A 57296-nucleotide genomic window follows, 5' to 3' on the forward strand; every position below is an offset into this window, starting at 1 on the left:
CACGACCGCGCCCGCGAACGACACCGCCATGCCGGCGAGCAGCCGCGGCGGCAGCGCCTCGCCGAGCAGCCGGGCGGCGAGCAGCGCCATGAGGATCGGCCCGACGTTCACGAGCAGGGCGGCGGTGCCGGCGTCGACGAGCCGCTCGCCCCAGTTCAGCGCGACCATGTAGCCCGCGAACCAGACCAGGCCCGACACCACGATGCCGCGCCAGGCGCCGCGCGGCGGCAGCCCTTCGCCGCGGACCAGGACCAGGACGACCAGGACCACGGAGGCGGCGAGCAGCCGGCCCAGGGCGAGCGCGCCCGGTGAGTAGGCGCCGCCCGCGCTGCGGATCGCGACGAAGGCCGAGGCCCAGGCGAGCACGGTGAAGGAGACGGCGCCGACGGTGAGCAGGCCGGCGCGGGAGGTTCGGGAGGACATATGAGCAGCGTACGGAAATTTCATTTCGGCGTCCACCGAAATGTTTGAGAGCGGGTGCGGGTGGGCCGGCGTCAGGCCGCCCAGGCGTCCGGGGTGAGGCCGAGCAGATCGTGCAGCATCCGCTCGCCCGCGCCGGTCACGTACAGCGCCCGCCCGCCGTCCCCGGCGCGCCCGATCCAGCCCTGCGCGAGGGCCCGCGCGCACAGCCGGGCCGCGGCGGCCCCGCCCAGGTGGCGGCGGCGCTCGGTCCAGTCCATGCAGGAACTGGCGAGCGGCCGGCGCCCGGCGTGCTCCGCCGCGGGCAGTTCGACCCCGGCCCGCGCGAACCAGGCGCGCCCGTCGTCGGTCAGCTCGAAGACCCCGTCCGTGTGCAGCAGTCCGCGCTCCCGCAGCCGGTCGGTGACGGCCATGCCGAGCCGGCCCGCGACATGGTCGTAGCAGAGCCGGGCGGCGGCCAACGGGTCCTGGGCGGCGACCATCGGCACGGTGTGCGCGGCGTCCCGGTCCGGCACGGCGTGCGAGGCGAGGGCGTCGACGAGCCGGGCCGTGTCCGTGTCGGCGATCCGCACGTAACTGTGGCGCCCGCGCCGCTCGGTGACACACACTCCGGCGCTCACCAGCCGCGCCGTGTGACCGCTGACGGTGGAGGGCGCGACCCCGGTGATCCGGCTCAGCTCACCGGCGCTCCAGGCGCGCCCCTCCAGCATCGCCATGCAGATCGCGGCGCGGGTCTCGTCGGCGAAGACCGCGGCGAGGGCGGCGAGCCGGGCGGCGGGGGCGGGGGCGTCCGCGGTGACATCGGCGGTGCCGTCGGAGTGCGGGGCAGTCATCCCTCCAGCATGCCGCAAAACTTCGGCGAACACCGAATGATTCGTGTGCGGGTGCGGCGCAGACCCCGGTCCCACTCCCCGGAACCGATCACCGCCGCACAGCCGCCCCCGGCACAATGGAGTCCATGCCGATACCCGGGATTCCCAGCGACACTCCGACCCGCGCCGCCCTGATCGACCACCTCGTCCGCACCCGCATCGCGGGCGACGTGGCCACGCCCCGCGAGAACAACCTCTCCCACTACCGCAAGCTCGCGAACGGCGACCGGCACTTCTGGCTGGGCCTGGAACTCGGCGACCGCTGGAGCGACGAGCAGGACGTGCTCGCGGTGATGGCCGAGCGCTGCGGGGTGGTCGACGACCCCGAGCACCGTTACGGCCAGGACACCATCGACCCGGAGCTGACGGTCGACGCCCTGGAGCGGATGGCGGCCCGGCTGCGCAAGGCGGCCGCGGGCCGCCAGCGCGTCCTGTTCGCGACGGGCCACCCGGGCGGCCTGCTCGACGTGCACCGGGCGACCGCGGCCGCCCTGCGCGCGGCGGGCTGCGAGATCGTCGTCATCCCCGAGGGCCTGGCCACCGAGGAGGGCATGGTCTTCCAGTTCGCGGACGTGGCGATGCTGGAGCGCGGGGCGACGCTGTGGCACACCCACTCCCCCGACCCGATGACCCGCATCCTCGACGGCCTGGAGCACGAGGGCCGTCCGCTGCCCGACCTGGTCGTCGCCGACCACGGCTGGGCGGGCTGCGCGGCCCAGCGCGGCCTCGACTCCGTCGGTTACGCGGACTGCAACGACCCGGCGCTGTTCGTGGGCGAGGCCGAGGGCACGATGCAGGTGACGGTCCCCCTGGACGACCATGTGACGAGCCCGCGCCACTACGACCCGATGACGGCGTACCTGCTGGGCGCCGCCGGCCTGCTGGACTGAGCTTCGCAACGCGGCTGCGGGGCGGGCGGAGTTCGCTTCAGGGGTGCGGGGAACCGCGCGAGAAGTCCCACCGGCCCACAGCCCGCGAACGAGGCCGTCTACCAGGGGTCCAGCCCGGCCTCCCGGCGCTGGGCGAACCCGGGCGTCGGGTCCAGGTACACCCTGCGCACCGCCGGGAACCGCTCCTGCAGCCGCCGCGCCGCGTCCTCGCAGGCCCACTCGATCTGCGCCGCGGTGGACGCGTCCCGGAAGTCGACCTTGGCGGCGACCAGCGCCTCGCGGGGGCCCTGCACCAGCGTGGTCAGTTCGAGGACGCTCTCGACGTGCTCGACGCCGAGCAGCAGCTCCCGGATCTCGGCCCTGATGGGCGCCGGCAGCGGCCGCCCCACGAGCAGCTCGGCGTTGGACCGCCCGAGCACCCAGGCGACCCACAGCAGCAGCACGCCGATGCAGAGCGAGGCGATGCCGTCCCAGACCCCGGAGCCGGTGAGCTGCCCGCCGAGCAGACCGCCGGCGGCCAGCAGCAGACCGGCGAGGGCCGCACTGTCCTCCAGGACGACGGCCTTCACGGCGGTGTCGGGCGTGTGCCTCAGATACGTGCCGAAGGGCGCCTTGAACCGGGCGGCCTCCCCCCGCGCCTGCTTGACGGCGGTCCGCAGCGAGAAGCCCTCCAGCAGGAAGGCGACGCCCAGCACGATGTACGAGACGAGCGGATCGCCGAGCTCCTCGCCGACGACCAGCGTGTGGATGCCGTCGTAGAAGGAGAAGACGGCACCGCCGACGAACGTGGCGACGGCGGCGAGCAGCGCCCACACGTACCGCTCGCCCCCGTACCCGAGGGGGTGGTCCTCGTCGGCGGGTTTCTCGCTGCGCTTGAGCGAGGTCAGGAGCAGCAGTTCGGTGACGGTGTCGGCGAAGGAGTGCGCGGCCTCGGAGAGCATCGCGCTGGATCCGCTGATGACGCCGGCGACGGCCTTGGCCAAGGCGATGCCGAGGTTCGCCACCGCGGCGACGATCACGGTGAAGACGCTCTCGCCACCCGCCTCTTCCGCGTCGCCCGCGCCGTCGGTCACAGCAGCTCCATCCCGTACGTCCATGTACGGGACCGTATGTCTGATCAGCGCGGAACGCGAACGACGCCTTCCTGGATCACGGTGATCGCGAGCCGGCCCTCCTGGGTGTAGATCCGGGCCTGACCGAGGCCGCGGCCGCCGGACGCGGACGGCGACTGCTGGTCGTAGAGCAGCCATTCGTCGGCGCGGAACGGCCGGTGGAACCACATGGCGTGGTCGAGCGAGGCGCCGACGACGTCGCCGACCGCCCAGCCGCCGCGCCCGTGCGCGAGCAGCACGGAGTCGAGCAGCGTCATGTCGGAGACGTACGTGGCGAGGCAGACGTGCAGCAGCGGGTCGTCGGCGAGTTTGCCGTTGGTGCGGAACCAGACCTGCGAGTTCGGCGGCTGCGGATCGCCGACGAAGGCGAACGGCGGCGCGTCGACGTAGCGCAGATCGACGGCCTCGCGGGCCTCCAGCATCTTCTGGACGCGGTCGGGACCGAGGACGTCGGCGTAGCGCGGCAGCATCTCGGCCGCGGTCGGCAGCGACTCGGGGTCGGGCGCGGGCGGCATGTCCGCCTGGTGCTCCAGGCCCTCCTCGTACGTCTGGAAGGACGCGGAGAGGTGGAAGATCGGCTGCCCGTGCTGGATCGCGACCACCCTGCGGGTGGTGAAGGAGCGGCCGTCGCGAATGCGGTCGACGGTGTAGACGATGGGCGCGCCCGGGTCGCCCGCGACGAGGAAGTACGCGTGCAGGGAGTGGGCGAGCCGGTCGGCGGGGACGGTGCGCCCCGCCGCGACCAGCGCCTGGGCCGCCACCTGCCCGCCGAAGACGCGCGGGACGACGGCGGACCGGGACTGGCCGCGGAAGATGTCCTCCTCGATCTGCTCCAGATCGAGCAGATCGAGGAGGGAGTCAAGTGCCTGATGCATGGGATCAGTTGTACCCAGCAGATATTCCGAGCGACAGGTACGGGGGGTTACAGGCCCATGTTCTTCGCGATGATCATCTTCATGACCTCGCTGGTGCCGCCGTAGATGCGGTTGACGCGGTTGTCCGCGTACAGGCGGGCGATCGGGTACTCGTTCATGAAGCCGTAGCCGCCGTGCAGCTGGAGGCAGCGGTCGATGACGCGGTGGGCGACCTCGGTGCAGAACAGCTTCGCGGACGCGGCCTCGGCCGCGGTCAGCTCACCGGCGTCGAGGGCCTCCAGGGCGCGGTCGGCGACGGCCTCGGCGGCGTCCACCTCGGCCTGGCAGGCGGCCAGCTCGAACTTGGTGTTCTGGAACGACGCGACGGGCTTGCCGAAGACGGTGCGCTCCTGGACGTACTGCTTGGCGAACTGGACGGCCGCCTTGGCCTGCGCGTAGGCGCCGTAGGCGATGCCCCAGCGCTCGGAGGCGAGGTTCGTGCCGAGGTAGCCGAAGCCCTTGTTCTCCTCGCCGAGCAGGTCCTCGACGGGCACCTTCACGTCGACGAACGCCAGCTCGGCGGTGTCGGACGTGCGCAGGCCGAGCTTGTCGAGCTTGCGGCCGATGGAGTAGCCCTCGGACTTGGTGTCGACGGCGAAGAGGGAGATGCCGAAGCGGCGGTCCTCGGCGCTGGGCGCGGAGGTGCGGGCGCAGACGATGACGCGGTCGGCGTGCACACCGCCGGTGATGAAGGTCTTGGCGCCGTTGAGGACGTAGTGCGTGCCGTCCTCGGAGAGCTTGGCGGTGGTCTTCATGCCCGCGACGTCGGAGCCGGTGCCCGGCTCGGTCATCGCGAGGGCCCACATCTCCTCGCCGGAGACGAACTTCGGCAGGTAGCGCTTCTTCTGCTCGTCGGTGGCGAGCATCTTGATGTAGGGCAGGGCGAGCAGCACGTGGACGCCGGAGCCGCCGAAGGAGACGCCCGCGCGGGCGGTCTCCTCGTACTGGATGGCCTCGAACTTGTGGGTGTCCATGCCCGCGCCGTCGAACTCCTCCGGCACGTTGATGCCGAACAGGCCGAGCTCGGCCATCTTGCCGTACAGCTCGCGGGGCACGATGCCCTGCTGGAACCACTCGTCGTAGTGGGGGACGACCTCGGCCTCGATGAAGGCGCGCAGGGTCTCCCGGAACGCCTCGTGGTCCTCATCAAAAACGGTACGGCGCACGGAGAACTCTCCTTCTACGACGGCTCAACGACGGTTTCAGCTGACGGGCATACGCGACTAAGCGCTTGCTCAGGGCAACGTTACCCGCGAGTTTCTGAAGCGTCCAGAGATGCACGTCACTCCGGCGCGGCGGCGGCCGCGAAGGCCCCGCGGGCCAGCTTGTGCAGCAGCCGCGCCGTGACCGCGCGTCCGGGGAGCGAGCCGGGGCGGCTGAGGTGCGGCGTGGAGTTCAGCAGACCGAAGACCGCGTGCACGGCCACGCGCGCCTGCGGCTCCGCGAGCTGTGGGTAGACCTTCCTCAGCGACTCCACCCACAGCTCCACGTACTGGCGCTGAAGGGAGCGCACCAGCTTGCGGTCGCTGTCGCGCAGCCGGTCCAGCTCACGGTCGTGCAGCGTGATCAGGTCCCGGTCGTCGACGGCGAAGTCGATGTGCCCCTCGATGAGCGAGTCGAGCAGCGCCTCCGGGCCGTGCTCGGCCTCGGCGACCCGGCGCTTGCCGCCGGTCAGCAGCTGCCCGCTGATGCCGACGAGCAGCTCGGCGAGCATCGCGTCCTTGCCCGCGAAGTGGCGGTAGAGGCCGGGGCCGCTGATGCCGACCGCGGCTCCTATCTCGTCGACCCCTACGCCGTGGAACCCGCGCTCGGCGAAGAGCCGGGCGGCCTCCTTGAGGATCTGCTCGCGACGGGTGGGCGCGTCGGTTCTGGAGGCTCCTGAAGACATGAAGCAATTCTAGACAGCGAGGTTAGCGAGCGTTAACCTGAAGGACATCGGTTAACGGTCATTAACATCGCTACGTGGTGAGAGGACCGCAGGATGCACGAGGCACCGGAGCTGACGAGCGCGGCGGATCCCGCGTCGGAGGCCTGGCAGTCCCATGAGGCGGCCCACCGGAAGCTCGCGGCCGAGCTGCGCGAGAAGCTGGCCGCGGCCCGGCTCGGCGGCGGCGAGAAGGCCCGCGCCCGGCACACGGCGCGCGGCAAGCTGCTGCCGCGTGAGCGGGTGGACACGCTGCTCGACCCCGGCTCCCCGTTCCTGGAGCTGGCGCCGCTGGCGGCGGACGGGATGTACGAGGGGCAGGCGCCGGCGGCGGGCGTGATCGCCGGCATCGGGCGGGTGTCGGGCCGCGAGTGCGTGATCGTCGCCAATGACGCGACGGTCAAGGGCGGCACGTACTACCCGATGACGGTGAAGAAGCACCTGCGCGCCCAGGAGGTGGCGCTGGAGAACCGGCTGCCGTGCGTCTACCTGGTGGACTCCGGCGGTGCGTTCCTGCCGATGCAGGACGAGGTGTTCCCGGACCGCGAGCACTTCGGGCGGATCTTCTACAACCAGGCGCGGATGTCGGGCGCCGGCATCCCGCAGATCGCGGCGGTGCTCGGCTCGTGCACGGCCGGCGGCGCGTACGTCCCGGCGATGAGCGACGAAGCGGTGATCGTCCGCAATCAGGGCACGATCTTCCTGGGCGGCCCACCGCTGGTGAAGGCGGCCACCGGCGAGGTGGTGACGGCGGAGGAGCTGGGCGGCGGCGAGGTCCACTCGCGCGTCTCGGGCGTCACCGACCACCTCGCGGAGGACGACGCGCACGCGCTGCGCATCGTCCGGACCATCGTCTCCACGCTCCCGGAGCGCGGCCCGCTGCCGTGGGCGGTCAGGGCGGCGATCGAGCCGAAGGTGGACCCGGCGGGTCTGTACGGCGCGGTGCCGGTCGACTCGCGCACCCCGTACGACGTCCGCGAGGTCATCGCGCGCGTGGTCGACGGTTCGCAGTTCGCCGAGTTCAAGGCCGAGTTCGGGCAGACGCTGGTCACCGGGTTCGCGCGGATCCACGGCCACCCGGTCGGCATCGTCGCGAACAACGGCATCCTGTTCGCCGAGTCCGCCCAGAAGGGCGCCCACTTCATCGAGCTGTGCGACCAGCGCGGCATCCCGCTGGTGTTCCTGCAGAACATCTCGGGGTTCATGGTCGGAAAGGACTACGAGGCGGGCGGGATCGCCAAGCACGGCGCCAAAATGGTCACGGCGGTGGCCTGCACGCGCGTACCGAAGCTGACGGTGGTGATCGGCGGCTCGTACGGCGCGGGCAACTACTCGATGTGCGGGCGGGCGTACTCGCCGCGCTTCCTGTGGATGTGGCCCGGCGCGAAGATCAGCGTCATGGGCGGCGAGCAGGCCGCCTCGGTGCTCGCGACGGTCAAGCGCGACCAGTTGGAGGCGCGCGGGGAGTCCTGGCCCGCGGACGAGGAGGAGGCGTTCAAGGCGCCGATCCGCAGCCAGTACGAGACCCAGGGCAGTGCCTACTACGCGACGGCCCGGCTGTGGGACGACGGCGTGATCGACCCGATGGAGACCCGCCAGGTCCTCGGCCTGGCCCTGACCGCCTGTGCCAACGCGCCGCTTCCGGAGAAGTCCGGCGGCTTCGGCGTCTTCCGGATGTGAGGGGACGAGCCACTGTGTTCGAGACGGTACTTGTGGCCAACCGCGGTGAGATCGCGGTCCGGGTCATCCGCACGCTGCGCGCCCTCGGCATCCGCTCGGTGGCGGTCCACAGCGACGCCGACGCCGACGCGCGGCATGTGCGCGAGGCCGACGAGGCGGTGCGGATCGGCCCGCCCCCGGCCGCCGAGAGTTACCTGTCGGTGGAGCGGCTGCTCGCGGCCGCGGCGTCGAGCGGCGCCCAGGCGGTGCACCCGGGCTACGGCTTCCTGGCGGAGAACGCGACGTTCGCGCGGGCCTGCGAGGAGGCCGGCCTGACGTTCATCGGGCCGTCGGCCGACGCGATCGCCCTGATGGGCGACAAGATCCGCGCCAAGGAGACGGTCGAGGCCGCGGGCGTGCCGGTGGTGCCGGGCGGCCGCGATCCCGAACTGGCCGAGGCGGCCCGTGCGTTGGGCGCCCCGGTGCTGCTGAAGCCGTCGGCGGGCGGCGGCGGCAAGGGCATGCGCCTGGTGCGGGACCTGACGGTCCTGGAGGAGGAGATCGCGGCCGCCCGGCGCGAGGCGCGGGCCTCCTTCGGTGACGACACGCTGCTCGTGGAGCGCTGGGTCGACCGGCCCCGGCACATCGAGATCCAGGTCCTCGCGGACGGCCACGGCAACGTGGTGCACCTCGGCGAGCGCGAGTGCTCCCTCCAGCGCCGCCACCAGAAGATCATCGAGGAGGCGCCCAGCGTGCTCCTCGACGAGGCCACGCGCGCGGCGATGGGCGAGGCGGCCGTGGAGGCGGCCCGCAGCTGCGGCTACCGGGGCGCGGGCACGGTGGAGTTCATCGTGCCGGGCGACGACCCGGCCTCGTACTACTTCATGGAGATGAACACCCGCCTCCAGGTCGAGCACCCGGTGACCGAGCTGGTCACGGGCCTGGACCTGGTGGAGTGGCAGCTGCGGGTCGCGGCGGGCGAGCGACTCCCGTTCGGGCAGGCCGACATCACGCTCACCGGCCACGCGGTCGAGGCACGGCTGTGCGCCGAGACCGTGTCGATCAAGGAGGGCGCCCGCGGCTTCCTGCCGTCCGGCGGCACGGTCCTGGCCCTCCAGGAACCCGAGGGCGACGGCGTGCGCACCGACTCGGGGCTCAGCGAGGGCACCGAGGTCTCCTCGCTGTACGACCCGATGCTGGCGAAGGTCATCGCGTACGGCCCCGACCGGGAGACCGCGCTGCGCAGACTGCGGGCCGCGCTGGCCAGGACGGTGACGCTCGGCGTGCCGACGAACGCCGGGTTCCTGCGCCGCCTGCTGGCCCATCCGGCGGTCGTCGCGGGCGAGTTGGACACCGGGCTCGTGGAGCGCGCGGTCGACGACCTGGTGGACGCCGACGTCCCGGCGGAGGTGTACGCGGCGGCGGGGGTGCTGCGCCGGCGGGCTCTCGCCCCGGCCGCCACGGACGGCTGGGTGGACCCGTTCTCGCGGCCCGACGGCTGGCGGCTCGGCGGCGAACCGGCGTGGACCGTGCACCACTTGAGGGTCCCGGGTCACGACCCGGTCGAGGTCCGCGTCCGCGGTGACGAGGTGCTGGTCGACGGCGCCCCGACGACCCCGGCCCGGCTCACCGCCGTCGCCGGCGACTGGCTGGCCCGCGACGGCGACGCCTGGCACGTCCAGGACCACGACCCGGTGGCGGCGCGCCTGACGGGCGCGGGCCACGACGGCGCGGGCTCCCTGACGGCCCCGATGCCGGGCACCGTGACCGTCGTGAAGGTGGCGGTCGGCGATCAAGTGGCCGCCGGACAGAGCCTGTTGGTGGTGGAGGCGATGAAGATGGAGCACGTGATCGCGGCCCCGCACGCCGGCACCGTGACGGAGCTGGACGTGTCGCCGGGCACGACGGTGGCGATGGACCAGGTGCTCGCCGTCATCGCGGAGGAGGAGAAGTGACCGCACTCCCCATGGTCGTCCGGGCCGAGGACCTGCCCGGCCGGGTCCGCATCCACGAGGTGGGCGCCCGCGACGGCCTGCAGAACGAGAAGACCGCCGTCCCCACCGAGGTGAAGGCGGAGTTCGTCCACCGCCTCGCCGCGGCGGGCCTCACCACGATCGAGGCGACGAGCTTCGTCCACCCCAGGTGGGTTCCTCAACTGGCCGACGCGGAAGCCCTGTTCCCGCGGCTGGCGGACCTCGGCCACGTGCACCTCCCGGTCCTGGTGCCGAACGAGCGGGGCCTGACCCGGGCCCTGGACCTCGGCGCGAACCGCATCGCGGTGTTCGCCAGCGCCACCGAGTCCTTCGCGAAGGCCAATCTGAACCGCACGGTGGCCGAGTCCCTGGCGATGTTCGAGCCGGTCGTGACCCGCGCCAAGGAGGCGCGGGCGCACGTGCGCGGCTATCTCTCCATGTGCTTCGGCGACCCCTGGGAGGGCGCCGTCCCCGTCCACCAGGTCGTCGAGGTCGCCAAGGCCCTGCGGGACATGGGCTGCGACGAGCTGAGCCTGGGCGACACCATCGGCGTGGCTACCCCCGGCCACGTACAGACGCTGCTGGCGGAGCTGAACGAGGAGGGTGTGCCGACCGACACGCTCGGCGTGCACTTCCACGACACGTACGGACAGGCGCTCGCCAACACGCTCGCCGCGCTGCAGCACGGCGTGACCACGGTCGACGCGTCCGCGGGCGGCCTCGGCGGCTGCCCGTTCGCGAAGAGCGCCACCGGAAACCTCGCCACCGAGGACCTCGTCTGGATGCTGCAGGGCCTGGGCATCGAGACCGGGGTCGACCTCGGCCTTCTCACCGACACCAGCAGGTGGATGGCCGGGCATCTGGGCCGACCCAGCCCGTCCCGCACCGTATCCGCCCTCTCGACGCCCCCACAGGAGCAGTGAGCAGCCATGGACCACCGCCTCTCCCCCGAGCACGAGGAACTGCGGCGCACCGTCGAGGAGTTCGCGCACGAGGTCGTCGCCCCGAAGATCGGTGACTACTACGAGCGGCACGAGTTCCCGTACGAGATCGTCCGCGAGATGGGCCGCATGGGGCTGTTCGGGCTGCCGTTCCCCGAGGAGTACGGCGGCATGGGCGGCGACTACCTGGCGCTCGGCATCGCCCTGGAGGAGCTGGCCCGGGTCGACTCCTCCGTCGCCATCACCCTGGAGGCCGGAGTCTCCCTGGGCGCCATGCCGGTCCACCTGTTCGGCACCGAGGAGCAGAAGCGGCAGTGGCTGCCGAAGCTGTGCGCCGGCGAGATGCTGGGCGCGTTCGGGCTGACCGAGCCGGAGGCGGGGTCGGACGCGGGCGGCACCCGCACCACGGCGGTCCGCGACGAGGCGACCGGCGACTGGGTCATCAACGGCACGAAGTGCTTCATCACCAACTCCGGCACGGACATCACGGGCCTGGTGACGGTGACGGCGGTGACCGGCCGCACGGCGGACGGCAAGCCGCTGATCTCGTCGATCATCGTCCCCGCGGGCACGCCCGGCTTCACGGCGGCGGCCCCGTACTCGAAGGTCGGGTGGAACGCGTCGGACACCCGTGAGCTGCACTTCGACGACGTCCGGGTGCCGGGTGCGAACCTGCTGGGCGCGGAGGGCCGCGGCTTCGCCCAGTTCCTGCGGATCCTCGACGAGGGCCGTATCGCGATCTCGGCTCTCGCCACCGGGCTCGCCCAGGGCTGCGTCGACGAGTCGGTGAAGTACGCCAAGGAGCGCCGCGCGTTCGGGCGCACCATCGGCGGCTACCAGGCGATCCAGTTCAAGATCGCCGACATGGAGATGAAGGCGCACACGGCCCGTCTGGCGTGGCGGGACGCGGCGTCCCGGCTGGTGGCGGGCGAGCCGTTCAAGAAGGAGGCGGCGCTGGCGAAGCTGTACTCGTCGACGATCGCGGTGGACAACGCGCGCGAGGCGACCCAGATCCACGGCGGCTACGGCTTCATGAACGAGTATCCGGTGGCCCGCATGTGGCGCGACTCCAAGATCCTGGAGATCGGCGAGGGCACGAGCGAGGTCCAGCGGATGCTGATCGCACGGGAGCTGGGTCTGACGTCGTAGGGCCCGTCACCGGCACGGTGAAGTGAGAGCATCGGGAACCGTGTTCCCGTTGACGTCGCCCGAGGCGGTGGATGCCTGGCTGTCGACCGGCGGCCGGCATCCGGGGCGCCGGTGCGACGAGTTCGCCGCCGCGGAGACGGCGCGCGCCGTCGCCGAGTTCCGTGCCGACGGCGGGCAGCTTGAGGTCATCGAGCCCGCCGTCGCCTTCCTGCGCGAGCACATCGGCATCGTGCCGACCCTGAGCACCGGCCCCGAGAACCTGTCGGAGTTCAGCCCGGCCCTCATGGACGAGCGGGGGCGCTTCTTCTCTCTGCACTGGAGCGCCGAGTACTACCTGGGCGACGACAAGTACGCGGCGCTGATGGCCTACTCGCACGGCCAACCCCGGGAGTACGTGGATCTCCACCACAGCTGAGCGGCGGGGACCCGCCCCCTGGACATCATGGGAAGTTAGGTTAACCTACCCTCAGTTTGCGACCCCGTCCGGCCGATGACCCGGCACGTCCGAAAGCAGCCCCTCCATGTCGAACGCCCGTCTGTCCCGCCCCACCCGCCGCGGCATCCTCGCCGCCGGCGGAGCCCTCGGCCTCGGCGCCGCGCTCGCCGCCTGCGGCAGCGACAAGGGCTCCAAAGACAGCGGTTCGGACTCGACGCAGGCCGCGAAGAAGTCCGGCCCCTGGTCCTACAAGGACGACCGTGGCACGACCGTGAAGCTGGACAAGGTCCCGGCGAACATCGTCGCCTACACCGGCGTCGGCGCCGCCCTCTACGACTACGGCATCCAGGTCAAGGGCGTCTTCGGCCCGACCACGGTCAAGGGCGGCAAGGCCGATGTGATGGCCGGCGACATGCCCGTCGACAAGGTCACGGTCATCGGCAACGAGTGGGGCGCGTTCAACATCGAGAAGTACGCGGGCCTCGCCCCCGACGTGCTGATCTCGACGATGTTCGACGGCGCGGGCACCCTCTGGTACGTCCCGGCGGAGTCCAAGGCCAAGATCGCCAAGCTTGCCCCGAGCGTCGGCATCTCCGTCTACGACCGCCAGCTCACCCAGCCCCTTGAGCGCATGTACGCGCTGGCCGAGTCGCTCGGCGCCGACCTGAAGGCCGACAAGGTCGTCAAGGCGAAGAAGCGCTTCGAGGACGCGGCGGCCCGGCTGCGCAAGGCCGCCAAGGCGAACCCCGACATCAAGGTCCTGGTCGGCTCGGCCAGCGCCGACATCTTCTACATGTCGGGCACGAACCTCTCCATCGACCTGGAGTACTTCAAGGCCCTCGGCGTGAACTTCGTCGAGCCCCCGGAGAAGGCCAAGAAGGCCTCCGGCGGCTGGTACGAGAACCTGAGCTGGGAGAACGTCGACAAGTACCCGGCCGACATCATCATGATGGACGACCGCACCCAGGCCATCCAGCCCGCCGACATCGAAGAGGCGACCTGGAAGAAGCTGCCCGCCGTCAAGGCCGGCCAGGTCATCGGCCGCTCCACCGAGCCGATCCTCTCCTACGACAAGTGCGCCCCGCTCCTGGAGAACCTCGCCAAGGCGATCGAGACCGCGAAGAAGGTGTCGTAACCACATGACCGCGACGGCCGAAGCCCCCGCTGTAGCCCCTTTCCGATTCTTCGATCTGCAAGTGGTCCGCACGCGGCGGCTCGGCCCGTCGCTGCTCCGGGTGACCTTCACCGGACCCGAGCTGGCCTCCTTCCACGGCGGCGGCCGGGACCAGTCCCTCTCCCTCTTCCTGCCGCACCCCGGCCAGGACGCCCCCGTCCTGCCGCCCGCCGAGCCGGGCGACGACGGGCGCGCCTGGCACGCGGCCTACCGGGCCATCCCGGACGACGAGCGCGCGATCATGCGCTCGTACACGCTCAGCGGCCAGCGTCGTCACCCCGCGCAGGAGGTCGACATCGACTTCGTGCTGCACAACGACGACCCGGCGACCACCGGCCCCGCCTGCCGCTGGGCCGAGGCCGCCCAGGCCGGTGACAAGGTCGTCGTGCTCGGCCCGGCGGTCGCCGACAACGCCGCCGTGCGCTGCCAGCCGCCCGCCGACTTCGACCACATCCTCATGTGGGGCGACGAGACGGCCCTGCCGGCCGCGCTCGGCATCCTCGCCTGGCTGCCCGACTCCGTATCCGCGCATGTGTGGTTGGAGGTCCCGCACCGCGAGGACATCCAACCGATCCTCACCGCGGCGAACCTCACCGTGCACTGGCTGGTCCGCGACGAGCGGGCCCCCAGCGCCCTCGACGCCATCCGCGCCGCTCAACTCCCCGACGCCGTACGCCCGTACGCCTGGCTGGCCGGTGAGTCCGGGGCGATGAAGGAGCTGCGCCGGCATCTCGTGCGCGAACGCGGCTACGACAAGCGGGCGGTGAAGTTCGTCGGGTACTGGCGCCGCGGGCTCAGCGAGGACGCCCTGCGCGCGCAGGCCGCCGCCTAGCTCCCAGACAGGTCCGCCCAGGTCCAATTCCCGCCATATAACTGCACATTTCGCCACATCAAGGGGCGGGGTCGCGAGCTCAACTTAGGTTAGGCTAACCTAAGTAAGAGTTCGCGACCCCGCCCCTTCTCTGCGGCCGCAGCTCTCCTGCCCCACCCGGGAACACCCTCATCCCCACCCGGAGGAACCGTTCATGCGCCCGCCCGTCTCCCACCACCACCCTCAGCCGAGGCCCTGCGGGCCGCACCTCCGATCGCACCTGCTCAATGACACGACCGCGGAGCTCTACCGCAGCTCCGTGACCGAGGGAATCGAGCGGGTGGCGGCCAAACTCGCCACCACCGCACGGCCGTTCACCGGTGTCACACCCGACGCCCTCTCCCCCACCATCGACGCCGTCGACCTCGACGAGCCGCTGCACGACACCATCGCCGCGCTCGACGAGCTGGAGGACGTCTACCTCCGCGACGCCGTCTACTTCCACCACCCCCGCTACCTCGCCCACCTCAACTGCCCGGTCGTGATCCCGGCCGTGCTCGGCGAGGCGATCCTCTCCGCGGTCAACTCCTCGCTCGACACCTGGGACCAGTCCGCGGGCGGCACCCTCATCGAGCGCAGGCTCATCGACTGGACCGCGGCCCGCGTCGGACTCGGCCCCGCGGCCGACGGCGTGTTCACCTCGGGCGGTTCGCAGTCCAACCTCCAGGCGCTGCTGCTGGCCCGCGAGGAGGCCAAGCCAGGGCCGGGCGGGCGGGAAGGATCTGCAGACCGCGCGAAACTGCGGGTGTTCGCCTCCGAGGCCGGTCACTTCAGCGTCCAGAAGTCCGCCAAACTCCTCGGCCTCGACCCAGGTTGTGTGGTGACGATCCCCGTCGACAAGGACCGGCGGATGCAAACCCTCGCGCTCGCCGCCGAACTGGAACGCTGCCGCGCCGAGGGCCTCGTCCCCATGGCCGTCGTCGCCACCGCGGGCACCACCGACTTCGGCTCCATCGACCCGCTGCCGGAGATCGCCGAGCTCTGCTCCCAGTACGACACCTGGATGCACGTCGACGCGGCGTACGGCTGCGGACTGCTCGCCTCGACGAAGCACCGCGACCGGCTCGACGGCATCGAGCGCGCCGACTCCGTCACCGTCGACTACCACAAGTCCTTCTTCCAGCCGGTGAGTTCGAGCGCCGTCCTGGTCAGGGACGGCGCCACGCTGCGGCACGCCACCTACCACGCGGAGTACCTCAACCCGCGCCGTACGGTCGCCGAGCGCATCCCCAACCAGGTGGACAAGTCCCTGCAGACCACCCGCCGCTTCGACGCCCTCAAGCTGTGGCTGACACTGCGCGTGATGGGCGCCGACGGCATCGGCGGCCTCTTCGACGAGGTCTGCGACCTCGCCCACCGCGCCTGGGCGATGCTCGCCGCCGACCCGCGCTTCGACGTGGTCGTCGAGCCGAGCCTGTCCACGCTCGTCTACCGCTACATCCCGGCGGCCGTCACCGACCCGGCCGCCGTCGACCACGCCAACCTGTACGCCCGTAAGGCCCTGTTCGCCTCCGGCGACGCGGTCGTGGCGGGCACCAAGGTCGGCGCCCGCCAGTACCTGAAGTTCACCCTGCTCAACCCCGAGACGACCCTCGACGACATCGCGGCCGTCCTCGACCTCATCGCCGGCCACGCCGAGCAGTACCTGGGAGACACCCTTGACCGCGCCTCTTGATACGACGAAGAACCTTCACGACTTCATCGGGATCGGGCTCGGCCCCTTCAATCTCGGCCTCGCCTGCCTCACCGAACCGATAGCCGAACTGAACGGCGTCTTCCTGGAGTCGAAGCCCGGCTTCGAGTGGCACTCGGGAATGTTCCTCGACGGCGCCCACCTCCAGACCCCGTTCATGTCGGACCTGGTCACCCTCGCCGACCCCACGTCGCCGTACTCCTTCCTCAACTACCTGAAGGAATCGGGGCGGTTGTACTCGTTCTACATCCGCGAGAACTTCTATCCACTGCGCGTCGAGTACAACGACTACTGCCGCTGGGCGGCCGGCAAGCTCTCCTCCGTCCGCTTCTCGACGACCGTGACCTCGGTGACGTACGACGAGGGCGACGGCCTCTACACCGCCACCACCGAAGGCGGCGAGAGCTACCGCGCCCCGCACCTCGTGCTCGGCACCGGCACCCCGCCGCACATCCCGGACGCGTGCCGGGACCTGCCCGGCGACGGCGTCATCCACAACTCGGCATACATGCAGCACAAGGAGGCGCTCCAGCGGAAGGAGTCGATCACGCTGGTCGGCAGCGGGCAGTCCGCCGCCGAGATCTACTACGACCTGCTCAGCGAGATCGACGTCCACGGCTACCGCCTCAACTGGGTCACCCGCTCCCCGCGCTTCTTCCCGCTGGAGTACACCAAGCTGACCCTGGAGATGACGTCCCCGGACTACATCGACTACTTCCACGCGCTGCCCGAGGCCACCCGCTACTCCCTGGAGGAGCGGCAGAAGGGCCTGTTCAAGGGCATCGACGGGGAGCTGATCGACGCCATCTTCGACCTGCTCTACCAAAAGGGCCTCGGCGGCGCCGTCCCCACCCGCCTGCTCACCAACTCCGCGCTGTCCAGCGCCGGTTACGAGGACGGTGAGTACGTCCTGGGCCTGCACCAGGAGGAGCAGGACAAGAAGTTCGAGCTGCGCACCGAGGGCCTGATCCTCGCCACCGGCTACACGTACGCGCCGCCCGCCTTCCTGGAGCCGGTACGCGACCGGATCCGCTGGGACGGCCACGGCCGCTTCGACGTCGCCCGCAACTACGCGATCGACACGACCGGGCGCGGCATCTTCCTGCAGAACGCGGGCGTGCACACCCACTCGATCACCAGCCCCGACCTGGGCATGGGCGCCTACCGCAACAGCTACATCATCTGCGAGCTGCTCGGCACCGAGTACTACCCCGTCGAGAAGACCATCGCTTTCCAGGAGTTCGCCGTATGAGCACCACGACCGTGGGGCGACTGACCTTGCGCCCCCTCGACCCGGCCGCCGACGCCGAGCTGCTGCACCGCTGGGTCACCGACCCCAAGGCCGCGTTCTGGCTGATGCAGGACGCGAAGCCGGAGGACGTCGAGCGCGAGTACACGGCGATCGCCGCGCACCCGCACCACGACGCGTTCCTCGGCCTGCACGACGGCGAGCCCACGTTCCTGATGGAGCGCTACGACCCGGCGCACGTCGAACTCGTCGGCCTGTACGAGCCCGAGCCCGGCGACATCGGCATGCACTTCCTCACCGCCCCGTCCGGCACACGCATACCCGGCTTCACCCGCGCCGTGATCACGGCGGTGATGGAGCACCTGTTCGCCGACCCTTCGGTGCGCCGGGTCGTCGTCGAGCCCGACGTGCGCAACACGGCGGTGCACGCGCTCAACGAGGCCGTCGGCTTCGTGCCCGAGCGGGAGATCGACAAGCCGGAGAAGCGGGCCCTGCTCAGCTTCTGCACCCGTGAACAGTTCGAGAAGGCCACCGGAAGGAGCGCGGCAGCATGAGCATCGCCGACACCGTCTCCCACCTCACCCCCGAACACTGGGCCGAGGCCGACCGCCTCCTCATCCGCAAGGCGCTCGCCGAGTTCGCCCACGAGCGGCTGCTCACCCCCGAGTCCATCGACGGCGCCGACCGGTACGTGGTGCGCAGCGACGACGGCCTGACCCGCTACCGGTTCACCGCCCGTCGGCTCCGCCTGGACCACTGGCAGGTGGACCCCGCGAGCATCACCCGGCACCACGACGGCACCGAACTCCCGCTCAACGCGCTGCAGTTCTTCATCGAGATGAAGGAGTCGCTGGGCCTGACGGACGCGATCCTGCCCGTCTATCTGGAAGAGATCTCCTCCACCCTCTCCGGCACCTGCTACAAGCTCGCCAAGCCGCACCTCACCTCGGCCGAGCTCGCCGCCACCGGCGACTTCCAGGCCATCGAGACGGGCATGACCGAGGGCCACCCCTGCTTCGTCGCCAACAACGGGCGGCTCGGCTTCGGCATCCACGAGTACCTCTCGTACGCGCCCGAGACCGCGAGCCCGGTCCGGCTGATCTGGCTGGCGGCGACCCGCGACCGCGCCGCGTTCACGGCGGGCGTCGGCCTCGACTACGAGTCGCTGCTGCGTACGGAGCTGGGCGACGAGACGCTCGCCCGGTTCGCCACCACCCTGCGCGACCAGGGCCTCGACCCGGACGACTACCTGCTGATCCCGGTCCACCCCTGGCAGTGGTGGAACAAGCTGTCGGTCACCTTCGCGGCCGAGATCGCCCAGCGCCACCTCGTCTGCCTCGGCGAGGGCGACGACGCGTACCTGGCCCAGCAGTCGATCCGTACGTTCTTCAACGCCACCTCGCCCGAGAAGCACTATGTGAAGACGGCGCTGTCCGTCATCAACATGGGCTTCATGCGCGGCCTCTCGGCGGCGTACATGGAGGCGACCCCGGCGATCAACGACTGGCTGGCCGGGCTCATCGAGAACGACGAGGTGCTCAAGGACACCGGCCTCACGATCATCCGGGAGCGCGCCGCCGTCGGCTACCGGCACCTGGAGTACGAGGCCGCCACCGACCGCTACTCCCCCTACCGCAAGATGCTCGCGGCGCTGTGGCGCGAGTCGCCGGTCCCGGCGCTCGCGCCGGGCGAGCGCCTGGCGACGATGGCCTCGCTCCTGCACGTGGACCGTGCGGGCCGCTCCCTCGCGGGCGCCCTCATCGAGCGCTCGGGCCTGACTCCCCGGGAGTGGCTGAAGCCGTACCTGAAGTCCTACCTGACGCCGCTGCTGCACAGCTTCTACGCCTACGACCTGGTGTTCATGCCGCACGGCGAGAACGTCATCCTGGTCCTGGACGAGCGCGGCACGGTGCGGCGGGCGGTCTTCAAGGACATCGCCGAGGAGATCGCGGTGATGGACCCGGACGCGGTGCTGCCGCCGAAGGTGGACCGGATCCGCGCCGACGTACCCGACGACATGAAGCTCCTGTCGATCTTCACGGACGTCTTCGACTGCTTCTTCCGCTTCCTGGCGGCGAACCTGGTCGCGGACGGTGTCCTCGACGAGGAGACGTTCTGGGACGCGGTCGCCGAGTGCGTCCGCGAGTACCAGGCGTCGGCGCCCCATCTGGAAGACAAGTTCCGCCGGTTCGACCTGTTCGCCCCGAGCTTCGCGCTGTCCTGCCTGAACCGTCTCCAGCTGCGCGACAACGAGCAGATGGTGGACCTCGCGGACCCGTCCGGCGCGTTGCAGCTGGTCGGCGACCTGGAGAACCCGATCGCCTAGCTGGTCGCCCTGAACGAGGGGCTGCGGGAGACGGTCCTCCCGCAGCCCCTTTCAGCATTCCCGCCTCATCTACTCAGCGGGCCACGGCACTTGGGTGGACCGGTAGTAGTTGATGCCGAGCGCGTCCCAGCGCGGCGCCTGCGCGGCGAGCCGCACCTTGTACGTGTTCCAGTCGTGCGTCGCCGCGGGCGACCAGCCGAGCTCGGCGACCCCGGGCAGCCGCGGGAACGCCATGAACTCGATGTCCGGCGACTGCTTGAGCGTCTCCGACCACAGCGGCGCCTCGACCCCGCGGATCGACGAACTCGGCGCCCCGGGAAGGTAGTTGCCCGGATCCCAGTCGTAGGACCGCTGCACCTCCACATATCCGGCCCAGGCCAGACCCAGCGGGGTGTCCTTGTTGTACTTCATGTCCAGGTACGTACGGTCGGCGGGCGAGACGACGATCCCGGTCCCGTTCTTGGCGGCCGCCGCGACCTGCGCCTTCTCCGCCGCGCTCGTCCCGTCGGTGCCCCAGTACTGCGCGATGGCGCCCTTCGCAGGCGTCACGGACGTCAGCTGGTGCCAGCCCATGACCTTCTTGCCGTACTTGGTGACGATCGGCTGCACCTTGTTCATGAAGGCGTCGTAGTCCGCCTGGCTGGTGGAGTGCGCCTCGTCGCCGCCGATGTGGAGGTACGCGCCCGGGGTGAGCGCGGCCACCTCGCGCACGACGTCGTCGATGAACTTGTACGTGATGTCCTTGTTCACGCACAGCGAGCTGAAGCCGACGTTCGTGCCGGTGTAGAGCGGCGGCGCGACGCCGTCGCAGTTCAGCTCGGCGTACGAGGCGAGGGCCGCGTTCGTGTGGCTCGGCATGTCGATCTCGGGCACGACCTCCAGGTACCGGGACGCCGCGTACCGCACGATGTCCTGGTACTGGGCCTTGGTGTAGTAGCCGCCCGCGCCGCCGCCGACCTCCGTGGACCCGCCGTACGTGGCGAGCTTCGGCCACGAGTCGATCGCGAGCCGCCAGCCCTGGTCGTCGGTCAGGTGCAGATGCAGCTTGTTGATCTTGTACAGCGCCAACTCATCGATGTACCGCTTGACCTGACCGACCGTCATGAAGTGCCGTGCCACGTCCAGATGTGCGCCGCGCCAGCCGTAGCGCGGGGTGTCCTCGACGGTGCCGCCCGCGACCAGCCACGGCCCGGACCGCCGGTCGTCGGACTCGACCGCGGCGGGCAGTTGCTGACGCAGCGTCTGGACGCCGTGGAAGAGCCCGGCGGGCGCGGCGGCGGTGATGGTGACGGCCCGCCCCGTCGACGTCAGCCGGTACCCCTCGCTCCCGAGCCCCTTGTCCTCGCGGTCGAGTTCGAGCCGGATGCCGTCGCGGGCGGCGTCGTCCGTGACGGGCAGCCGGTAGCCGGTGGAGGGGCGCAGCACACCGGCGAGGTAGTTCCCGATGCGGCGCGCGTCCCGCGACCCGTCGTCCACCCGGATCCTGGTCCTCGCCGTGATCGCGTACGGGGATCCGCCCGCGGTCACCTTCGCGGGTGCGGGGACGACCTGGCCGAGCGGGGTGACGGGGGCCGTGGCGGCGGAGGCCGGGAGGCCGCCGAGGGCCCCGGCCCCGGCGGCGACGAGCAGCAGCGAACCCAGCAGGGAGATTCTCGATCTGTGGTGCTTCCTCACAAACGTTCCCTTCGCGACGGAGTCGTTGGTGGCGTTCGTCGTGCGGCTGAGCAACCGATCGGTCACCATGCGTACCGCCCGCCTCTCGACGGGTCAAGGTGTAGACCACTTCCGCCGGGGCCTGATGCCAGAATCACCGTATGGCGGAAATCATCCAGCGCGAGGGCACGTGGACGTTCGACGGGGAGACGCTGCGCCTCGTCCCGGGGCGCGACAAGGGCGTGAACCTGCTGCGCAGGGCCCTGGGTGAACTGACCGTCCCGCTGGCGGCGTTGGCCGGTGTCTCCTTCGAGCAGGGCAAGAAGTCGGGGCGGCTGCGGCTGCGCCTGCGGGACGGCGCGGACCCGCTGCTCCAGGCGACGGGCGGGAAGCTCACGGAGGGCACGGACCCGTATCAGCTGACCGTCGAGTCGGACCGGTACGGCGTCGCCGAGTACTTCGTGGACGAGGTGCGGAGCGCGCTGCTCCTGGAGCGGATACCGGGCACGGCCTGCACCGGGTATCTGCTGCCGGGGCCGTCCGTGCCGCTCTCCGTCTCGGCGGGCGACGGCACGGCGAGCTTCGACGGGGAGCACATCCGTCTGGAGTGGAACTGGAAGACGGAGGACGCCAAGGCGTCCTCCGGGACCCGGCAGCTGCACCTCGCCGACATCACGGCGGTGGAGTGGCAGCCGGCGGCGGGCCTGGAGAACGGCTGTCTGCGCTTCACCGTCCGCTCGTCGCCCACCAAGGCCCCGCCGAAGTACGACCCGAACTCGATCGAGCTGTGGGGTTTCAAGAAGGACCCGCTGATGGCGCTGGTCGCGGCGGCGGTCCAGGCCCGCCTGCCGCACCCGGGGGCGGCGGCCGCGGCGCCCGGCCCCGGCCCCGCCACCGTCCCCGTGCTGGAGCAGGCCCCCGAGGTCACCGAACCTCCCGCGCCCCCCGAGGACGATCACGACGCACTGCTGCGCCGGCTCCGGGAGCTGGGCGAGCTGCACCGCGCGGGGGTGCTGACCGACGAGGAGTTCGCGGCCGCCAAGCAGGCCGTCCTGAAGCGGATGTGACCGCGCGGGCCGCCCCGGCGACGGTCAGCGCCGGCCGCGCACCTTGCGCGCCACGACGAACCGGTCGATCTCGGCGCCGGTCTCCGCGAGCCCGCGTACGGTCAGGGTCGCGGTCCGCCCCACCGGCGCGGGCTGCACGTCCACCCGCAGGAACGAGTAGTTGGTGTACCGCACCCGCGACCAGTCGACGGTGACGGCCTTCTTGCTGCCGTCCTCCTGGGTGACGTACGAGGCGAAGGGGTCGATGTCCTTCTCGTTGCCCTCGTAGGTGTCGGCGACCGGGAACGCGTACAGGCTCTTGCCCGCCGCGCCCGCGGTGACGTAGACGACGCCGTCGGTCTCCGGGTACGCGGTGCCGCCGATCGGCAGCTCCTTGGTGACCTTCTCGCCCTTGAGCACGTCGGAGCGCTCGTAGACGTGGTTGTGCCCGTTGATCACGAGGTCGACGGTGTACTTCTCGAACAGCGGCACCCACTCCTTGCGCACGCCCCCCTCCGAGGCGTGCGAGGTGGCGGTGCAGTACGCGCAGTGGTGGAAGAAGACGACGACGAAGTCGATGCCGGAGCCCGCGGCCCGGAACTTCTTCAGCTGGTTCTCGAACCAGGTGGTCTGTGTGCCGCCGGACAGGCCGAGGTTGGCCGGGATCTCCCAGGACACGTCGTTGGCGTCGAGCGAGACGACGGCCGTGTTGCCGTGCACGAAGGAGTAGACGCCGGGCAGGTTCTCCGGGTCGGGCCCGTTGGCGGGCGGCTCGAAGCGGGCCTGCTGGCTGCCGTAGCCGTGCGGCGCGTACCAGGCCTCCATGTCGTGGTTGCCGTAGCTCACCATCCACGGCACGGACTTGGCGACGGTCTCGGTCTGCGCGAGGAACTGGTCCCAGGTCCGCGCGTCGAAGGTGTCCTTGGTGGTGCCCGAGCCGGACGGGTCCGCGTACGCGATGTCTCCGGCGTGCAGGTGGAAGGCCGGGCCCTGGCCCAGGATCAGCGAGTCGTTGGCGAGCGCGTGGTAGCTGACGCCCTGGTCGCCGAAGGCCGTGAAGGTGAAGGGCCTGGCGGTGGCGGGAGCCGTGGTGAAGGTGCCGACGGTGCTCGCGAACTTCGGCGAGGCCGGGTCGAAGCCGTCGTGCCCGACGCCGTAGTAGTACGTCCTGCCCGGCTTGAGGCGGGACAGCTTGGCGTGCACGTAGTACTGGGTGTGGTCGGCGCTCGTGCCCACGCCCGCCGGCGTGTACAGGGCCCTGACCTCGGCGGATATCTTCCGCGACAGTTCACCGGCGCTCGCGCCGATCCGGATGAAGGGGTTCTTCACCGGCGCCGCCACCTGCCAGGACACCGTCATCTCGGTCCGCGCGTCGTCGCCGTACGAGAGGTGACGGCCGAAGGGCGCGACAAGCGCGCCGTCGATGTGCGCGGTGGCCGAGACCGGCGCCGCGGCGGCCGAGGACGCCGAGGAGGTCGCGGCCTGCGCCGCGCCGGGCACGAAGACCCCGCCGGCGACCGTGCCGAGTGTGACGGCGCCGCCGCGGATCATGGTGCGGCGGGAGAATCTGCCGCGCAGGTACTCGTGCTGCTCGGCGAGGCTGCGGTCGGCGAGCTCGGCGGGAACGCCCATACGTGGAATGTCCATGGCCGAAAAGGTGCTTTGGGCACCCATCCCCACCGGGTACGCCGGATGAACACCGCCCGAACAAGCGGCATGGCTCGCTTCAAACCCTGTGCACTCCTGCCCCGCACACCCCGTCGTTCACAGCGAACCTTCGACGCTTGCCCGATATCGGGCAGATTTCTTGCGAAACCGCGCATCCTCCCCCAGGATCTACCGAGTGCACGAGGAACTTGTCGATCATCTGACGCGGACCACCGCCCTGAACCGGGGCGAGGCGCTGCGGGTGATCCAGGACGTGCTCGCCTACTTCGACGAGTCGACGGAGGCGTTCGTCCGCCGCCGCCACCGCGAGCTCCAGGGTCAGGGCCTGGTGAACGCGGCGATCTTCGAACAGATCCTGGCGGACCTGCGCTACCGCGCGGTGGCCCCGCCGGAGCTCTCGCTCCGCCAGCTGCGACGCATCGTCTACGGCTGACCGGCCACCACCAGAGAAGACAACCAGAGGGGACTTACACCACTTATGTGCGGAATTGTCGGTTACATCGGCAAGCGTGATGTGGCACCGCTGCTCCTTGAGGGCCTGCAGCGCCTGGAGTACCGGGGTTACGACTCCGCGGGCGTCGTCATCACCAGCCCCAAGGCGACCGGCCTGAAGATGGTCAAGGCCAAGGGCCGCGTCCGCGACCTGGAGGCCAAGGTCCCGGCCCGCTTCAAGGGCACGACCGGCATCGCCCACACCCGCTGGGCCACCCACGGCGCCCCCTCCGACGAGAACGCGCACCCGCACATGTCGGGCGACAACAAGGTCGCCGTCGTGCACAACGGCATCATCGACAACGCCTCCGAGCTGCGCGCCAAGCTCACCGCCGAGGGCGTCGAGTTCCTCTCCGAGACGGACACCGAGGTCCTCACCCACCTCATCGCCCGCTCGCAGCAGACGGACCTGGAGGACAAGGTCCGCGAGGTGCTCCGCCTGATCGAGGGCACGTACGGCATCGCGGTCCTGCACGCCGACTTCCCGGACCGCATCGTCGTGGCCCGCAACGGCTCGCCGGTCGTCCTCGGCATCGGTGACAAGGAGATGTTCGTCGCCTCCGACATCGCGGCCCTGGTCTCCCACACCCGCCAGATCGTCACGCTCGACGACGGCGAGATGGCCACGCTGAAGGCCGACGACTTCCGTACGTACACGACGGAGGGCACGCGCACGACCGCGTCCCCGACCACCGTCGAGTGGGAGGCCGCCTCCTACGACATGGGCGGCCACGACACGTACATGCACAAGGAGATCTCCGAGCAGGCCGACGCCGTGGACCGCGTGCTGCGCGGCCGCATCGACGACCGCTTCTCCACCGTGCACCTGGGCGGCCTCAACCTCGATGCCCGCGAGGCCCGTTCGGTGCGCCGCGTGAAGATCCTCGGCTGCGGCACCTCGTACCACGCGGGTCTGATCGGCGCCCAGATGATCGAGGAGCTGGCCCGTATCCCCGCGGACGCCGAGCCGGCCTCCGAGTTCCGCTACCGCAACCCGGTCGTCGACCCCGACACCCTGTACATCGCGGTGTCCCAGTCGGGCGAGACGTACGACGTCCTGGCCGCGGTCCAGGAGCTGAAGCGCAAGGGCGCCCGGGTCTTCGGCGTCGTCAACGTCGTCGGCTCGGCGATCGCCCGTGAGTCGGACGCCGGCGTCTACGTCCACGCGGGCCCCGAGGTCTGCGTCGTGTCGACCAAGTGCTTCACGAACACCACGGTCGCCTTCGCCCTCCTCGCCCTGCACCTCGGCCGCATCCGCGACCTGTCGGTGGCCGACGGCAAGCGCATCATCGAGGGCCTGCGCAAGCTGCCCTCGCAGATCGAGGAGATCCTCGCCCAGGAGGCGGAGATCAAGAAGATCGCCGAGGAGTACGCGGACGCCCGCTCGATGATGTTCATCGGCCGCGTCCGGGGCTACCCGGTGGCCCGCGAGGCGTCCCTGAAGCTCAAGGAGGTCTCGTACATCCACGCCGAGGCCTACCCGGCGTCCGAGCTGAAGCACGGCCCGCTCGCCCTCATCGAGCCCGCGCTCCCGACCGTGGCGATCGTCCCTGACGACGACCTCCTGGAGAAGAACCGCGCCGCGATGGAGGAGATCAAGGCCCGCTCCGGCCGTATCCTCGCGGTCGCCCACCAGGAGCAGGAGAAGGCCGACCGCACGATCGTCGTCCCGAAGAACGAGGACGAGCTCGACCCGATCCTGATGGGCATCCCCCTCCAGCTCCTCGCCTACCACACGGCATTGGCCCTCGGCCGCGACATCGACAAGCCGCGCAACCTGGCCAAGTCGGTGACGGTGGAGTAGCCCCGGCTCAGGCGCAGAATGCGAACGGGTCCCTTCGCGTGCCACCAAGCACGAAGGGACCCGTTCCCGGAGGGCCGGGGCCGCCCATTGCCCCGGCCCGTCGTGGCTGTCAGCCGGTGGCCGTCACCCCCCGGCCGGCAGCGCGCCCGGGGAGCGCCGTCGGCAGACCCGACATCGACGCCGTCGCCCCGTACCAGGCGACGAGCCCGCCCGCGGCGGCGAACCAGCCCCCGGCCCTGGCGAGCGAGTCCGTGTCACCGAACGCGGCGATCGCGAGCAGCAGCATCGCCACGAAGAGCGCCCCGTACGTCCCCCGTACGAACATCCCGGCCCCGGCGGAGCCGAGCGTCAGGCTGAGCGCGAGCAGGGCGAAGAGCAGCAGGAACAGACCCGCCGCGTTCGCGGAGACCGTGTCGCCCGCCCCGATGCCCCAGGTGAACCAGAAGGCGCCGAGCCCGGCGAAGGCCGTACCGGTGAATCCGTCGCTGTCGCTGGAGCGCAGCGCGAGCAGGCCGGCGACGAAGAGGGCGATCCCGCCCACGTACGTCGCGATCGACACCGCGTTGGCCGCCGTCACGCCGTCGATCACTTCGGTGTGACCGAGGCCGAACGCCAACAGGGTGAGTCCGAGAGCGAGTTGACCGAGAGTCGAGACGGACGGGGTCGTTGCCGTGCTTCCCGCGGAGACGTCGTTGTCCACAGCGGGCTCCCTTCGTGCAAAGTGCGGGTGCTCTGTGCCGTTGCTGCGCTGGTGCCCAGCGACCGGTATGTACCCTTCACAAGGGCACAAACCACCTCTACGCACGAGTAGATTTATCCACACCGGGAGAAATCAACGGCCTTTCCCCGTACTGAAGTTGCACCACCATCAGCCGCGTCTCACCTGGGACAAGACCCCGTTACGGAACGGCCACGGGGCGCGGCTACGGAATGACGATCACGGGCCGCTGCGCGCGCCGCGCGAGCCGCCCGGCGACCGAGCCGAAGATCCGTCCGACGATCCCGTGGGTCGAGCCCACGACGATCGCGTCGGCCGAGTACTCCCGGCCGACCTCCTCCAGCTCGTGGCAGATGTCGCCACCGCGCTCGACGAGGATCCAGGGCACTTCGGAGAGATAGTCCGCACAGGCGAGTTCGAGCCCGAGGACCTCGGTCCTGTGATCCGGCACGTCCACGAAGACAGGGGGCTCACAGCCCGCCCACACCGTGGTGGGCAGCCGGTTGGCGACGTGCACGATGATCAGCCCGGAGCCCGAGCGATGCGCCATGCCGATCGCGTACGCCAGTGCCCGCTCGCTCGACGTCGAGCCGTCGAAGCCGACGACGACTCCGTGCTTGAACGCGGGGTCACAGGCGTGACGTGTCTCTTCGGCCGGCTGGGGGGTCGCGGTGGGATCCGCGACCTGCCGCTTGCGGCCTTCGGGTTCGGAAAATTCGTGACCGGCCATGAGTGTCTCGGCGTGTACCTCGTGGGCCTCGTATGAGGGGACGACAACTGATCGGCGGAGCTGTGTCCGGGAATCATCTTCCCAACCCCATACCCCCAAGGGTACGGCGACACTCCTCCTCTGCCCAGACTCCGGCCCGCTACCGGACCTGTACGTATGTGCGCTCCGCAGTGTTCAGGGGAGCATGCACGAGGGCCCGCCCGTATGGCAATGGTTGCTGCCCCGTACAGGCGGTTTGCGCACCCTTGTGGGCCTCCTACCGGGTGGATCGGGTGACCGGGACGGACATCGCGCGTTGAACTCCCGAACCACGCCGACCCAGGGAGCCACAGGGAGCACTCCGTGCCAGGACCGTCCACAGCGCACAGGCCCGCCGTCTCACGCCGGAGCATTCCGACGCCCACCCGCGCGCCCGAATCGCACACGCGGGCGACCTCTCACGCTCAGGACGCGCCACCCGCAGGCGCGGAGGGGGCGGACGACATCGTCCGCTGGGCGGCGTTCAGCTGTGTCCTGGTGCCACTGGTCCTCGTCGGGTACGGAATCTCGGCGGCCGGAGCCGCCGGCGCGGCCCTGGGGCTCGCCGCGGTCACCGCGGCGTGCCGGCTGCTGCTGCGCCAGTCCGAACGCGGGGCGACACGGTTGCACACTGAACAATGCTGCTCGCATCGTGGTCGGCACGGCCGGACCGGCTTGGGGGCGCACAGGGGCGGACATCGGGCCGGGGGTAGTGCGCCGGTGGACTGACCGGATTCCGCACACTACCCCGTATATTTTCAGCCAACTTCGGCCGAGGGGGCTTTCCTTGCCCCCGGGCACCCCCAACCCCCGTTCCACCAGGGCCGAAAGGGCAGCAAAAGCCTCGTGCACCCTACGGGGACCGGCCACTGAGTTGAGGCGCACTTCCCAGCAACGCCCGTGAGTGCAACGCTTCGTGATCGAATGCTTCACGCCAAGTTGCCATGTCGACAATGTGCCAGGTCTTTAACTGGTCACAGGGGCAGCCAGGGACACAGTAGATTCGATCTTGACTGGTCGAGTTTTTGGCGGCGGGGGACTTCAGCAGGACCGAGGGGAAACGTGCAGGAGCGAACAGCCCGTCAAAGTATTGAGGGAGCCGCGATCACCGAGGGGGGCTTAGCAGGATGAGCCACGACTCCACCACTGCGCCGGAGGCGGCGGCTCGCAAGCTGGCAGGCAGGCGGCGACGAGAGATCGTCGCGGTGCTGCTGTTCAGCGGCGGACCCATCTTCGAGAGTTCCATTCCGCTCTCCGTGTTCGGAATCGACCGTCAGGACGCGGGAGTTCCCCGGTACCGGTTGCTCGTGTGCGCCGGCGAAGAGGGACCCCTGCGGACCACGGGGGGACTCGAACTCACCGCGCCCCATGGGCTCGAGGCGATCTCGCGGGCGGGCACGGTCGTCGTGCCGGCCTGGCGGTCGATCACCTCGCCGCCCCCGGAGGAGGCGCTGGACGCGATCCGTCGCGCCCACGAGGAGGGCGCACGCATCGTCGGCCTGTGCACGGGAGCCTTCGTGCTCGCCGCAGCGGGCCTGCTCGACGGCCGTCCGGCCACCACGCACTGGATGTACGCACCGACGCTCGCCAAGCGCTATCCGTCGGTCCATGTGGACCCGCGCGAGCTCTTCGTCGACGACGGCGACGTGCTCACCAGCGCCGGCACCGCGGCCGGTATCGACCTGTGTCTGCACATCGTGCGCACGGACCACGGCAACGAGGCGGCCGGTGCGCTCGCCCGGCGCCTGGTGGTCCCGCCGCGCCGCAGCGGCGGCCAGGAGCGCTATCTCGACAGGTCTTTACCTGAGGAGATCGGCGCCGACCCGCTGGCCGAGGTCGTCGCCTGGGCGCTGGAACACCTCCACGAGCAGTTCGACGTGGAGACCCTCGCGGCGCGCGCGTACATGAGCCGCCGTACCTTCGACCGCCGCTTCCGCTCGCTGACGGGGTCCGCCCCGCTCCAGTGGCTGATCACGCAGCGGGTGCTCCAGGCGCAGCGGCTTCTGGAGACGTCCGACTACTCGGTGGACGAGGTCGCGGGGCGCTGCGGGTTCCGCTCCCCCGTAGCGCTGCGCGGCCACTTCCGGCGGCAGCTCGGCTCGTCCCCGGCCGCGTACCGGGCGGCGTACCGGGCGCGCAGGCCGCAACCGGGCGAAGGCCCGGGGGCGAACGGGAACGGGGGCAAGCCCGCCGACAAGCAGTCGGTGGACCTCGCCGCCGTGCCCGGGGAGACGGCCGGCCCCGGGGGGCCCGGCGCCGTGCCCAGCCAGTCCCGGCGCACCGCCGCGGCCTCGACCGGTCTCGGCGGTGCCCACGCGGCGACCCTGCCGCACGCTCCGGCCGGGCCGACCGGGCACACGGAGGGCGGCAAACCGCAGTCCGACGCGTTCGCGCCGGGCCGTGCGAGCCTGCCCGGCCCCCGCACGGCACCGCAGTAACCGGCCCGGCAACCGGCGCAGGATCCGCCGCCCGCCGCCCGTCGGCGGGCCGATCCCGTCCGCAGTCCCCCGTCGCCCGCCCACAGAGCGGGCGGGGGACTCCGGACAGGGCCAGGGTCCGACCCGTAGGGTTGGTCGCATGAACGATCGCATGGTGTGGATCGACTGCGAGATGACAGGCCTCTCGCTGGCGAACGACGCGCTCATCGAAGTGGCCGCACTGGTCACCGACTCCGAGCTGAACGTACTCGGCGAAGGGGTGGACATCGTGATCCGCCCGCCGGACGAGGCCCTGGAACAGATGCCCGAGGTGGTGCGGCAGATGCACACCGCCTCGGGTCTCCTCGACGAGCTGGCGGGCGGCACGACGCTCGCCGACGCCGAGGAGCAGGTCCTGGCGTATGTACGTGAACACGTCAAGGACGCGGGCAAGGCCCCGCTGTGCGGGAACTCGGTCGGCACCGACCGCGGGTTCCTGCTGCGTGACATGCCGACGCTGGAGGACTACCTCCACTACCGGATCGTCGATGTGTCCTCGGTCAAGGAGCTGGCACGGCGCTGGTACCCGAGGGCGTACTTCAACAGTCCGGAGAAGAACGGCAACCACCGGGCGCTCGCCGACATCCGCGAGTCCATCGCCGAGCTCCGCTACTACCGCGAGGCGATCTTCGTCCCGCAGCCGGGACCCGACTCGGACACCGCGAAGTCGATCGCGGCCAAGCACGTCCTGCCTGCGGAGTAGTCCCTGACAGCCCCCTGTGTACGGGGTCCGGGACGCCCGGAAAAAAGGTGGGCGCGAGCACCCCTTCGGACCCTGTACACTTTTTCTCGGCCGGTCGGAAGAACGACAAACGACCGGACATGGTGGGTGTAGCTCAGTTGGTAGAGCACCTGGTTGTGGTCCAGGTGGCCGCGGGTTCAAGTCCCGTCACTCACCCTGAAGAGTCGAAGGCCCCGGTTCGGGAGAACCGGGGCCTTCGGCGTTTCCCGGAGCGTCGGCGCCCCCCGGGCGGCCCGGGGGCCGCGCCTCACGAGGAGGCGCGGATCACCAGTTCCGTCGGCAGCACCAGGTGGCGCTCCGCGCCCCGCCGGGCCGAGGAGCGCTTGCCCTCGGCGGCCAGCGCGATCTCGTCGAGCAGCAGCCCCGTCATCGCCCGGCCCATGTCCCGTGTGGGCTGGCGCACACTCGTCAGGCTCGGCTCCATGTGCTGGGCGATCACCGAGTCGTCGAAGCCGACCAGGGCCACGTCGTCCGGGATGCGCCGGCCCGCCTCGCGCAGCACCTGGCGGGCGCCCGAGGCCATCAGGTCGGAGCAGGCGAAGACGGCGTCGAGGCCGGGGCGGCGCTCCAGCAGCTCGGCCATGCAGCGGCGGCCGCCCTCCTCGGTGAAGTCGCCGTACGCGATCAGCTCCTCGTCGTACGGGAGCCCCTCGGCGATCAGCTGGTCCTGGTACCCGGCAAGGCGCCGCTCGGCGCCGTACACGTCGAGCGGTCCGGTGATGATCGCGACGGAGCGGCGGCCGCGGGAGACCAGGTGCTCGACCGCGGCACGGGCGCCGGAGAGGTTGTCGGAGTCGACGGAGGGCAGCGGCTCGTCGGCGGAGCGCGGACCGCTGATCACGGTGGGCAGGTCCATCTGGTGCAGCCGGTCGGCCAGCGGGTCGTCGGAGTGCACGGAGACCAGCAGGACGCCGTCGACCCGGTGGGCGGCGAGGTAGGAGGCGAGCTTGTCCTGCTCGCGCTCGCCGCCGGCGAAGGTGAGCAGCAGCTGGAGGTTGGTCTCGGCGAGCGCGATGCCGACGCCGCCGACGATCCCGGAGAAGTACGGCTCGGAGAAGAACCGCGACTCCGCCTCGGGGACGACCACCGCTATCGAGTCCGTACGGTTCGCCGCAAGCGCGCGGGCCGCGGTGTTCGGCACGTACCCGAGCGCCGCCACCGCCTCCTCGACCGCGGCCCGCGTGCGGTCGCTGACCCGCGGCGATCCGTTGATCACCCGCGAGACCGTACCCCGGCCCACGCCGGCCCGGGCCGCGACCTCTTCGAGAGTCGGACGCCTGCCGTGCATGCCGTGATGCGCCATCTGTACTACCTCCAGGAAGTCTCAGGCGGAATCTAACAGCCCGGTAACCAGAGCGACTTGGCCTTGCAAGGTGTCTTGACACCAAACGGCCGAGCAGCGAGTCTCTTCAACACATCACGGGTGGGAGCGCTCCCACCGTACCTGACGCATACACAACCCGCACTCTCCCCGCCCGAGCCGCATGCAGTAACGAACGGGCCCAGCAAGGCAGTTGGCCGGGGTCAGCACGTCAGAGCAGAGTAAGCACATTGGAGGACAACAATGCGCATTTCGGGCACTCCTCGAGGCCGCGCCCGCCGCACGGCCGTGACCTCGGCAGCCGGTCTCGCCGTGATCGCGCTCCTCACGACCGCCTGTAGCGCGAGCGACGACGGTGACAGCGACTCCGCCGGTGGCGGCGGCAAGATCACACTGCATGTCGGCACGTTCGGCACCTTCGGCTTCGACAAGAAGGGCGCCGATCTCTACACCGCGTACGAGAAGACGCACCCGAACATCAAGATCGTCGAGGACAACGTCCAGGACGGTCAGAAGTACTGGGACACCCTCAAGCTGCGGATGTCCCGCAACAGCGGGCTCGCCGACATCCAGGCCATCGAGGTCGGTTACATAGCCGAGGCCACCGGCCCCACCATGGCGAGCAAGTGGGTCGATCTCTCGAAGGCCAAGGGCGCGGACACCTCGGCGTTCGTGGACTACAAGACCAAGCAGGCCACCGTTCCCGGCAGCGACCAGGTGATCGGACTCGGCACCGACATCGGCCCGATGGCCATCTGCTACCGCAAGGACTACTTCAAGCAGGCGGGGCTCGCCAGCGAGCCGGACGCCGTGGCGAAGCTGTGGCAGGGCGACTGGGCCAAGTTCCTGGACGTCGGCGCCCAGTTCAAGAAGAAGGCCCCGAAGGGCGTGTCCTTCACGGACTCGGCGAGCGGCCTGTTCAACGCCGTGCTGTCGGCCCAGCCGCAGCAGTACTCGGACGCGAACGGCAAGCTGGTCTACGACACCAGTCCCGGTGTGAAGAAGGCCTGGGACCTGGCCGTCAAGGCCGCCGAGGGCGGATACACCGCCAAGCTGCGGCAGTTCGACGAGAAGGGCACCTGGAACGCGGCGATCAAGAACGGCAAGTTCGCCACCGTCGCCTGCCCCGCCTGGATGACCGGCATCATCAAGGACAACGCGCCCAAGGACAAGGGCAAGTGGGCCATCGCGCTGCCCCCGCAGAACGGCAACTGGGGCGGTTCGTTCCTCGGTGTGCCGAAGTCCGGCAAGCACGTCAAGGAGGCCACCGAGCTGGCCACGTACCTGACGGCCGCCGCGCAGCAGGAGAAGGTCTTCGGCGTGAACGGCAACACGCCGTCCAACAAGGCGGCGCTCACCGCCACCGAGTCCGCGAAGATCGCGTACTTCGGTGACACCCCGGCCGGAAAGATCTACTCGACGATCGCGCAGGGCATCACGCCGGCGCCGATCGGTGCGAACGACGGCCAGGTGAAGACCTTCCTCACCGACAACGGCATCCTCGACATCGAGCAGCGCGGCACCGCCCCCAAGAAGGCGTGGGACAACGTGACGAAGCTGGTCAACGACAAGATCGAGCAGTAGGCCCGGCCTCCGGGGCCCTGGGGGGCCCGCCCGGCACCCGTCCCTGACCCGGGTGCCGGGCGTCCCCCCGCCCCTCGCCCTTTGCTCCCCCGCTCCCCTTTCTCGTACGTGAGCACCGCAACGCACCACATCCGAACCGGAAGGAAAGCCCCCGTGGCCACCTCCGTCAAGGCGGACGCCGGCGGCAGTCCGCCCTCCGCACCTCCCTCCGCCGCCTCGGCCCGGCGTCCCGAACCCTCCTCCTGGCGCAGCAAGTTGTACCGCTGGGACATGAAGGGCTCGCCCTACGCCTTCATCACCCCGTTCTTCCTCTGCTTCGCGGCCTTCGGGCTCTTCCCGCTGATCTACACCGGCTGGCTCTCCCTGCACCGGGTGCAGCTGGGCGCCGAGAGCAGCGCCGAGTGGGTGGGCCTGGACAACTACAGCTGGCTGGCCGGCAGCGAGTTCTTCTGGCACGCGCTCGCCAACACCTTCACCATCGGCGTCATCTCGACCGTCCCGCAGCTCCTGATGGCCCTCGGCCTCGCGCATCTGCTCAACTCGCATCTGCGCGGCCGCGGCTTCTTCCGGATCGCGGTCCTCGCGCCGTACGCCACCTCGATCGCCGCGGCGACACTGGTCTTCGCCCAGCTGTTCAACACCGACTACGGCATGATCAACTCGCTGCTCGACGTCTTCGGGCTCGGACCGGTCCAGTGGGACGCCGACAAGTGGCCCGCGCAGATAGCCATTTCGACGATCGTGACCTGGCGCTGGACCGGCTACAACGCGCTGATCTACCTCGCCGCGATGCAGGCCGTGCCGAACGACCTGTACGAGGCGGCGGCCCTCGACGGGGCCTCCCGCTGGCGGCAGTTCATCAGCGTGACGATTCCCTCGATCCGTCCGACGATCCTGTTCACCATCGTCGTCTCCACGATCGGCGCCACCCAGCTGTTCGGTGAGCCGATGCTGTACGGCGGCTCGGTCGGTATCGGCGGCGGCAGCGGCGGCCAGTACCAGACGCTCTCGCTGCTGATGTACCAGACCGGCTGGACCAACAACTCGCTGGGCAGGGCCTCCGCCATCGCCTGGGTGATGCTGCTGATCCTGCTGCTGATCGGCGGGGTGCAGGCGCTCGCGTCGCGCGTCAACCGCAAGAAGCTGGGAGGCTGATCCATGACCGTCCAACTCCCGGCGCCCGCGGTGGCGTCCGCCGGTGCGCAGGTCTCGCGCCGTCGCCGTTTCGCGCCCGGCGCGGGCGACCAGCGCAAGGCGGGTCTGCTCACCTACGCCCTGCTGATCATCGCGGCGTTCGTCTCGCTGTTCCCGCTGTACTGGAACGTGGTGGCGGCCTCGCACGACGCGACCCGGGTGCAGCAGGCGCCCGCGCCGCTGCTGCCGGGCCCGCATCTGCTCGACAACCTCTCCACGGCGTGGAACCAGGTCCACATGGGTGTGGCCCTGATCAACACCACCATCGTGGCGAGCGTGATCAGCATCAGCACCGTGCTCTTCGCGACGCTGGCCGGGTTCGCCTTCGCCAAGCTCCAGTTCAAGGGCCGCAATCTGCTGCTCGCGCTGGTCGTCGCGACGATGACGGTGCCGCCGCAGCTCACGGTCATCCCGCTGTACCAGATCATCACGGACCTGAAGTGGACGGACACCCTGCAGGCCGTGATCATGCCCTCGCTCGTCGCGGCGTTCGGTGTGTTCTTCATGCGGCAGTTCCTCGTGGAGGCGCTGCCCGTGGAGCTGGTCGAGGCGGCCCGGGTGGACGGGGCGAACAGTCTGCGCGTGATCTGGCACGTGGTGTTCCCCGTGGCGCGGCCCGCGATGGCGGTCCTCGGCATGCTGACGTTCGTCCAGGCGTGGAACGACTTCTTCTGGCCGTTCATCGTGCTGACCGACACCGGCACGCCCACGCTCCAGGTCTCCCTCGCCGGCCTCGGCGCGGGCAACCACACGGTGGACACCGCGGTGGTGCTGACCGGCGCGCTGATCTCCACGGTCCCCCTGCTCGCGGTCTTCGCCCTGCTGGGCAAGCACATCGTGGGCGGTATCACCGCGGGCGCGGTCAAGAGCTGACCCCGGCCAGGACCGACTTCCCTTTCCGTACTCGATCCCCGCTTGGGAGCGCTTCCATGACCTCTGGCACCCAGGAGTCCTCCGACTTTCCGCCCGGTTTCCTCTGGGGTGCGGCCACCGCCGCCTACCAGATCGAGGGCTCGGCGAACGCCGACGGCCGCACCCCCTCCATCTGGGACACCTTCAGCCACACCCCCGGCAAGACCCTGGGGGGTGACACCGGGGACGTGGCGGTGGACCACTACCGCAGGAGGGCCGAGGACGTCGAGCTGATGAGCGAACTGGGGCTCGGCGCCTACCGGTTCTCCGTCTCCTGGCCGCGGGTGCAGCCGACCGGGCGCGGCCCGGCCGTCCAGCGCGGCCTGGACTTCTACCGGTCACTCGTCGACGACCTCCTCGACCACGACATCAAGCCCGTGCTCACCCTGTACCACTGGGACCTGCCGCAGGAGCTGGAGGACGCGGGCGGCTGGCCGGTGCGCGGCACCGCCGAGCGGTTCGCCGAGTACGCGGCCCTGGTCGGCGAGGCGCTCGGCGACCGGGTGGAGATGTGGGCCACTCTCAACGAGCCCTGGTGCAGCGCGTTCCTGGGCTACGGCTCCGGGGTGCACGCCCCCGGCCGCACCGACCCGGTCGCGGCCCTGCGCGCCGCCCACCACCTCAACCTGGGACACGGTCTGGCGACCCAGGCGCTGCGCTCGGTGCTGCCGGCCCGCGCGCAGATCGGCATCAGCCTCAACCCGGCGGCCGTGCGGGCCCACAGCGACGACCCGGCCGACCTGGACGCCAGGCGCCGGATCGACGCGCTGGCCAACCGCGTCTTCAGCGGGCCGATCCTGCAGGGCGCCTACCCGGAGGACCTGCTCGCCGACACCGCGCGCCTGACCGACTGGTCCTTCGTGCAGGACGGCGACACCGCGACCGCCCACCAGCCGCTGGACTTCCTGGGCATCAACTACTACCAGCCGACCGTGGTCGCGGCCCCGGCGCCCGGCGCGGGCAAGGTCAAGGGCGCCGACGGTCACGGCGCCTCCGACCACTCGCCCTGGCCCGCGGCGGAAGACATCGTTTTCCACCCGGCTCCCGGCGAGCGCACCGCGATGGGCTGGTCCGTCGACCCGAGCGGGCTGCACGACCTGCTGCTCCGGTACAGCGAGGAGGCACCGGGCGTTCCGCTGTACATCACGGAGAACGGTGTCGCCTACGACGACAAGCCGGGTCCCGACGGCACGGTCCACGACCCGGACCGGATCCGCTATCTGCACGGGCACCTGGGCGCGATCCGGCAGGCGGTGGCCGACGGCGCCGATGTGCGCGGGTACTTCCAGTGGTCGCTGATGGACAACTTCGAATGGTCGTACGGCTACAGCAAGCGGTTCGGCATGGTCTACATCGACTACGAGACGCTGGAGCGGACCCCGAAGTCCAGTGCCGCCTGGTACGCGCAGGTGGCGGCGGCCAACCAACTGCCGCCCGCGCCGTGACGCGTTCGTACTGAACGGTCACGGATCGCGGTTCCGGGGCCCGAGGGGGGCTGAGGGCCGGGGGGAAGGGCCGGTGCGCCGACAACCCGTGTGGCGGGTTGGCGCACCGGCCCTTATTTTTCGGCTATGCCTGATATGTCCCGTACATCCGCTCCCGGAATCCGCTGAGCCGCCATGGGCGTACTCAAGGACCACCCGGAACTCGTCCTGTTCGCGTCTCTCGCGCTCGGCTACCTCGTCGGGAAGCTGCGCGTGGGGCCGCTCACCCTGGGCGGCATCTGCGGAACGCTGATCGTCTCGCTGCTCCTGGGCGCCTGGACCAAGGCCCAGGTCTCGGACGACGTGAAGACGGTGTTCTTCGCGCTGTTCATCTTCGCCCTCGGCTACATGGCCGGACCGCAGTTCTTCCGCAACCTCAACAAGAAGTCGCTGCGCTTCTTCGTGCTGTGCGGCATCGAACTGGTCTGTGTCCTCGGTATCGCCTTCGGCCTCGCCAAGTGGTTCGACCTCGACGTCGGCACGGCCTCCGGCATCCTGGCGGGCGCGGCCACCGAGTCGGCCGTGGTCGGCACCGCGACCGAGTCCATCGGCAAGCTCAGCAATCTGACCGCCGCGCAGATCACCGAGTACCAGGGCAACGTCGCCACCGCGTACACGGTCTGCTACCTCTTCGGCCTGATCACGATCGTGCTCTACACGAGCCAGATCATGCCGATGCTGCTCCGCATCAATCTGCGCGACGCCGCCCGCGAGCTGTGGGAGAAGACGCGCTCCAGCGGCAGCCTGGAGGCCGACGAGCGTCCGGCGCTGCCGGGCATGGTCGGCCGTACGTATCTGGTGACCACCGCCGACGGGCGGACCATCGGCGACCTGACGTCCCATCTGGCCGAACGGGTCACCGTCGAATCGGTCAAGCGGGGCAGCAAGATCCTCGACGTCACCCCCGGCCTGGAGCTCACCCTCTCCGACCTGGTGCTGCTCGTCGGCCGGCGGGCCAACGTCATCGACGCGGGGCGGCTCATCGGCCCCGAGACACCGGGCGTCCCCGGACTCGACTCGCCGCTGGCCAGCCGCGAGGTCTCGGTCACCGACAAGGCCCTGGAGGGCGTGACGGTCGACGCGATGCAGCGGTCCCACCCGGAGTTCCTCGAGGACGGCATCTACGTCACCGACATCACCCGCGGCGACACGGACATCCCCGCCAACGGCGACACCGTGCTGCACCGCGGCGACGTGCTCACCCTGGTGGGCGCCCGCTCGGGGCTGAACAAGCTGGTCGCCAAGATCGGCTCGGTGGTCAAGAACGACGCCACCGACTTCATCTACCTGGGCCTCGGCATCGCCGCCGGTTCGCTGCTCGGGCAGATCGTGGTCAAGTTCGGCGACGTGCCGCTCTCCCTGGGGACCGGCGGCGGCTGTCTGATCTCGGGCCTGCTGTTCGGCTGGTTCCGCTCGCGGTCGCAGACCTTCGGCGCGTTCCCGCCGCAGGCCGCCTCCACGATCAAGGACATGGGCCTCGCGGTCTTCATCGCCTGCACGGGTCTGGTCTCCGGGCCGCAGGCATGGCCGCTGCTCAAGGAGTACGGGGCGCTGCTGCCGTTCGCCGGGATCGCGATGGTGCTGATCCCCGCCACGCTCTCCCTGATCATCGGCCGCAAGCTCCTCAACATCGAGAAGCCGCTGCTGATCGGCGCCATCGCCGGACAGCAGTGCTCGACCCCCGCGATCACCGCGGTCACCCAGGTGGCGCAGTCGTCGGTGCCGATGCTCGGCTACACGATCACCTACGCCCTCTCCAACTTCCTGCTCCCCCTGACGGGCCCCGTGCTCGTCGGCGTACTCGGACACTGAGAGGACGGCACCCACAAGTGATCGACTTCCTCAACCGGAACATCTTCCAGCCCTATCCAGAGCTGCTGGTGTTCATCACGGTCGCCTTCGGCTTCCTGCTCGGGAAGATCCGCTACAAGGCCATCGCGCTCGGCGCCGTCACCGGCTGTCTCGTCGCGGGCCTGCTGCTCGGCGCCTGGTCCAAGGTCCAGATCGACGGCACGGTGAAGAGCCTGTTCTTCATCATGTTCCTGTTCGCCCTGGGCTACAAGGTCGGCCCGCAGTTCTTCCGCGGCCTGAAGACCGACGGTCTGCCGCAGGTCCTCAACGCCGTCGTCGTCTGTGTCTCGGGCCTGCTGATCTGCTGGGTCTTCGCGGCGATGCTCGGCTACGGCCCCGGTCTGTCCGCCGGTCTGCTGGGCGGCGCGCTCACGCAGTCGGCGGTGATCGGTGTCGCGCAGGACGCCATCGGCACCCTGCCCGGCCTGTCGGGCGCGGCGGCCAAGAACGAGGAGAACCTCGTCGCGATCGGCTACGCGGTGACGTATCCGCTCGGCACGATCCTGTGCGCGATGCTCCTCGCCAACATCCTGCCCAAGATCTACAAGAAGGACCTGGCCGCCGAGTCGGCCCTCATCGCCAAGGAACTGGACGCGCCCAGCGACGACCCCGACCTCGCCGAGGGCTACTACGAGGTGGTGCTGCGCGCCTACACCATCGAGCGCCCGGACATCGTCGGCCGCACCATCGACGACTTCGAGAACCAGCAGAAGGCGCTCGGCCACCGCATCTACATCACGCGGGTACGCCGGGACGGGCAGATCCTCGACCACACGCAGCAGACCGTGCTGCAGCAGGGCGACGTCGTCGCGCTGAGCGCGCTGCGCGGCTCGCTGGTCGACTACGACGCCCGTACGCACATCGGCATGGAGACCGACGACATCGAACTCCTCGGCTACCAGACCGAGTCGCTGCACGTCGTCGCCTCCGAGAAGGCCCAGCTCGGCAAGACCATCGGCGAGCTGCGCAAGGAGCCGTTCATGGTCGGCGTCTACATCGACAAGCTGTACCGCTCCGGCGCCGAGTTCCCCTACCGCCTGTCCACGAAGGTCGAGCGCGGTGACACCCTGATCCTCACCGGGCCCAAGCGGCTGGTGGACCCGGCGGGCGCGGCGATCGGCAAGCCGGTCCCGACCTCGTTCGCGACCGACATGATCTGGGTCGGCCTCGGCATCTTCCTCGGCGGCTGCCTCGGCATCCCGGCCCTCACGGTCTCCGGCGTCCCGATCTCGCTGTCCACCTCGGGCGGCGCGCTCATCATGGGTCTGGTCTTCGGCTACATCCGCGGCAAGTACCCGACGTACGGCAATGTCCCGCCCGGCGCCCAGTGGTTCATGGACACGCTCGGCCTGTGCATGTTCGTCGCGATCGTCGGCATCAACGCGGGGCCGAGCTTCACCTCGGGCCTGTCCGAGGCCGGCTGGGGCCTGCTGATCTTCGGCGCGGTAGCCACCGTGATCCCGCTGATCATCGGCTTCCTCTTCGGCCACTACGTGCAGAAGATCCGCTTCCCGATCCTGATGGGCGTCCTGGCCGGCGGCCAGACCACCACCGCGGCGATCGGCGCGATCAACGAGGCGTCCAGGTCCCAGGTCCCCACCCTCGGCTACACGATCCCGTACGCGGTCGGAAACGTCCTGCTGACCATCTGGGGCGCCGTGATCGTCCTCCTCCAGCACTGAGCACCGTACTGAGCACGTAAGGAACACAGCACATGCCGAAGACGAATCTGACCCGCGAGCAGATCCAGCAGTACGCGCAGCTCTCCCCCTTCGAGCTGAAGAACATCTTCATCGACCTCGCCAAGGAGGCGCAGGCCGACAAGCCCGGCCAGAAGGGCACCTCCAGCGTCCAGATGCTCAACGCGGGCCGCGGCAACCCGAACTGGGTGGCCACCGGGCCGCGTGAGGCGTTCTACGCCCTCGGCTACTTCTCGCTCTCCGAGTCCCGCCGGGTGTGGACCGCCGACAACCTCGGCGGCATGCCGGAGAAGACGGGCGCGTACGAGCGCTTCGACGCGTTCGTGCGCCGCAACCCCGACATGCCCGGCATCGAACTGCTCGCGCAGTGCGTGCAGTTGGGCATCCAGCGGTTCGGGTTCGACAAGGACGCGTTCGTGCACGAGCTCACCGACAGCTCGATCGGTGACAACTACCCCGTCCCCGACCGCATCCTGGAGCACGTCCAGGAGATCGTGCGCGGCTACATCGCGGACGAGATGTTCGACAAGAAGCCGCCGCCCGGCGACATCTCGTACTTCGCGACCGAGGGCGGCACCGCCGCCATGTGCTACATCTTCGACTCGCTCATGAAGAACGGGATGCTGAAGAAGGGCGACAAGATCGCCCTGATGGTGCCGGTCTTCACGCCGTACATCGAGATCCCCGAGCTCGACACGTACGAGTTCGACGTGACGTACGTCGAGGCGAGCATGTTCGCCGAGACGGGCGTGCGCGAGTGGCGCTACCCGGAGGAGGAGGTGGCCAAGCTCGAAGACCCCGAGATCAAGCTGGTCTGCCTGGTCAACCCCTCCAACCCGCCCTCGCTGGCGCTCTCCCAGCGGGTCGCCGACCAGCTGAAGAACATCGTCGCCACGAAGAACCCGAACCTGCTCATCGTCACGGACGACGTGTACGGCACGTTCGTGGAGGGCTTCCGCTCGATCGCCGCGGACATCCCCCGCAACACCCTGCTCGTGTACTCGTACTCGAAGCACTACGGCTGCACCGGCTGGCGGCTCGGCGTCATCGGCCTGCACGACGACAACATCATCGACGAGCGCATCGCCGCACTCCCCCAGGACGAGAAGGACCGCCTGAACAAGCGGTACAGCTCGCTGACCCTGGAGCCCGAGAAGATCAAGTTCATCGACCGCCTGGTCGCGGACTCCCGCCAGGTGGCCCTGAACCACACCGCGGGCCTCTCCCTCCCCCAGCAGGTGATGCTGGCCTTCTTCTCCCTCTTCGACATGCTGGACGAGGGCCAGGCGTACAAGGAGAAGATCCGCGGCATCGTGCGCCAGCGCCTGGACCTCCTCCTGGAGGGTTCCCAGATGAAGATCTCCGACGACCCGCACCGGGCCGGCTACTACATCGAGCTGGACCTGCTGGCGCAGGCGGAGCTGGAGCACGGCAAGGCGTTCGCCGCGTACCTGGAGAAGAACTACGAGCCCGTCGACCCGCTGTTCCGCCTCGCCCAGCAGACGGGCGTCGTCCTCCTCAACGGCGGCGGCTTCGAGGGCCCGCAGTGGTCGGTCCGCGTCTCGCTCGCCAACCTCGACGACCTGGACTACCTGAAGATCGGCCACCACCTGCGGGAGATCTTCAACGACTACGCGGAGGAGTGGAGGTCCGCGTCCGCGTAGGGCTCCACCACCGTGGCGACCGGGGCATCCCCTTGGGGGGTGCCCCGGTCGTCTTCTTTTCGGGGTTCACTCCCCGGACGCGGCGAACTCCGCGAACGTCGTCCCCGTCAGCGCGGCCGTGTCGATGTACCTGACCTCGTAGACGCGTTCCGCGAACCGCCAGCCCTGGTCGGGCGTGCGGACGTAACGGTCGTGGTAGAGCGCGTAGTTGAGGTGCGAGGCGCCGTCGCGCCGACGGCCCAGCTCCTGGATGTAGGAGCGGCCCGTGGCGGTGTCCGCGGCGAGCTGGATCGTGCCCGGGTGCACGGTCTGGATGAAGTAGTCCCACGCGTCCTGCAACTGCTCGATCCCGGCGCGGATGCGGTCGCGGCCGGTGAACCCGATGCCTCCCTCCGGGATCCGCAGCGCACCGTCCGTCGTGAACAACTGCGCGAAGCGGTCGTAGTCGCCCATCATGATCGCGTCGGTGAACTCGCCGCGCAGCGCCTCGATCGCGAGACGGTCGGTGAGGGTGCGAAGGACGTGCGTGTCGTTCGTGCTGCTCATGGGGGCCTCCCGGGCTCCGTGGGCCGTCTTTGCCCGTACCGACGAGGTGGGCGCGCGGAGTGTGAGGGGCGCGGGCACGTCATATTTCGGGGGGCTGTCCCGTCGTACTCGCACAGACACGGAGACGACCGCGAAGGGCGGCGACCACACCATGAGCACTCCCCCCGATCCCGGGCTCGACGCGGTCATCAGCGAGCGGCGGCAGTTGATCAGTCTCGCGTACCGGCTGCTCGGCTCCCTGGCCGACGCGGAGGACGTGGTGCAGGAGACGTACGCCCGCTGGTACGCGATGCCCCGGGGGCGGCGGCAGGAGATCGACTCGCCGGGCGGCTGGCTGACGACCGTCGCGGGGCGGATCTGTCTCGACGTGCTGCGCTCGGCGCGCGTCCGGCGGGAGAGCTATGTGGGCGAGTGGGTGCCGGAGCCGGTGCCGGACAGTGTGGAGTGGCTGGGTGGCCGCGCGGGCGGGGAGCAGGGCGATCCGGCGGAGCGGGTGACCCTGGACGAGTCGGTCTCCATGGCGTTTCTCGTCGTGCTCGAATCGATGACGCCCGCCGAGCGGGTCTCGTTCGTGCTGCACGACGTGTTCCGCTATCCGTTCCCGGAGGTGGCGAAGATCGTCGGGCGGTCCCCCGCCGCCTGCCGGCAGCTGGCGGTGTCGGCGCGGCGCAGGCTGGACTCCGCGCGGCCCGGGTCCGCCGGGAACGATCAACATGCCGCTGTCGTACGGAAGTTCAAGGCGGCCTGGGACGCCAAGGACATCGACGCGCTGGTCGGGCTGCTCGACCCGGACGCCGTCGCGGCGAGCGACGGTGGCGGGGTCGTGCGGGCGCTCCTCGAACCGCTGCACGGCGCCGAGGCCATCGGCGGCTTCCTGGCGATGCTCATCGAGGGGGCGCCGGACCTGAGGCCGGTCGAGCGGACGGTCAACGGGCAGGCCGGGCTCGTGCTGGAACTGGGCGGGGCGACGTCGGCGGTCATGGCGTTCGACGTCCGCGACGGCCGGATCCGGCGCATGTGGTCGGTGCGGAACCCGGAGAAGCTGCGGCCCTGGGGGCCCACCCTCGACGCGGCGCAGGAGCAGCGGCGCACATGACGGCGGCCCCGGCCGGTGTGGGGGGTCGTCATCCGGCCGGGGCTGCCGCCCCCGTTGGGGAGGTGGCTCAAGTGGCGCCGGTCAGCGCCTAGTTGAAGGCGGCGAACGCCTTCTGGAAGGCGTTGGCCGACTGCTCGATGGAGCTGCACGTCGGGTCGGCGTAGTTCTTCGCGCCGCCGTCGCACTGCTTGTCACGGGTGGCCGACCACATCGACAGGCCGCCCAGGCCCTTGTTCTTGGCGAAGGAGACGAGCTGCGTGGCGTCGTCGACCTTGAAGATCTCGGACGAGACGTCGTTGACGCCGATCATCGGGGTGATCCCGACGGCCTTCCACGCGGCCGTGTCCGACAGGCCGAGGGCGGACTTGATCTGCGCCTGGGTGGCGGTCGCGGCCTGCTCGGCGTAGGTGCCCATGTCGCCGCTGTACGAGGCTCCGTAGTCCATCGCCATGATGTTGACGAGGTCGGTGGAGACGCCGTTCTCCTTGGCGTTCTTCAGGAAGTTCACGCCGTCCGACGTGAGGCCCTCCGGCATCACGGGGAGGGTGAAGGAGACGTTCAGACCGGCGTTGTTCTTCTGGAGCGTGGCGATGGCCCGGGCCCGCTCGGTGTTCGCCGCCGTGTCGGGCAGCGCGCCGCCCTCGACGTCGAAGTCGACCTTGGTGAGCTTGTACTGGTCGATGACCTTCTGGTACGCCGCCGCCAGGTCGGAGGCGGAGGAGCAGGCCTGCGCCAGCTCGGTGCCGGACGCGCCGCCGAAGGAGACCCGGACGTCGCCGCCCGCGGCCCTCAAGTCACCGATCTGCGCGGCGACTTCGTCGCTGCCGAGGTCGGTGACGCCGCCCCACTTCGGGACGCAGGAACCACCGGAGGTGATGAAGGCGAGGTTGTACTCCTTCACGCCCGTGGCCTTGGAGGAGGAGACCAGGTCGAACTTCGGGTACAGCGACGTGTCGACGTACGGGGCGAAGCCGGCGCTCGCCGTCGAGCCCGAGCCGGTACCGGAGGACGAGGACGTCGAGGGGCTCGCGGTGGCGGTCGAGGTGGCCGTCGCGGTGGGCTGCGCGGTCTTGGTCGCCGAGGCCGTCGGGGACGGGGTCGCCGACTCGGTCGGGCGGCCGCTGGGCTCCGGCGTCGCGCCGCTGTCGACGGAACAGGCCGTGTCGTTGATCTTGCAGCCGGTCGGGGCGGCGTCACCGGACGCGACGAAGCCGACGGTCACGGACTTGCCGGCCGCGATGCCCTCCTTGTCCCAGGAGGCGGGGGTGACGGTGACGTGCTGCCCGTCGGTCTTCGACTCGGCGTTCCACAGCGAGCTCAGCTTCACGCCGCTGGGCAGGTCGAACTCCAGGGTCCAGCCGGTCTGGGCCTTGTCGGTGTCGTTGGTGATGACGTACTGACCGGTGTAGCCGCCGGTCCAGCTGCTGGTCTTCGAGAACTCGGCGCCCACGGAGGCCGCCGACGCCGTCGAGGTGAAGAAGAACGCGCCGCCGCCCACGACGGCCGCGGCGACGAGGCCGCCTATCGCCTTGTTCCTGCCGCTGACCTTGCTGCGCCGGTGCGTGCTGCTCATCGCGTGCCTGCCTTAGCTGTACGAGGAAACGTACGGGGATGTACGTGGGGGTGGGGGTGCGGCAGCACGCTAGCGATCCGGAACCCGTCAATTCGGGCAAGAGGGAAGGGGCCCTCGGATCTTAGGGTTGGCTTAAGGAAGGGATCGGGAGCGATTAAAGGTAGAGACCAATCCTTTACGTTCGCGGCTCCGATGTCCGCGGCCGCGGCGACCCTCGCCCGGCGCCCGGCCGTCGAGCTGCACCCAGATCCGCACCTCGGTGCCGCCGAGCACGGACGAGCCGATGCGGACGTCGCCGCCGGTCGACTCGGCGAGGCGGCGCACGATGTCGAGGCCGAGCCCGGTGGAGCCGACCCGGCCGTCGGCCTTGCCGCGGGCCAGGGCCGCCTCGGGGTCGAGGATGCCGGGCCCCGCGTCGGAGACGAGCACGATGACCGCGTCCTCACCGCTGTGCACGTCGACGGCGAAGGCGGTGCCCTCGGGGGTGTGCCGGAAGACGTTGCCGAGCAGCGCGTCGAGGGCGGCGGCCAGCTCTCCGCGGACGACGGGGATCCGCACCGGCCGGTCGACGCCGGCGACCCGCACCTTGCGGCCCTCGTCCTCGGCGAGCGCGGACCAGAACGCCATGCGCTCGCGGATCACCTCGGCGGCGTCGCACCCGGCGCCCGGCCCTGCCGCGGCGGTCTGCGGCTTGGCCTCACGGGCCGTGCGGATGATGGTGTCGACCTCGCGTTCCAGCTGCTCGACGGCGACGCGGGTCTGCTCGGCGGCGGGCCCGTCGCCGAGCGAGGCGGCGTTCAGCCGCAGCACGGTGAGCGGGGTCCGCAGCCGGTGCGACAGGTCGGCCGCCAACTCCCTTTCGTTGGCGAGGAGCTGGACCACCTGATCGGCCATGGAGTTGAACGCCACGGCAGCGAGCCGCAGTTCGGTGGGCCCGTCCTCCGGGACCCGGGCGCCGAGCCTGCCCTCTCCGAGTTCGTGCGCGGCGCCGACGAGCCGCTGCGCGGGCTGCACCATGCGCACCCCGAGCCGGTCGGCGACGGCCACACTCCCGATGATCAGCGCGATCCCGACTCCGGCGAGGACCAGCCAGGCCGTGGTCACGCCGTTGCTGACCTCGGCCTCGGGCACGTAGACCTCGACGACCGCGATCTTGGTGGTGCTCACCGCGATGGGCTGCAGCCACACGGACCCGCCGGGCACGTCGTGCACGGCCGCCCGCCGGGTGTGGTTCAACTCGTCGGTGTCCGCCCGCAGTTCGCCGAGCCGGATGGCCGGGTCGGCGCCGTCCGCCGGGACGTAGATGGACATCCGGTCCTCGCCGCCGGTCTGTGCGGTGGCGAGGGCGCGGACGAGCTGGTCGCGGTCGGTGGTGATGGAGAGCGTGGGGCCGAGGGCGGCGGCGGTCCGCTCGGCGTTGGAGAACGCCCGGTCGCGGGCCATCTCCTTGATGACGAGGCCGAGCGGGATCGCGAACGCCACCACGACCATCGTCGTGACGGCGAGGCAGACCTTGACCAGCGCCCACCTCATGCCGGCGGTTCCAGCTTCACGCCGACGCCGCGCAGCGTGTGCAGATAGCGCGGCCGCGCGGCCGTCTCCCCCAACTTCCTTCTGAGCCACGACAGATGCACGTCGATGGTCTGGTCGTCGCCGTACGACTGCTGCCACACCTCGGCGAGCAGCTCCTTGCGCGGGACGACGACGCCGGGCCGCCCGGCGAGGAAGGTGAGCAGGTCGAACTCGCGCCGGGTCAGGTCGAGCGACACGCCGTCCAGCTCGGCCTGGCGGCGCAGCGGGTCGATGGCGAGCCCGCCGACCCGGATGAGGCGGGACGGCGGCTCGGCACCGGCGCTGCCGCGCGCCCGGCGCAGCACGGCGGTCATCCGGGCGGACAGGTGCTCGGGCGAGAAGGGCTTGGTGAGGTAGTCGTCGGCGCCGTCGTTGAGCAGCCGGACGATCTCCGCCTCGTCGTCCCGCGCCGTGGCGATGATCACGGGTACGTCGGTGATCCCGCGCAGCATCTTCAGCGCCTCGGCTCCGTCCAGGTCGGGCAGACCGAGATCGAGAATCACCACGTCGAACCGGAAATGGGCGACCTCGCGCAGCGCCTCCAGAGCCGTACCGACACTGCGCACGGTGTGTGCGGCGTCGGTCAGGTGCCGGATGAGGGCTGAGCGTACGAACTGGTCGTCCTCGACCACGAGCACACTTGCCATGGGCGGCACCGTACGCCATCCGGGCGTTTACAGCCCTCTTCCGGGTGACTGCGGTCCGTGCGGGACAGCGGTGACGGCAGTGGTGCAGTATGGCCCGCGATGCCATCGACGCGACACCTCTCCCCGACGCCTCCGGCACCCGTGCCGGACGAGACCGCGCGGGCCGCGACGCCGCGGACCGCGCATCCCGTGCGGCGCGGCCTGGTGCACGTGGTGGCGTGGCTGCTCGCGACCGGCGCCGCGGTGACCCTGTCGTGGTGGGGCGTGCACACGGTGATGGCGGGCACGGCGTACGACCCGCCGCGCGCGTTCTCGGTGACGGACCCGGGCGGCGACGAGGACGGCGCGGCGCCCTCGCTGGCCTCGTCGACGCACCGCCCCGAACCGTCACCGAGCCGGTCCGCGTCGGCGGCCTCCCCCACCCGCTCGAAATCGGCCTCCCCGAGCCGTACGACGCCGTCGGCGCCGCCCGCGCCGACCTCGACCGCGCCGACCTCGTCCTCCTCCGGCACCGTGAAGAGCTATGCGACGGACGGCGGCCGCGCCGTCTTCGATCTCGGCGCCACCTCGGCGACCCTCGTCTCCGCGACGCCCGGCGCCGGATGGTCGGTGCAGGTGTGGAGGCAGCCGACGTGGATCCGGGTGGAGTTCACGTCCGGGACGGACAAGGTGTCGGTGTTCTGCACGTGGCACGACCACAAGCCGACGGTGGAAGTGGCGAACTACTGAGGGACGGGCGCCGCGGCTACCGGAAGACGGACGGCGGCGGCGCGGGTGACGCCTTGGCCGAGGCGTCGGCCACCGGGGCGGCACCCCCCGTGAAGTCGATCAGCTCCCGGCCGTGCTCCACCCGCCCCGGGTGCGGGTCCCCCGCGGCCCTGCGGGTCAGCTCGGCGACGGGCAGCGGGTGCGCGGAGGCGACGAGCACCGCGTTCCCGAACCGCTTGCCGCGCAGCACCGTGGGGTCGGCGATCAGGGCCAGCTCGGGGAAGACGGCGGCGGCGGTGGCGATCTGGCCGCGCAGATGGGCCAGCGGCGGACCGTCCGCGAGGTTCGCCACGTACGTCCCCGCGGGCCGCAGCACGCGCCGCACCTCGGTCAGGAACTCCGTACTGGTGAGGTGGGCCGGGGTGCGGGCCCCGCTGAAGACGTCGGCGACGAGTACGTCGGCCCAGTCGTCGGGCAGCTTGGCGAGCGCCTCACGGGCGTCGGCGGTGCGCACCCTGATCCGGGCGCCGGGGTCCAACGGCAGGGCGGTGCGCACCAGTTGGACCAGGGGGCCGTCGCGCTCGACGACCTGCTGCGTGGAGCGCGGCCGGGTCGCGGCGACGTAGCGGGCGAGAGTGAAGGCGCCGCCGCCGAGGTGCACGGCCTGCAGCGGGCGGCCCGGGTCGGCGGCGAGATCGAGGACATGGCCGATGCGGCGCTGGTACTCGAAGGAGAGATGCCTCGGGTCGTCGAGGTCGACGTGCGACTGCGGGGCCCCGTCGATCAGCAGCGTCCAGCCGCCGGCCCGCTCCCGGTCGGGTATCAGTTCGGCGAGCCCGCCGTCGACGCTCTCGACCACGGCCTCCCGCGCCCCGCGTCCCGCGCCCCCGTCGCCCTTGCGCACCTGCTGCTTCCCGCGTGACCTCGCCATTCGGCCATTATCGGCGGGTGGGGCGGGTTCGGCTCAGCGGGCCCCGTGGCGCCGGGAGAGGCGGCACGGAGCGACTCCGAGCGGCACGGAGCGGCACGGAGCGGCTCAGCGGCAGTTGTCCGCGGCCTCGATCATGCGGGCCGCCTCGTCGAGGGCGGCGCGCAGCACGGCCGGGTCGGTGACCAGGTCGGACGCCTCGCTCTCCGGCGGCAGCAGCCAGCCGCCCTCGTCGGGCGGGGCGAGCGGGGCGCCGCGGCCCTGGGTGTGCGTACAGGCACTGCCCGGGACGTCCCAGCCGTCGGCGGTGCCGGGCGGGACGAGGAAGCCGAGCGTGGCGCCGCCGCCGTCGTGCAGCACCGGGCCGACCGGCTCGGCGCAGCCGCGGCGCAGGATGTCGACGGCTTCCAGGCCCTGCCGGGCCGGGACCGTGACGAGGTCGCAGGCGCCCGGTGGCTGCGCGCTGTGCTCCTCGGTCGGGCAGTGCTGCGCCGTCGATGTCATGGGCTGTGCCGCGTTCAACACCTCGGCCCCTCCTCGTGTCCAGATGGGGTTCCGCCGCATGGTTCAACGCCACGGGGTTGTCAACGGCTACGGCGGCACGCCGCCGCAAAGGATGGCAGTTCATGGCGGATCGTGGGTGAGATATCCGGTTTGTAGCCAAACTCCGCGTGTCGGCGTCGTGCCAGCCGGTACCTTCGAGCCTCGCCGGAACAAGGGGAGACAGGTCCCAGAAGGCCGCTCGGCTCACTCGGGCCCCATGGTCGACTCCCCCGGTGTCCGGCACGGTTCGCACGGGAGGACCCGCTCATGACGTCGTCTCCGTATCTCTCGGATGCTTCGGCGCCGCAGCCCCCACGCCCGAACCTCGCCTTCCGGGAGTTGCGCGGCCGGCGCTCGCCGGGCGAGTTCGCGGCCGCGGTACGGCGGGCGGCGCGGGAGATCGGCGAGCGGGTCAGCTGCGACGCGCGCTACATCGGACGCGTGGAGGCCGGCGAGATCCGCTGTCCCAACTACGCCTACGAGCGGGTGTTCCTGCACATGTTCCCGGGCCGGACCCTCGCGGACCTGGGGTTCGCACCCCGTTCGCTGGTACGTGGCCGGGGCGCGCGCGCCCTCGTCCCCGACCGGCACGACCCTTCCCTGCACGACGAGGAGAGCGACGTGCGACGTCGCGCATTCATGACCGGCATGACCGGCTCGACGGCCACGGTCGCCGTCGCCGCCCTGGCGCCCTTCGGCGTCCCCGCGCCCCAGGCCCCGCCGGACCGGCATCCCGCGCACACGGGTGTCGGCGCCGTCGAGGAGGCGATCCGGCGGATCCGGCTGCTCGACGACCGGCACGGCGGCGACAGCCTGTACCGGCGGGCCGCGGCGCCGCTGCGCACCGCCTTCGAACTGCTCGACTCGGGGAGCGCCGGGCGCGACATCACCGACCGGCTGCAGACGGGAGCGGGTGAACTGGCCATCTCCGTGGGCTGGCTGGCGCACGACTCGGGCCGCTTCGACGACGCCCGCTCGCACTACGCGGAGGCGCTCGCGACGGCGCGGATGGCCGGCGACGAGGCGCTGGAGGCGCACGCGTTCTGCAACACGGCGTTCCTGGCGCGCGACGCGGGCCGGCCGCGCGAGGCGGTGCGGGCGGCCCAGGCGGCAGCCCGGGTGGCCGCGCACCTCGGCTCACCGCGGCTGCTGTCGCTGCTCGCGCTGCGGGAGGCCGGGGGCTGGGCGGGCCTGGGCGATCAGCGGGGCTGCGAACGGTCGCTCGCGCGGGCGCAGACCCTGTTCGCGCGCGGCTCCTCGGACGCCGACCCGGAGTGGATGAGTTTCTACGGCGAGGCCGAGCTGGAGGGCCTGGAGTCGCAGTGCTGGTCGGCGCTGGGCGCCTGGGACCGCGCCGCCCGGCACGCGGGCCGCGCGGTCGCCCTCCAGGACCCGCACTTCACGCGGAACATGGCGTTGTACACGGCCGAGCTCGCCGACGACCTGGCGCGCTCCGGCCACCCCGACGAGGCCGCTGCCGCGGGGACGCGGGCGCTGGGCCTGCTCCGGGACGTCCGGTCGTCCCGCATCGAGGGGATGCTGGCGACGACGTCCCGGGTGCTGCTGCCGCATCGCCGGGCCGCAGGTGTGAACGCCTTCCTGGAGGCGCACTCGGCGTCGCGGAAGTAGTGCGTCGGGTGCGGGTGGCGTGGGGGCGCGCGCGTGCGGCGGAGCCGCACATCGATACATTCCCGCGCCCCGCCCCCACCGGCCGTCGGGCTGCCGCGCTACCCGAGATGCCCCGTCTCGTTCCACGACTCGATCGCCGGCTCCCCGTAAGCCCAGCCCAGCACCGACAGCGAGGTCGGACTGAGCCGCACGCGCGCCGCGAAATCGAGCGGAAGGCCGAGCCACCGGGCCCCGATGGACCGCAGGATGTGGCCGTGCGCGAACACCAGCACATCGCGGTCGGCGCTCCGTGCCCACGCCACGACCTCGTCGGCCCGCGCCGTCACCTCGGCGATCGTCTCGCCGTCCGGCACGGCGTCGCGCCAGATGAACCAGCCGGGCCGCAGCTCCTGGATCTGGGCCGGGGTGAGGCCCTCGTACGCGCCGTAGTCCCACTCCATCAGGGTGTCCCACGCGGTGGCCCGCTCCCCGAACCCGGCGAGCTCGCACGTCTCGCTCGCCCTGACCAGCGGCGAGGTGCGCACCTCGACCCCGTCGAGACCGTCGTACGGGGCCCGGTGCAGCCGCTCGCCGAGGAGCTTCGCGCCGCGCCTGCCCTCTTCCAGGAGCGGAATGTCCGTCCTGCCGGTGTGCCGTCCGGACAGGGACCATTCCGTCTGTCCGTGCCGGGCCAACAGGATGCGCGGTGCCATGCGGGATGAACCTTTCATCACGTACGCGTCCGGAGAAGCCGGACGGGGACGAAGAAACAGGATGAACGGGAGGCAACGGAAGTGTCGCCGCATCCATCATCGCGCACCCCCGACAGGGACCGCCCGCCGGGCAACCCGCCGCCTGATCTCCGCGTCTACGAGGGTCAGGGGTCGCCCACGCAGACCCCCACATACGCCGTAGGGTGAGCACGTGGCCAGAGGCCGCCGGACGAGGAAGAGGGGGAGCGGCCCGCATGTCGCAGACCGACGACGCACCACGCACGGAGGCGATACCCGTCACCCGGCTGCGCTGGTGGACCGAGCTCCCGCTGATCCTCCTGGTGTACGGCGCGTACACGGCGGGCCGGCTGCTCGCCCGGGGTGACGTGCAGAGCGCCGTCGATCACGGAGTCTCCATACTCAGGGCCGAGAAAGCGGTCCGCCTCAACCTCGAACACCCGCTGAACCGACTGTTCACCCGCGAGGCGTGGATCGGCGTCCCCGCCGACTTCTGGTACGCCTCACTGCACTACATCGTCACCCCCGTCGTCCTGGTCTGGCTCTTCCGCCGCCGCGCCCACCTCTACCGCGCGGCCCGCACCTGGCTGATGACCTCGACGATGATCGGCCTCATCGGCTTCACGCTCCTGCCGACCTGCCCGCCCCGGCTCCTGGCGTCGAGCTACGGCTTCGTGGACACCATGGCCCAGTACAGCTCCTACGGCTGGTGGGGCGGCGCGGCCAGCGCCCCCAAGGGCATGGGCGGCATGACGAACCAGTACGCGGCCATGCCCAGCCTGCACGTCGGCTGGGCGCTGTGGTGCGGGATCATGCTCTGGCGCCACGGCGGCAACCGCTGGACGAAGGCCCTCGGTGTCGCCTACCCCCTCATCACCACGATCGTCGTGATGGGCACCGCCAACCACTACTTCTTCGACGCGCTCGCGGGCGTCGCCGTGATGGGTGTCGGGCTGCTGCTCTCCAAGCCGGTGATGCGGGCTGCGGCCCTGGTCAGGGAGCGCGTGAGCGCTCTGTTCGCGGGGGCACGCGGCGGCGCGGAGGTGGCACCTTCCGCCACACGGTCCTCGATTGTCAGTGGGGAGTGCCAGACTTCCCCGGGTGAGCGAATTCCCCGACAGCGCAAGGCCGCCACATCACGCGACACAGGCGACGGGACTGCGGCACCGGCTCGCTGAGCTGCGTGGCCCCGACACCCCGCCACGCCCGCTGGACGCCCGCGCCCTGGCCGCCCTCGCGGCGAACCCGGGGTGCAGTCGCCGGGCGCTGCTGGACGGCGCGGGCGTCGACAAGGGCCGGATCGCGGACGCGCTCGGGGCGCCCGCGGCCTTCGGCCAGTCCCAGTTCGCGCTGACCCGGGGGAACGCGTTCGAGGCGCGGGTGAAGGCCGACGGCGGCGCGGAGCTGCTGCGTCTCGTGCACGCGCGCGTGGATCCCGCCGCCGCGGAGCCCACCCCCGATCTCGTCCGCACGCCCGACCTGTCGGCGATCGGTCCCGAGGGCCGCACCGCGCGCACGGCGCTCGCGCTGCGCGAGGCGGTCGGCTCGGCCGCCGAGTCCGGTACGTGGACGTTCCTCGACCACCCGATGGTCGCGCTCGACGTGGCGGGCAGCCCGGCGTTCCTGGAGCCGGACGCGGTGGTGGTGCACCCCGACGGCAGCTGGACGGTCGTCGAGATCAAGTCCTTCCCGATGATCGACGGCGCGGCGGACGCGGCGAAGGTCGGCGCCGCGGCCCGCCAGGCGGCGGTCTACGTGCTGGCGCTCGAAGAGGTCGCGGCGCGCCTGGACGGCGTCCGGGTGCGGGACCGGATCGTGCTCGTCTGCCCGAAGGACTTCACGAACCTGCCGGCCGCGTCCGCGGTCGACGTGCGCAAGCAGTTGTCGGTGACCCGTCGCCAGCTCACCCGCCTCACCCGTATCGAGGACATCGCGGCGGCCCTCCCGCCCGGCACGGTCTTCGACCCCGGGCTGCCCCCGGAGCGGCTCTCCCAGGCGGTCGAGTCGGTCCCGGCGTCGTACGCGCCGGAGTGCCTGGCCGCGTGCGAGCTGGGCTTCCACTGCCGGGCCCGCTCGCGCGAGGCGGGCGCGGTGACGGCCCTGGGCCGCCCGCTCCGCGCCGAGCTGGGCGGTCTGACGACGGTGGACGCGGTGCTCGCCGCCGCCCGCGGCGAGAGCGGCGACCCGGACAACCCGACGGTTGCGGCGCTGCGCCGGGCCGCCGCGCTGCGGCAGGAGGCGCTGGCCCGATGAGCCTGATCAACCACCTGGCCCGCCTCGAAGCCACCAGCTCGGGCCGCGCCCAGCCGACCGCCACGGTCCGCCACCGGCACCTCTCCCAGCGCCCCCTGGTCCTGGTCCCGCTGACCACCGCGGGCGAGACCGGCGCCCCGCTCGGCGCGCTGGTCGGCACGGAGCGCACCTCGCCGCGCCTCCTTGTCGTACCGCAGCCGCGCGACCGTGATCTGCGCTTCGCCTTCCTGACGCAGCTCGCCGAGACGGTGCTGCCGTACATCGACGCGTACGCGGCCGAAGTCGAGCCCGCCGAGCGCAGCGAGACCGACCCGGAGACCGGCAAGAAGGTCAAGGTCGAGGTCGAACTGTGCGCGGACGCACCGCAGTTGATCGTGCCGAGCCGCGCGGGCATCGAGTTCGTCCGGCTCCTCGGCCGCTCGATGCGCTTTCGCCGCACGGCCGAGCAGGACCCGGAGACGCCCTACCCCGCTCCCCCGCACGTGCCGCTGCTCGGCCGCTGGCTGACGCACTACGGCGAGCGCGCGCGGGTCCCCGGCTCGTCCCTCCTGCTGTCCATGACGGACCTGCTCTCCCGGCACTGGGCGACCGGCCAGTCGAGCCTGGAGGACCAGCACCTGGGCGCGCTGCTCGCCTGGGTCGAGGCCCCGGAGGGCACGTCGGGCGCCGAGGCGGCCCGGCACGCCGAGCTCGCCAGGGACGCGCAGGGCCAGCTCCTGTGCCCGCCCGCGGGCCCCGCCACCGACCCGGCCTTCGACAACAAGCTCCTCGCACCGGCGATCGAGCGTTACGACAAGGCCCGTACGCGCCTCGCGGCCACGCAGGACGCGGTCGAGGCCGACGGCCGGCTGGCCGAACTCACCGCCGCCGAGCGGGAGATCCACACCCTGATCGCGTCCCGCACCCGCCCTACCTGGGACGCGGTGTGGCGCGGCCTGGACGCGCTGTGCACGCTGCCCGAGGGGCCGCGCGCGGCCGAGCGCTGGACGCGCGACCGCTGGTCGTTCACCGGCCACCGCGACCGTGTCGCGGCGGGCGAGCCCCCGCAGCCGCGCCGCGACGACGCGGTGACGGCGGCGAACAAGCTGGCCACGCGCGAGCGCGAACAGGCCCGTCTGGACGCCCAGGAGGCGCTCGACGACCCGCTGGTCATGGCCGGCCGGCGGCTGGCCGGGGAGGCGTTCGCCGGCGAGGTGACGGAGGTGGCCTTGGCGTACAACGAGAAGAAGCGCCCGCGCCCGCTGGTCACCGTACGCACGGACGACCGGCCGCATCTCGGCGAGCGCGTGAAGGTGTACCGGTCGCTCGAAGGCAAGCCGCAGACCGCCGAGTTCGTGGCGTACGAGGCCGCGGACACGGTGGTGCTGCGGCTGCTGGACAAGATGGGGCGCGGCAAGGAGCCGGACGCCGGCGCGGTGCCGGAGAAGGGCGACCGGGTGTGCTGGACGCTGTTCGAGCACGAGCAGCGGGGCGGCCCGAAGCTGCCCGATCCGGAGGAGACGCCGTGGACCCACGGCGGCCCGCCGGGCGCCGGGCCCGAGGCGCCGGACACGGTGACGAAGGAGGACATCCTGTGACGGTGACGACCCCGGCGGGCCCGGCCTTCGACCCGGGCGCGGAGGCGGCTCGCGCCACCGCCGAGATCCTGCACGACACGCTGCACCACGAGGCCCGCGGCGTCGTCGTGGACTCCCCGCCGGGCGCGGGCAAGTCGACGCTCGTCGTGCGCACGGCGCTCGAACTGGCCGACGCGGGACGCCCGTTGATGATCGTCGCGCAGACGAACGCGCAGGTGGACGACCTCGTCCTGCGCCTCCAGGAGAAGAACGCCGAGCTGCCCGTGGGCCGCCTGCACAGCAGCGACCCGGACGCGTACGACAAGACGCTCGACGACCTGCCGAACGTCCGCCTGTCGACCAAGGCCGCCGACCTCGCCCCGCTCCCGGTCGTCATCTCGACGGCGGCGAAGTGGGCGCACGTGCAGGGGGTCGAGCCGTGGCGGCACGCGATCGTCGACGAGGCGTACCAGATGCGCAGTGACGCGCTGCTCGCCGTGGCCGGACTCTTCGAGCGGGCGCTCTTCGTGGGCGACCCGGGGCAGTTGGACCCGTTCTCGACGGTCGGTTCGGAGCAGTGGGCGGGCCTGTCCTACGACCCGTCGGCGTCGGCGGTGTCGACGCTGCTGGCCCACAATCCCGATCTGCCGCAGCACGAACTCCCGGTCTCCTGGCGGCTCCCGGCATCGGCGGCGCCGCTGGTCTCGGATGCGTTCTACCCGTACACACCGTTCCGCAGCGGCACGCGCGAGGGCGACCGCACGCTCGACTTCCGTGCGGCGTCGGACGGTTCGGGCCCCGACCGGGTCATCGACGAGGCGGCGCGCTCGGGCTGGGGCCTGCTGGAGCTGCCCGCCGCGCACACGCCACGCAC

The 57296-nt window shown here is 71.0% G+C and carries 49 protein-coding genes and 1 tRNA gene (2 of these 50 cut by a window edge); 32 read left to right on the forward strand and 18 right to left on the reverse strand.

What is annotated here, in order from left to right:
• On the reverse strand, positions 1–423 hold the 5' portion of the coding sequence (locus J3486_RS23435) for a DMT family transporter (RefSeq protein ID WP_207823363.1). Its footprint begins 543 nt before the window's first position; 423 of the gene's 966 nt are visible here — the first part of the coding sequence; it begins with the start codon at positions 421–423; its stop codon lies beyond the left edge, outside the window.
• Between the two features lie 71 nt (positions 424–494).
• The gene (locus J3486_RS23440) at positions 495–1253 is read right to left on the reverse strand and encodes a helix-turn-helix transcriptional regulator (RefSeq protein ID WP_207823365.1); all 759 of its coding nucleotides are present in this window, start codon (positions 1251–1253) and stop codon (positions 495–497) included.
• Between the two features lie 125 nt (positions 1254–1378).
• Here J3486_RS23440 and J3486_RS23445 point away from each other — a divergent pair, with 125 nt between their 5' ends.
• Positions 1379–2182 carry a phosphatase gene (locus J3486_RS23445; RefSeq protein WP_207823367.1) on the forward strand — a complete coding sequence of 268 codons (804 nt, stop codon included), beginning with the start codon at positions 1379–1381 and terminating at the stop codon, positions 2180–2182.
• Between the two features lie 98 nt (positions 2183–2280).
• Here the strand turns inward: J3486_RS23445 and J3486_RS23450 are convergent, their stop codons facing one another.
• The 4 genes from J3486_RS23450 to J3486_RS23465 all read right to left on the reverse strand — a co-directional run bounded on the left by J3486_RS23450 (position 2281) and on the right by J3486_RS23465 (position 6096).
• Entirely contained in the window at positions 2281–3279 is a 999-nt protein-coding gene (locus J3486_RS23450; RefSeq protein WP_207823369.1) for a cation diffusion facilitator family transporter, read from the reverse strand.
• 20 nt (positions 3280–3299) lie between these two features.
• The gene (tesB, locus tag J3486_RS23455; protein WP_207823371.1) at positions 3300–4169 is read right to left on the reverse strand and encodes an acyl-CoA thioesterase II; all 870 of its coding nucleotides are present in this window, start codon (positions 4167–4169) and stop codon (positions 3300–3302) included.
• Between the two features lie 47 nt (positions 4170–4216).
• On the reverse strand, positions 4217–5374 hold the full coding sequence (locus J3486_RS23460; RefSeq protein ID WP_207823373.1) for an acyl-CoA dehydrogenase family protein: 1158 nt from the start codon (positions 5372–5374) through the stop codon (positions 4217–4219).
• Between the two features lie 116 nt (positions 5375–5490).
• Positions 5491–6096, reverse strand: coding sequence for a TetR/AcrR family transcriptional regulator (locus J3486_RS23465; protein ID WP_207823375.1), 606 nt, complete (start codon positions 6094–6096; stop codon positions 5491–5493).
• Positions 6097–6189: 93 nt separating this feature from the next.
• Between J3486_RS23465 and J3486_RS23470 the strand changes: the two genes are divergently transcribed.
• From J3486_RS23470 to J3486_RS23520, 11 genes are all read left to right on the forward strand, one after another.
• Positions 6190–7812 carry a carboxyl transferase domain-containing protein gene (locus J3486_RS23470; protein WP_207823377.1) on the forward strand — a complete coding sequence of 541 codons (1623 nt, stop codon included), beginning with the start codon at positions 6190–6192 and terminating at the stop codon, positions 7810–7812.
• A gap of 14 nt (positions 7813–7826) precedes the next feature.
• Positions 7827–9746: a biotin carboxylase N-terminal domain-containing protein gene (locus J3486_RS23475; protein ID WP_207823379.1), complete on the forward strand. Its 1920-nt coding sequence runs from the start codon at positions 7827–7829 to the stop codon at positions 9744–9746.
• Positions 9747–9757: 11 nt separating this feature from the next.
• On the forward strand, positions 9758–10687 hold the full coding sequence (locus J3486_RS23480; RefSeq protein ID WP_207823581.1) for a hydroxymethylglutaryl-CoA lyase: 930 nt from the start codon (positions 9758–9760) through the stop codon (positions 10685–10687).
• Positions 10688–10693: 6 nt separating this feature from the next.
• A complete protein-coding gene (locus J3486_RS23485) occupies positions 10694–11854 on the forward strand; it encodes an acyl-CoA dehydrogenase family protein (RefSeq protein WP_207823381.1) in 1161 nt (386 codons plus the stop codon).
• Between the two features lie 49 nt (positions 11855–11903).
• Positions 11904–12269: an SUKH-3 domain-containing protein gene (locus J3486_RS23490; protein ID WP_229378438.1), complete on the forward strand. Its 366-nt coding sequence runs from the start codon at positions 11904–11906 to the stop codon at positions 12267–12269.
• Between the two features lie 106 nt (positions 12270–12375).
• Positions 12376–13425 carry an ABC transporter substrate-binding protein gene (locus J3486_RS23495; RefSeq protein WP_207823384.1) on the forward strand — a complete coding sequence of 350 codons (1050 nt, stop codon included), beginning with the start codon at positions 12376–12378 and terminating at the stop codon, positions 13423–13425.
• A 4-nt stretch (positions 13426–13429) separates the two neighbouring features.
• Positions 13430–14296, forward strand: a complete 867-nt coding sequence (locus tag J3486_RS23500; protein WP_207823385.1) for a siderophore-interacting protein — start codon at positions 13430–13432, stop codon at positions 14294–14296.
• Positions 14297–14489: 193 nt separating this feature from the next.
• Positions 14490–16010: a lysine decarboxylase DesA gene (gene desA, locus J3486_RS23505; protein ID WP_207823386.1), complete on the forward strand. Its 1521-nt coding sequence runs from the start codon at positions 14490–14492 to the stop codon at positions 16008–16010.
• Positions 15994–17280 (forward strand): lysine N(6)-hydroxylase/L-ornithine N(5)-oxygenase family protein, encoded by a 1287-nt coding sequence (locus J3486_RS23510; protein ID WP_207823388.1) that lies wholly within the window; start codon positions 15994–15996, stop codon positions 17278–17280. Before desA ends, J3486_RS23510 begins: the two co-directional genes overlap by 17 nt.
• On the forward strand, positions 17277–17831 hold the full coding sequence (locus J3486_RS23515) for a GNAT family N-acetyltransferase (protein WP_207823390.1): 555 nt from the start codon (positions 17277–17279) through the stop codon (positions 17829–17831). Before J3486_RS23510 ends, J3486_RS23515 begins: the two co-directional genes overlap by 4 nt.
• Positions 17828–19603 carry an IucA/IucC family siderophore biosynthesis protein gene (locus J3486_RS23520; RefSeq protein ID WP_207823392.1) on the forward strand — a complete coding sequence of 592 codons (1776 nt, stop codon included), beginning with the start codon at positions 17828–17830 and terminating at the stop codon, positions 19601–19603. Before J3486_RS23515 ends, J3486_RS23520 begins: the two co-directional genes overlap by 4 nt.
• Positions 19604–19672: 69 nt before the next feature.
• Here the strand turns inward: J3486_RS23520 and J3486_RS23525 are convergent, their stop codons facing one another.
• Complete coding sequence (locus J3486_RS23525; RefSeq protein ID WP_307804906.1) at positions 19673–21277, reverse strand: beta-N-acetylhexosaminidase; 1605 nt, start codon at positions 21275–21277, stop codon at positions 19673–19675.
• Between the two features lie 140 nt (positions 21278–21417).
• Between J3486_RS23525 and J3486_RS23530 the strand changes: the two genes are divergently transcribed.
• Positions 21418–22323, forward strand: a complete 906-nt coding sequence (locus J3486_RS23530) for a DUF4429 domain-containing protein (RefSeq protein ID WP_207823395.1) — start codon at positions 21418–21420, stop codon at positions 22321–22323.
• Positions 22324–22347: 24 nt separating this feature from the next.
• On the opposite strand, the gene J3486_RS23535 is transcribed toward J3486_RS23530, so the two are convergent.
• Positions 22348–23949 carry a metallophosphoesterase family protein gene (locus tag J3486_RS23535; protein WP_207823397.1) on the reverse strand — a complete coding sequence of 534 codons (1602 nt, stop codon included), beginning with the start codon at positions 23947–23949 and terminating at the stop codon, positions 22348–22350.
• 196 nt (positions 23950–24145) lie between these two features.
• On the opposite strand from J3486_RS23535, the gene J3486_RS23540 reads away from it, so the two are divergent.
• Complete coding sequence (locus J3486_RS23540) at positions 24146–24403, forward strand: hypothetical protein (protein ID WP_207823399.1); 258 nt, start codon at positions 24146–24148, stop codon at positions 24401–24403.
• A gap of 45 nt (positions 24404–24448) precedes the next feature.
• Complete coding sequence (glmS, locus tag J3486_RS23545) at positions 24449–26266, forward strand: glutamine--fructose-6-phosphate transaminase (isomerizing) (RefSeq protein ID WP_207823401.1); 1818 nt, start codon at positions 24449–24451, stop codon at positions 26264–26266.
• 109 nt (positions 26267–26375) lie between these two features.
• Here glmS and J3486_RS23550 read toward each other — a convergent pair whose 3' ends face one another.
• Together J3486_RS23550 and J3486_RS23555 are read right to left on the reverse strand one after the other, a co-directional pair.
• The gene (locus J3486_RS23550) at positions 26376–26966 is read right to left on the reverse strand and encodes a GPR1/FUN34/YaaH family transporter (protein ID WP_207823403.1); all 591 of its coding nucleotides are present in this window, start codon (positions 26964–26966) and stop codon (positions 26376–26378) included.
• A 223-nt stretch (positions 26967–27189) separates the two neighbouring features.
• Positions 27190–27714 (reverse strand): universal stress protein, encoded by a 525-nt coding sequence (locus J3486_RS23555; RefSeq protein ID WP_207823405.1) that lies wholly within the window; start codon positions 27712–27714, stop codon positions 27190–27192.
• A gap of 1145 nt (positions 27715–28859) precedes the next feature.
• Between J3486_RS23555 and J3486_RS23560 the strand changes: the two genes are divergently transcribed.
• The 3 genes from J3486_RS23560 to J3486_RS23570 all read left to right on the forward strand — a co-directional run bounded on the left by J3486_RS23560 (position 28860) and on the right by J3486_RS23570 (position 31107).
• Positions 28860–30170, forward strand: coding sequence for a GlxA family transcriptional regulator (locus tag J3486_RS23560; protein ID WP_207823407.1), 1311 nt, complete (start codon positions 28860–28862; stop codon positions 30168–30170).
• Between the two features lie 139 nt (positions 30171–30309).
• On the forward strand, positions 30310–30912 hold the full coding sequence (orn, locus tag J3486_RS23565) for an oligoribonuclease (protein ID WP_207823409.1): 603 nt from the start codon (positions 30310–30312) through the stop codon (positions 30910–30912).
• Positions 30913–31034: 122 nt separating this feature from the next.
• A tRNA-His gene (locus tag J3486_RS23570) sits at positions 31035–31107 on the forward strand.
• Positions 31108–31198: 91 nt separating this feature from the next.
• Here J3486_RS23570 and J3486_RS23575 read toward each other — a convergent pair.
• Positions 31199–32254 (reverse strand): LacI family DNA-binding transcriptional regulator, encoded by a 1056-nt coding sequence (locus J3486_RS23575; protein WP_207823411.1) that lies wholly within the window; start codon positions 32252–32254, stop codon positions 31199–31201.
• Positions 32255–32560: 306 nt separating this feature from the next.
• On the opposite strand from J3486_RS23575, the gene J3486_RS23580 reads away from it, so the two are divergent.
• The 7 genes from J3486_RS23580 to J3486_RS23610 all read left to right on the forward strand — a co-directional run bounded on the left by J3486_RS23580 (position 32561) and on the right by J3486_RS23610 (position 42661).
• Positions 32561–33856, forward strand: a complete 1296-nt coding sequence (locus tag J3486_RS23580) for an extracellular solute-binding protein (protein WP_307804907.1) — start codon at positions 32561–32563, stop codon at positions 33854–33856.
• A 153-nt stretch (positions 33857–34009) separates the two neighbouring features.
• Complete coding sequence (locus tag J3486_RS23585; protein WP_207823415.1) at positions 34010–35011, forward strand: carbohydrate ABC transporter permease; 1002 nt, start codon at positions 34010–34012, stop codon at positions 35009–35011.
• A 3-nt stretch (positions 35012–35014) separates the two neighbouring features.
• On the forward strand, positions 35015–35923 hold the full coding sequence (locus J3486_RS23590; protein ID WP_207823418.1) for a carbohydrate ABC transporter permease: 909 nt from the start codon (positions 35015–35017) through the stop codon (positions 35921–35923).
• 56 nt (positions 35924–35979) lie between these two features.
• Positions 35980–37407, forward strand: coding sequence for a GH1 family beta-glucosidase (locus J3486_RS23595; RefSeq protein ID WP_207823420.1), 1428 nt, complete (start codon positions 35980–35982; stop codon positions 37405–37407).
• Between the two features lie 174 nt (positions 37408–37581).
• The gene (aspT, locus tag J3486_RS23600; RefSeq protein WP_207823422.1) at positions 37582–39258 is read left to right on the forward strand and encodes an aspartate-alanine antiporter; all 1677 of its coding nucleotides are present in this window, start codon (positions 37582–37584) and stop codon (positions 39256–39258) included.
• Positions 39259–39275: 17 nt separating this feature from the next.
• Entirely contained in the window at positions 39276–40979 is a 1704-nt protein-coding gene (gene aspT / locus J3486_RS23605; protein WP_207823424.1) for an aspartate-alanine antiporter, read from the forward strand.
• A gap of 32 nt (positions 40980–41011) precedes the next feature.
• Positions 41012–42661, forward strand: coding sequence for a bifunctional aspartate transaminase/aspartate 4-decarboxylase (locus tag J3486_RS23610; RefSeq protein ID WP_207823426.1), 1650 nt, complete (start codon positions 41012–41014; stop codon positions 42659–42661).
• Positions 42662–42727: 66 nt separating this feature from the next.
• Here J3486_RS23610 and J3486_RS23615 read toward each other — a convergent pair whose 3' ends face one another.
• Positions 42728–43207, reverse strand: coding sequence for a nuclear transport factor 2 family protein (locus J3486_RS23615; protein WP_207823428.1), 480 nt, complete (start codon positions 43205–43207; stop codon positions 42728–42730).
• A gap of 151 nt (positions 43208–43358) precedes the next feature.
• Here J3486_RS23615 and sigJ point away from each other — a divergent pair, with 151 nt between their 5' ends.
• Complete coding sequence (gene sigJ / locus J3486_RS23620; RefSeq protein WP_207823430.1) at positions 43359–44303, forward strand: RNA polymerase sigma factor SigJ; 945 nt, start codon at positions 43359–43361, stop codon at positions 44301–44303.
• A gap of 88 nt (positions 44304–44391) precedes the next feature.
• Here the strand turns inward: sigJ and J3486_RS23625 are convergent, their stop codons facing one another.
• The 3 genes from J3486_RS23625 to J3486_RS23635 form a co-directional block, all read right to left on the reverse strand.
• Complete coding sequence (locus tag J3486_RS23625; protein ID WP_207823432.1) at positions 44392–45876, reverse strand: cellulose binding domain-containing protein; 1485 nt, start codon at positions 45874–45876, stop codon at positions 44392–44394.
• Between the two features lie 132 nt (positions 45877–46008).
• The gene (locus J3486_RS23630; RefSeq protein ID WP_207823434.1) at positions 46009–47409 is read right to left on the reverse strand and encodes a HAMP domain-containing sensor histidine kinase; all 1401 of its coding nucleotides are present in this window, start codon (positions 47407–47409) and stop codon (positions 46009–46011) included.
• Positions 47406–48095, reverse strand: a complete 690-nt coding sequence (locus J3486_RS23635; protein WP_207823436.1) for a response regulator transcription factor — start codon at positions 48093–48095, stop codon at positions 47406–47408. Before J3486_RS23635 ends, J3486_RS23630 begins: the two co-directional genes overlap by 4 nt.
• A 189-nt stretch (positions 48096–48284) precedes the next feature.
• Here J3486_RS23635 and J3486_RS23640 point away from each other — a divergent pair, with 189 nt between their 5' ends.
• Entirely contained in the window at positions 48285–48824 is a 540-nt protein-coding gene (locus J3486_RS23640; RefSeq protein WP_207823583.1) for a hypothetical protein, read from the forward strand.
• A 16-nt stretch (positions 48825–48840) separates the two neighbouring features.
• Here the strand turns inward: J3486_RS23640 and J3486_RS23645 are convergent, their stop codons facing one another.
• Together J3486_RS23645 and J3486_RS23650 are read right to left on the reverse strand one after the other, a co-directional pair.
• A complete protein-coding gene (locus tag J3486_RS23645) occupies positions 48841–49734 on the reverse strand; it encodes a spermidine synthase (protein WP_207823438.1) in 894 nt (297 codons plus the stop codon).
• Between the two features lie 105 nt (positions 49735–49839).
• Positions 49840–50235 carry a hypothetical protein gene (locus J3486_RS23650; protein WP_207823584.1) on the reverse strand — a complete coding sequence of 132 codons (396 nt, stop codon included), beginning with the start codon at positions 50233–50235 and terminating at the stop codon, positions 49840–49842.
• Between the two features lie 306 nt (positions 50236–50541).
• Here J3486_RS23650 and J3486_RS23655 point away from each other — a divergent pair, with 306 nt between their 5' ends.
• Entirely contained in the window at positions 50542–51903 is a 1362-nt protein-coding gene (locus tag J3486_RS23655; RefSeq protein WP_207823440.1) for a tetratricopeptide repeat protein, read from the forward strand.
• Between the two features lie 98 nt (positions 51904–52001).
• Here the strand turns inward: J3486_RS23655 and J3486_RS23660 are convergent, their stop codons facing one another.
• Positions 52002–52595, reverse strand: a complete 594-nt coding sequence (locus J3486_RS23660; RefSeq protein WP_207823442.1) for a histidine phosphatase family protein — start codon at positions 52593–52595, stop codon at positions 52002–52004.
• A 254-nt stretch (positions 52596–52849) separates the two neighbouring features.
• Between J3486_RS23660 and J3486_RS23665 the strand changes: the two genes are divergently transcribed.
• The 4 genes in view from J3486_RS23665 to J3486_RS23680 are tightly spaced (at most 2 nt apart) and all read left to right on the forward strand, a layout consistent with a single transcriptional unit that may run on beyond the window.
• Positions 52850–53791 (forward strand): phosphatase PAP2 family protein, encoded by a 942-nt coding sequence (locus tag J3486_RS23665; protein ID WP_207823445.1) that lies wholly within the window; start codon positions 52850–52852, stop codon positions 53789–53791.
• Positions 53715–54866 carry a hypothetical protein gene (locus tag J3486_RS23670; RefSeq protein WP_307804908.1) on the forward strand — a complete coding sequence of 384 codons (1152 nt, stop codon included), beginning with the start codon at positions 53715–53717 and terminating at the stop codon, positions 54864–54866. Before J3486_RS23665 ends, J3486_RS23670 begins: the two co-directional genes overlap by 77 nt.
• On the forward strand, positions 54863–56443 hold the full coding sequence (locus J3486_RS23675) for a hypothetical protein (protein ID WP_207823447.1): 1581 nt from the start codon (positions 54863–54865) through the stop codon (positions 56441–56443). Before J3486_RS23670 ends, J3486_RS23675 begins: the two co-directional genes overlap by 4 nt.
• A 2-nt stretch (positions 56444–56445) precedes the next feature.
• Positions 56446–57296, forward strand: the 5' portion of a protein-coding gene (locus J3486_RS23680; protein WP_207823588.1) for an AAA domain-containing protein. It continues 496 nt past the right edge of the window; only the first 851 of its 1347 coding nucleotides appear in the window; it begins with the start codon at positions 56446–56448; its stop codon lies beyond the right edge, outside the window.

Origin of the sequence: Streptomyces sp. VRA16 Mangrove soil, assembly GCF_017377775.1 — a bacterium.
Classification (GTDB): Bacteria; Actinomycetota; Actinomycetes; order Streptomycetales; family Streptomycetaceae; genus Streptomyces.

What these genes read in the sequence shown, in the direction of transcription:
- J3486_RS23440 (WP_207823365.1), bottom strand. Translation starts at nt 1,253, where the DNA reads ATGACTGCCCCGCACTCCGACGGCACCGCCGATGTCACCGCGGACGCC.
- J3486_RS23445 (WP_207823367.1), top strand. Translation starts at nt 1,379, where the DNA reads ATGCCGATACCCGGGATTCCCAGCGACACTCCGACCCGCGCCGCCCTG.
- J3486_RS23450 (WP_207823369.1), bottom strand. Translation starts at nt 3,279, where the DNA reads ATGGACGTACGGGATGGAGCTGCTGTGACCGACGGCGCGGGCGACGCG.
- tesB (WP_207823371.1), bottom strand. Translation starts at nt 4,169, where the DNA reads ATGCATCAGGCACTTGACTCCCTCCTCGATCTGCTCGATCTGGAGCAG.
- J3486_RS23465 (WP_207823375.1), bottom strand. Translation starts at nt 6,096, where the DNA reads ATGTCTTCAGGAGCCTCCAGAACCGACGCGCCCACCCGTCGCGAGCAG.
- J3486_RS23470 (WP_207823377.1), top strand. Translation starts at nt 6,190, where the DNA reads ATGCACGAGGCACCGGAGCTGACGAGCGCGGCGGATCCCGCGTCGGAG.
- J3486_RS23480 (WP_207823581.1), top strand. Translation starts at nt 9,758, where the DNA reads ATGGTCGTCCGGGCCGAGGACCTGCCCGGCCGGGTCCGCATCCACGAG.
- J3486_RS23485 (WP_207823381.1), top strand. Translation starts at nt 10,694, where the DNA reads ATGGACCACCGCCTCTCCCCCGAGCACGAGGAACTGCGGCGCACCGTC.
- J3486_RS23495 (WP_207823384.1), top strand. Translation starts at nt 12,376, where the DNA reads ATGTCGAACGCCCGTCTGTCCCGCCCCACCCGCCGCGGCATCCTCGCC.
- J3486_RS23500 (WP_207823385.1), top strand. Translation starts at nt 13,430, where the DNA reads ATGACCGCGACGGCCGAAGCCCCCGCTGTAGCCCCTTTCCGATTCTTC.
- desA (WP_207823386.1), top strand. Translation starts at nt 14,490, where the DNA reads ATGCGCCCGCCCGTCTCCCACCACCACCCTCAGCCGAGGCCCTGCGGG.
- J3486_RS23515 (WP_207823390.1), top strand. Translation starts at nt 17,277, where the DNA reads ATGAGCACCACGACCGTGGGGCGACTGACCTTGCGCCCCCTCGACCCG.
- J3486_RS23520 (WP_207823392.1), top strand. Translation starts at nt 17,828, where the DNA reads ATGAGCATCGCCGACACCGTCTCCCACCTCACCCCCGAACACTGGGCC.
- J3486_RS23530 (WP_207823395.1), top strand. Translation starts at nt 21,418, where the DNA reads ATGGCGGAAATCATCCAGCGCGAGGGCACGTGGACGTTCGACGGGGAG.
- J3486_RS23535 (WP_207823397.1), bottom strand. Translation starts at nt 23,949, where the DNA reads ATGGACATTCCACGTATGGGCGTTCCCGCCGAGCTCGCCGACCGCAGC.
- glmS (WP_207823401.1), top strand. Translation starts at nt 24,449, where the DNA reads ATGTGCGGAATTGTCGGTTACATCGGCAAGCGTGATGTGGCACCGCTG.
- J3486_RS23555 (WP_207823405.1), bottom strand. Translation starts at nt 27,714, where the DNA reads ATGGCCGGTCACGAATTTTCCGAACCCGAAGGCCGCAAGCGGCAGGTC.
- J3486_RS23560 (WP_207823407.1), top strand. Translation starts at nt 28,860, where the DNA reads ATGAGCCACGACTCCACCACTGCGCCGGAGGCGGCGGCTCGCAAGCTG.
- orn (WP_207823409.1), top strand. Translation starts at nt 30,310, where the DNA reads ATGAACGATCGCATGGTGTGGATCGACTGCGAGATGACAGGCCTCTCG.
- J3486_RS23575 (WP_207823411.1), bottom strand. Translation starts at nt 32,254, where the DNA reads ATGGCGCATCACGGCATGCACGGCAGGCGTCCGACTCTCGAAGAGGTC.
- J3486_RS23590 (WP_207823418.1), top strand. Translation starts at nt 35,015, where the DNA reads ATGACCGTCCAACTCCCGGCGCCCGCGGTGGCGTCCGCCGGTGCGCAG.
- J3486_RS23595 (WP_207823420.1), top strand. Translation starts at nt 35,980, where the DNA reads ATGACCTCTGGCACCCAGGAGTCCTCCGACTTTCCGCCCGGTTTCCTC.
- aspT (WP_207823422.1), top strand. Translation starts at nt 37,582, where the DNA reads ATGGGCGTACTCAAGGACCACCCGGAACTCGTCCTGTTCGCGTCTCTC.
- J3486_RS23610 (WP_207823426.1), top strand. Translation starts at nt 41,012, where the DNA reads ATGCCGAAGACGAATCTGACCCGCGAGCAGATCCAGCAGTACGCGCAG.
- J3486_RS23615 (WP_207823428.1), bottom strand. Translation starts at nt 43,207, where the DNA reads ATGAGCAGCACGAACGACACGCACGTCCTTCGCACCCTCACCGACCGT.
- sigJ (WP_207823430.1), top strand. Translation starts at nt 43,359, where the DNA reads ATGAGCACTCCCCCCGATCCCGGGCTCGACGCGGTCATCAGCGAGCGG.
- J3486_RS23625 (WP_207823432.1), bottom strand. Translation starts at nt 45,876, where the DNA reads ATGAGCAGCACGCACCGGCGCAGCAAGGTCAGCGGCAGGAACAAGGCG.
- J3486_RS23630 (WP_207823434.1), bottom strand. Translation starts at nt 47,409, where the DNA reads ATGAGGTGGGCGCTGGTCAAGGTCTGCCTCGCCGTCACGACGATGGTC.
- J3486_RS23635 (WP_207823436.1), bottom strand. Translation starts at nt 48,095, where the DNA reads ATGGCAAGTGTGCTCGTGGTCGAGGACGACCAGTTCGTACGCTCAGCC.
- J3486_RS23645 (WP_207823438.1), bottom strand. Translation starts at nt 49,734, where the DNA reads ATGGCGAGGTCACGCGGGAAGCAGCAGGTGCGCAAGGGCGACGGGGGC.
- J3486_RS23650 (WP_207823584.1), bottom strand. Translation starts at nt 50,235, where the DNA reads ATGACATCGACGGCGCAGCACTGCCCGACCGAGGAGCACAGCGCGCAG.
- J3486_RS23655 (WP_207823440.1), top strand. Translation starts at nt 50,542, where the DNA reads ATGACGTCGTCTCCGTATCTCTCGGATGCTTCGGCGCCGCAGCCCCCA.
- J3486_RS23660 (WP_207823442.1), bottom strand. Translation starts at nt 52,595, where the DNA reads ATGGCACCGCGCATCCTGTTGGCCCGGCACGGACAGACGGAATGGTCC.
- J3486_RS23665 (WP_207823445.1), top strand. Translation starts at nt 52,850, where the DNA reads ATGTCGCAGACCGACGACGCACCACGCACGGAGGCGATACCCGTCACC.
- J3486_RS23675 (WP_207823447.1), top strand. Translation starts at nt 54,863, where the DNA reads ATGAGCCTGATCAACCACCTGGCCCGCCTCGAAGCCACCAGCTCGGGC.